Here is a 55,054-nt window from a genome sequence, read left to right as displayed (position 1 = left end):
AGCACGTCAGCCAGACCCTGGACCTGTCGCGCCCGGTGCCGGTGGAACGCATGGATGAAATCGGCCGTACCGCTGCCGCCTTCAACAAGCTGCTGGCCCGTATCGTCGAGGTGGTGGCCACGACCCGCAGTTCCACCGATTCGGTGACGGTCGCGGCGCGCCAGATTGCCGCCGGCAATGCCGACCTGTCGGCGCGCACCGAGCAGCAGGCTGCAGCCCTGGAGGAAAGCGCGTCCAGCCTGGAAGAACTGACCTCGGTGGTATTGCAGAATACCCAGAATGCGCGCCAGGCCAACGAACTGGCGCAATCGGCCTCGCACATTGCCTCGCAGGGCGGGGATGTGGTGCGCCAGGTGGTCGATACGATGAACTCCATCAATGCCTCCTCGCGCAAGATCGTCGACATCATTGCGGTCATCGATGGCATCGCCTTCCAGACCAACATCCTGGCCCTGAATGCCGCCGTTGAAGCGGCCCGCGCCGGTGAGCAGGGACGCGGCTTTGCGGTGGTGGCCTCGGAAGTGCGTTCACTGGCCCAGCGCTCGGCGGCCGCAGCCAAGGAAATCAAGGAATTGATCGACGATTCCGTGGACAAGGTCGGCAGCGGCAGCAAGCTGGTGGAGCAGGCGGGTGTGACCATGAGCGACATCGTCGACAGCGTCCAGCGCGTGACCCAGATCGTTGGCAACATCGCCGACGCCAGCGAAGAGCAGAGCGCCGGCATCACCCAGGTCAACCAGGCCATTTCGCAGATGGACCAGGGCACCCAGCAGAATGCCGCGCTGGTGGAGGAGGCGGCCGCCGCGGCCCTGGCCCTGCAGGGCCAGGCCGAGAAGCTGGAAAGCGTGGTGGCGGTCTTCAAACTGGAAGGGCGCGTGCCCGCAAGCTTGCGCACGGTGCAGGTTGCTCCCGCCCCTGGCCGTGCCCAGGTGTCGGCCGCACGCCCGGTGGCAGAGATGGAAGAGTTCTGAACCTGGCTGCGCGGCGGCGTCATGCCGCCTCCAGCCGCTTTGCCTGCCTCAAGCAACGCCCGGCCTGTGCCGGGCGTTTTTTCATCTTTGCCTGTTTTTACCTATCTGGTCAGCATTGCTGTGAAGGATTGAACTAAAGGGCGGGAGCCGGCTTCCCCAAAGGGTGATATACTTAATGCTAATCATTATCATTTGACCCACCTTGGAGAATACGCAATGATCGGTTTCAAGAAACTGGCTGTGGCCGCAGCGCTGAGCCTGTCCTTTGCCGGCGCCGCCTCGGCCGCCGAGTACCCCATCGGCAAACCGCAGATCCAGAACGGCTTTGAAGTCAACGCCGTCTATCTGCAGCCGGTGAAGATGGAACCGGACGGCATGATGCGCAAGGCTGAAGAATCCGACATCCACCTCGAAGCCGACATCCGCGCCGTCGCCAAGAACCCCAACGGTTTCGCCGAAGGTGACTGGATGCCCTACCTGGTCATCAAGTACGAACTGACCAAGGTCGGTTCCACCAAGTCCATCAAGGGCGACATGATGCCCATGGTGGCCAACGACGGTCCGCACTACGGCGACAACGTCAAGCTGGAAGGCCCGGGCAAGTACAAGCTCAAGCTGACCATCTCCTCGCCGCAAGCCAATGAACACGCGCACTTCGGCCGTCACGTCGACAAGGAAACCGGCGTCGGCCCGTGGTTCAAGACCTTCGAGCTGAGCTATGACTTCACCTTCGCCGGCATCGGCAAGAAGGGCGGCTACTAAGCTGGTCGGCGGATCTTGATCCAGACCGCACGTTTGCAGTGATGCGATGCCGGTCCGCGCCGTGATGGCGGACCGGCTTCACCGTTTTGAGAGTTCCGGAGTTTTCATGATCGCAAGAATCGTCCGACTGATCTGCCTGTCACTGGCCGCGATGGCCATGCTGGGCAGCGCCGCGCAGGCCAGCGCTTCCGACCTGCCGACCTTCAAGCTGGAGATGCAGGACGGCAAGCTCATTCCGCCGCGCATCGAAGTGCCGGCCGGACAGCGTATCAAGATCGAAGTGCACAACATCGGCAAGTCGGCCGCCGAGTTCGAAAGCGTCGAACTGCGCAAGGAAAAGGTGCTGGCACCGGGTGCCCAGTCCTTCGTGGTGATCGCCCCCTTGCGTCCGGGCGAATACAAGTTTTTCGATGACTTCCACCTCAACATGCCGCCCGGCGTGATCGTCGCCAAGTAAGAGGGGACGCGCGCAGGCTGTGCGCGAGCAGGGAAGTCCAGGTTTTCAGGAAGGGAAAGTTTGATGGGACAGGTCATGTTCATCGTCTGGCGCGAAAGCGTCGAGGCGCTTCTGGTGGTCGGCATCCTCTATGCCTGGCTGAAGAACGGCGATGTCGGCGCGCGACGCGGCATTCCCTATCTGTGGGGTGGCGTGGTGGCCGGCGTGGTCCTGGCGGGTGCCCTGGGCGCAGCGCTGCTGGGCTTTTCGGAACTGCTCTCGGGTGATGCGCAGACCTACTTCCAGATCGCCATCGTCCTCATTGCAGCAGTGCTGATCGTGCAGATGGTGTTCTGGATGCGCAAGCACGGCCGCACCTTGAAGAAGGAGATGGAAAGCTCCATGCAGTCCAGCTATGAAAGCGGCAACTGGTGGGGCGTGTTCGTGCTGGTGATGCTGGCGATCGCCCGCGAAGGCAGCGAGACCGCCGTCTTCCTCTACGGCATAGGCCTGGGCCAGCAGGATGCCAGTACGGCCTCGCTGGTGCTGGCCGGCGCAATCGGTTTCGGGCTGGCCTTCCTGACCTTCTATCTGCTGCAACTGGGCGGCAAGATCTTTTCCTGGCGCCGTTTCTTCCAGGTCACCGAAGTGATCCTGCTGCTGCTGGCCGCCGGTTTGCTGGTGACCGGCGTGGAAAAGCTGTTCGACGTATTGCTCGAAAGTTCGGACATGCTGGCCTCGGCCAACTGGACCATGACCCTGACCGGCCAGCTCTGGGATACCTCGGCGCTGCTGGATGATTCCACCACCCTGGGCAGCCTGGTCTCGACCCTGACCGGCTACCGCGCCCGTCCGGCGCTGCTGTCGGTGATCGTCTATGCGCTCTACTGGATTGTGGTATGTTCGGCCCTTTATCGAAAACCCCAGCCTCAGCTCAAGAGCAAGAGGCAGGAAGCCGTCTGAACCTCATGACAACCTGTACGCATTCGCCGACTCTGCTCACGCGTACCGGAGACTGGATGCGCCGCCATGGCGCATTCATCCGAGGCCTGCAATGGATCGTGGTGGCTGTCTATGCGCTGCTGATCCTGGTCCCGGTGTTCCTCCCGCTACCCGACGAGACCGCGCATCTCTGGTCCAACCTCACCCTGATCGCCCAGTTCGCTTTCTGGGGCATCTGGTGGCCCTTCGTGCTGGTCAGCATGGTACTGATGGGCCGGGTGTGGTGCGGGGTGCTCTGTCCGGAAGGAGCGCTGACCGAGTTCGCCAGCCGCCATGGTCGCGGACGCGCCATTCCCAAATGGGTGCGCTGGGGCGGCTGGCCCTTCGTCGCCTTTGCCCTGACCACCGTCTATGGCCAGATGGTCAGCGTCTACCAGTATCCCAAGGCGGTGCTGCTGGTGCTGGGCGGCTCCACGGTCGGTGCCATGATCATCGGCTACCTGTATGGCCGCGACAAGCGCGTCTGGTGCAAGTACCTGTGCCCGGTCAATGGCGTCTTCGGCCTGCTGGCCAAACTGGCCCCGGTTCACTACAAGGTGAATGAAGATGCATGGCGCGCCTCCTATCACCCCGAGCACAAGATCATTCCCATCAATTGCGCGCCGCTGGTCCCCTTGCGCAATATGAAGGGGGCTTCCGACTGCCACATGTGCGGCCGCTGCAGCGGTCATCGTGATGCGATTGCCCTGAGCTTCCGTCCGCCTGCGGTGGAGGTGGTGCACTTCGGCAAGACCCAGAACAACCTGTGGGAAAGCGCCCTCGTCCTCTACGGCCTGCTGGGCATCGCCATCGGTGCCTTCCACTGGACGGTGAGTCCCTGGTTCATCGCCATCAAGCAGGACATCGCCACCTGGCTGATCGACCGCGACATCATGTGGCCCTTCGGCACGCAGGCGCCGTGGTGGCTGCTGACCAATTATCCGCAGCAAAGCGATGTCTTCACCTGGCTCGATGGCGCCATGGTCGTCGGCTACATCCTTACCACCGGCCTGGTGCTGGGTACCAGCGTCGCAGTCATGTTCGGCCTGGCCACCCGCCTGCTGGGCAAGTGGGAGTGGAGCCGCTTCAACCACCTGGTGCAGGCATTGATCCCGCTGGCCGGCTGCGGTGTCTTCATCGGCCTGTCGGCGACCACCATCAGCCTGCTGCGGGCCGAGCACTGGCCGGTGTACTGGGCCAACGATGTGCGCGCGGCACTGCTCACGGCCATGACCCTGTGGAGCCTCTGGCTGTGCTGGAAAGTGGTGGCACGCCATGCGACCCATTGGGTTCAGCACATACTGGCCATGCTGCCGTTGATCGGTGGCCTGGCGCTGGTCAACACTGCCTGGTGGCTGATGTTCTGGGGCTGGTAAGCATTTCCTGGAAGTACCGATGTGAAGTAAAACGGCAGGCTTGCTCGCAAGCCTGCCGTTTTTATTTGCGCCTTATTTGATCTCGGGACTCGCAGGCTATGTGAAGTTGGCGACCGAAGCAGTACAATCGCTGCCTTTTCAAGCCAATTGCCGGAGTTTTTACATGAGCACCTTGCCCGCCTGTCCCCAATGCCAGTCCGAATTCACCTATGAGGACGGCAGCCAGTTCGTCTGCCCCGAATGTGGCCACGAGTGGAGCGCCCAGGCCGCTCCCGCCGAGCAGGCCCGCGTCTGGCGCGATGCCTCGGGCAACGTGCTGCAGGATGGCGATACCGTCACCGTCATCAAGGACCTGAAGTTGAAGGGCGGTGGGGGCGTGGTCAAGATGGGTACCAAGGTCAAGAATATCCGCCTGGTCGAGGGTGATCACGACATCGACTGCAAGATCGACGGTTTCGGCTCCATGGGCCTGAAGACTGAATTCGTGCGCAAGGCCTGATCTTAGCCAGCCTCATGAGCGGGCCCTGCAAGACCGGCCCGCTCTCACGTAGAATGGCGGTTTGCCTGCAGCCTATGTATACATAAGCCTGCGGGCCTTCGATCACGACAACAACGAAACCGCCATGGCCCGTCCCCGCTTCCTGCCCGATAACATGACCCTGATGCTGCTGGCCGTCGTGCTGACCGCATCCTTCCTTCCCTGTACCGGCCAGGTGGCCGAAGCCTTCGATGGGCTGACGACCTTCATGATCGGCTTGCTGTTCTTCATGCACGGCGCCAAGCTCTCGCGGGAAGCCGTGGTGGCCGGGTTCACGCACTGGAAGCTGCATGTCACCGTACTGCTGTGCACCTTTGCGCTGTTCCCGCTCATCGGCCTGGCCCTCAAACCGGTGCTGCTGCAATTCATCACGCCAGAGCTGTATCTCGGGCTGCTGTTCCTGTGCGTACTGCCGTCCACGGTGCAATCATCCATCGCCTTCACCTCGGTGGCGCGCGGCAATGTGCCGGCAGCCATCTGTGCGGCCTCGGCGTCCAACCTGCTGGGGATCTTCCTGACGCCGCTGCTGGTGGGCGTGCTGGTGGTGGCCCATGATGGCGGCGGGCATTCCTCGCTCGATTCCATCCTGAAAATCGTTTATCAATTGTTGCTGCCCTTCGTGGCCGGCCAGATCGCGCGTCCCTTCATCGGCCGCTGGGTCGAGCGCAACAAGTCCTGGCTCAAGTTCGTCGACCAGAGCTCCATCCTGCTGGTGGTCTATGTGGCCTTCAGCGAGGCGGTGGTGCAGGGCCTGTGGCACCAGGTCCCGGTGTCGATGCTGGTGGCGCTGCTGGTCATCAATGCGGTGCTGCTGGCCATCATCATGGGACTGACCACCTTCGGCAGCCGCCGCTTGGGCTTCAACAAGGAGGATGAAATTACCATCGTCTTCTGCGGCTCCAAGAAAAGCCTGGCCTCGGGCGTGCCCATGGCCAAGGTGCTGTTCTCCAGCGGTGCCATCGGCATGGTGCTGTTGCCGGTGATGCTGTTCCACCAGATCCAGCTGATGGTGTGCGCCGTCATGGCCGCGCGGTATGGGGCACGTGATGAACAGGTGAAGGCGGCCGTGGCCACCGAAAGCGGCGGTGACTGATCCTGCAGGACGCTTTCTCGACCAAAAAAATGACCGGCTTGCCGGTCATTTTTTTGCCTGTGCGGCGCAAGTTTTTTTCGACTCAGGGCGCCGGATTGGGCTGCTTGCGATGGATGGCTTCGATGCCGGCCAGTACCTCGTCGCTCAGTTGCACCTGGGCGCTGTCGATATTGCTGCGCAGCTGTTCCAGTGTGGTCGCGCCGATGATGTTGGAGGTCAGGAAGCGGCGGCTGTTGACATAGGCCAGCGCCATCTGGGCCGGATCCAGGCCGTGCTGGCGTGCCAGCGCCACGTATTGCGCGGTGGCGTTTTCCGCTTGCGGATTGGTATAGCGCACGAAGCGTTCGAACAGCGTCAGGCGGCCACCGGCCGGGCGCGCACCGTCCAGGTATTTGCCGCTCAACATGCCGAAAGCCAGCGGCGAGTAGGCCAGCAGGCCGACCTGCTCACGATGGGCGAATTCAGCCAGGTTCACTTCGAAGCTGCGGTTGAGCAGATTGTAAGGATTCTGGATGGTGACGATGCGCTCCAGTCCGTGCTGCTCGGCCGCGCGCAGGAATTGCGCCACGCCCCAGGCGGTTTCGTTGGACAAGCCGATGGTGCGGATCTTGCCGGCCTTCACGAATTCGGAGAGCACCGTCAGTGTCTCTTCGATGGGCACGGTGGTTTCGTCTTCCACATGCTCGTAGCCCAGCTGGCCGAAGCTGTTCACGCTGCGGTCGGGCCAGTGCAGCTGGTACAGGTCCACGTGATCCAGTTGCAGGCGCTCCAGGCTGCCATGCAGTGCATCGGTCAGGCCCTTGCGGTCCAGGTCATTGATGCCGCCGCGAATGTGGCGGGGGTTGTGCGGCTTGCGGGCCGGGCCGGTGCATTTGGTAGCGATGAGCAACTGGTCACGCTTGCCGGATTTCTTGAGCCAGGTGCCGAGATAACGTTCGGTGAGTCCTTGTGTTTCCGCCTTGGGCGGGACCGGATACATTTCGGCGGCGTCGATCAGGGTGATGCCGCGTTCGACGGCATAGTCCAGTTGCGAGTGGGCGTCGGCTTCGGTGTTCTGCTCGCCCCAGGTCATGGTCCCCAGGGTGATGAGGCTGACCTTGAGGTCGGTGCGGCCGAGTTGGCGGTACTGCATGCGGATTCTCCTTGTAATGCGCAGGCAGGGACGGGGCGCCTCCTGCCGGCTGGCGCGGGATCGGGTAGTATAGCGGCGCCCGTCCTGCCTTGCAGGGCAGGGCCGCAGCGGCGCCAAGACCGCGCGCGCCAGCCCGGTTGCTGCTTGCAGTGCCGGACTCCATTACGCCAGAACACCGCCTTCCCCTACACGAGACATGTCATCCACTTCCCCCAGCGCGACCCCCGATGATGCCGCCGAGCCGCTGCGTCATCACACCCCCTTCAAACTTTTCTGGTGCGCCAGCGTGGCCTCCACCATCGCCTTGCAGATGCAGATCGTCGCGGTCGGCTGGCAGGTCTACCAGCTCACCCACAGTGCCTTCGATCTCGGCATCGTGGGCCTGGTGCAGTTCATCCCTTCGTTGATCCTGGTCTTTGTGGTGGGTCATGTGGCAGACCGCTTTGATCGCCGCAACGTCGCGCGCGTCAGTTCGCTGGTGGAAGCCGCCGCTGCCGCCACGCTGGCAGTGGGCAGCCTGCAGGGCTGGCTCAGCCGCGAGATGATTTTCGCAATCGTGGCCGTCATTGGCGCGGGCCGGGCCTTTTCCAAGCCGACCATGTCGGCCCTGCTGCCCAGCCTGATGTCGCCCAAGGCCTTGCCGGGCGCCGTGGCGGGCTCGGCCTCGGCGACACAGTTCGCCATCATCATCGGCCCGGCATTGGGCGGCTTTCTCTACGTGGCTGGGCCGGCCGTGGTGTATGCCAGCAGTTGCGCGCTGTTCATCGCCTGCAGCGTCCTGTTGTCGCTGATCCGGCGTCCGGCCCAGGTGGCGGCGGCCCAGACTGCACCGGCCAAGCCGACCGGGGCCAGTCTGTCGTCGGTGTTCGCAGGACTGGCTTTCATCCGCAGCAAGCCCGCCATCTTCGGTGCCATCTCGCTGGACATGTTTGCCGTGCTGCTCGGTGGTGCCACCGCCTTGCTGCCGGTCTTTGCCAACGACATCCTGCATACCGGTGCGGTCGGCCTGGGGCTGCTGCGCTCGGCACCGGCAGCCGGGGCCTTGATCGTGGCGTTGCTGCTGGCGCGCTTTCCCCTGGGTGGCCGGGTAGGGCGCACCATGTTCATGGCCGTGGCCGTGTTCGGGCTGGCCACCATCGTCTTCGGCCTGTCGCGCTCCTTCCCGCTGTCGCTGGCCGCGTTGGCGGTTCTGGGCGCGGCTGACATGATCAGCGTGGTGGTGCGCTCCTCCTTCGTCCAGCTGGAAACGCCCGATGCCATGCGCGGCCGGGTCTCGGCCGTCAATTCGGTCTTCATCGGAACGTCCAATCAGCTTGGCGAATTCGAATCGGGGCTCACCGCCGCCTGGTTCGGGGCGGTACCGGCCGTGCTCATCGGTGGTATCGGCACGCTGCTGATCGTGCTGCTGTGGATGCGCCTGTTCCCCTCGCTCTACCAGGTCGACCGCCTGGCTGCACGGCAGTCTTGAAGCCGGCAGCAAGCGGCCAGGCGCTTACGGCGGATCGCCCTCGGTCACCAGCGCCTGGCTGGGCTGGCGCGTGAGCTCCTGCTGCAACAACAGCATCTGCAGGAACTGCGCGTAGGGAACCGGCTTGCTGAAGTAATAGCCCTGGTACTCATCCGAGCCGAACTCGCGCAGGGCCCGCAGCTGTTTCTCGGTCTCCACGCCTTCGGTCACCACCTTCAGGTTCAATGCATGGCTCATGGCGATGATGGCCTGCACGATGGCGCTGCTGTTGGCGTCGTCGGGAATGTCATTGATGAAGGATTTGTCGATCTTCAGCGTATTGACCGGGAAACGCTTCAGGTAAGCCAGCGAGGAATAGCCGGTGCCGAAGTCGTCAATCGAAATGGTGAAGCCCTCTGCGCGGATGCCATCCATGATTGCAATGGCGCGGTCGCGGTTGTGCATCACCATGCTCTCGGTGATCTCGAACTCCAGGCAGGCTGGCGGCGTTGCGTGGCGCTGGACCACGCTCTTGATGTCGTCCAGCAGGTGTTCGTCGCCGAACTGGCTGCCGGTCAGGTTGATGGAAATGCGACCGCACACCAGGTCGCGTTCCAGCATCAGCCCGATGTCCCGGCACGCCTCTTCCAGTACGATCAGGCCGATCTGGTCGATCAGCCGGGTCTCTTCAGCCAGCGGAATGAATTCACCCGGCGGCACCAGGCCGCGCACCGGATGCTGCCAGCGCACCAGCGCTTCCGCACCCACGATGCCACCGGTGGCCAGGTTGATCTTGGGCTGGTAGTGCACCACGAATTCGCCCCGCTCGATGGCACGGCGCAGTTCGGCTTCCATGGCGATGCGCTCCACCGTGTTGGTGTTGACCTCGTCTGAGAAGAAGCGATAGTCATCCTTGCCATGGTGCTTGGCGCGGTACATGGCGATGTCGGCGTTCTTGATCAGGGTTTGCGCATTGTCGCCATCGCCCGGATAGGTGGCGATGCCGATACTGGCCGAGAGCATGGCTTCCTGGCCATCGATGATGAAGGGCTTGCGTGCCTCGGTCAGCAGCTTCTGGGCGATCTCGCCCAGCTGCAGCGGATCGTCGAAGTCATCCACCAGCACGATGAATTCATCCCCGCCCACGCGCGCCAGGATGTCCAGTTCACGCAGGGTATTGCGGAAGCGCTGGGCGATCTCCTGCAGCACGGCTTCGCCGGCCTCGTGGCCAAAGGTATCGTTGATGTTCTTGAAGCGGTCCAGGTCCATCAGCAATACCGCCACCATGCCGTTGCGGTGTTCGGCGTGGGTGATGGCGTTGGAGACGTGCTGGGTGCACAGGAAGCGGTTGGGCAGTCCGGTGAGCTCGTCGTAGTGCGCCAGGTGGCGGATGCGCTCGTCGGCGCGGCGGCTCTCGATGGCCACGCTGGCCAGGTCGGCGGCGATATTGGCCAGTTGCAGGTATTCGTTGCTGGGGGCCTGGTTTTCCTTGAGCAGGGCGGCGAACACGCCCAGCAACTGGCCCTCCTTGCCCATGATGGGCCAGGCGCCGCAGGAAGGGTAGACCTCCACGTCGATGAGTACCCGCAGATGCTCGGTCACCGGATCGCGCGCGATGTCGGTGACGATGCAGGGGCCGCGCCGCAGGGCCGCTTCCGCGCCGACGCCGCAGCCGTGGCGGATCGGCATGCCCTGCAAGGCGCGCAGCAGGCGCGGCGGGTAGCGGCGGCTCAGCACCGAGGTAAAGTGCGAAGCCTGTTCATTGACCAGCATCACGCAACTGGCCCCATAGGGCAGCTGGGCATCGGCAAAACCGACGATCTCGTTGAGGATGCCGTCGAGGTCGTCATCGGCCATCACCATGTGCAGGACACGGTTCTGTTCGCTCTGCAGCAGCTCGGCGCGTTTGCGGGCGCTGATGTCGCGCAGGATGGCGAAGATCGCATAGCCGCGCTCGAACTCGGCGCGGTTCAAGGTGACGTCGGTGTGGATGATCTTGTTGCGGCGGACCGTGACCCATTCGAACTGCTGGGGTTGTCCTGCCAGGACCCGCCCGACCAGTTCATCGATGTCCGGCTGCTCAGACTGGCGCGCTTTCTGGCGCGAGAACAGCCCAACCTTGCGGCCGATGATGCGCTCCTTGTCCGGCACCCCGAAAAAGCGCAGCGCCGCCGCATTGCAGTCCAGGTAGCGCAGTTCGGAGGAAATGAGCACGATGGGATCGCTGCCTTCTTCGTAGAGCTTGCGGTAGCGGTATTCACTGGAGGAGAGCGCATGGTCCAGGCGGCGCTGGTAGCGGTAATACACCAGGAAGGCAATGAGCGCGATCAGGATGAAGCCCAAGATGCCGGTGGCCAGGAGGATGCGGTTTTCGGTCCGGCTGCGCCAGGGCGCCAGCACATCGTCCATGCGCCGCGCATAGACAGCCACCAGTGACCATTTGTCCAGCCGCTTGTAGGAGAACAGCAGCGGCTCGCCGGTCAGGTGCGAGATCTCCTCGAACGCGCCTTCCTCGGCGCCGGCGCGGATGCGCGCCATGCTCTTGGCGTCGGCCAGGCTGATACTGAGCCAGCGCTCCTCGAAGGGCGAGCGCAACATCATCGATCCGCTGTCGGTACGCAGTGAAACGATGGCCTCGAAATTGGTGATGCGCTTGTAGAAGTCAAAGAAGGTCGCCGCCTTCAGTTCGGCCACCAGCAGTCCGATGGGCCGGCTGCTGCTGTCGTAAAGGTTCATCGCCACCGGCAGTACCAGCTCCCGGTTGTAGCGGCTGCGCATGAGCTGTCCGACGAACAGGCCAGGCCGGGCCGGATTGCCATCCACATGGGTCAGCTTGTGGTCTTCCGGGATGCTGGTGGTATCGAGGGCGCGCAGGGAGCTGGCGCGGGTATTGCCATTGCGGTCGATGTAGCGCAGCACCATCACCGTGGGCAGGCGCTGCTGCATGACCGACAGCAAGCGGTACAGGCCCTGGTCATCGTCGAGCAGGTCGGGCCCGGCGCCATGGATGTGTTCAGCCCCCGACCAGAGCAACTGGTCGAGCTCACCGAAGATGCGTTCGGCATGCTCCTGCACGCTGCGCACGGCCGCCATCGAGCTGGCGCGTTCGGCGTCGATGGTCAGCTGGCGGTCCTGGCGGATTTCCCACCAGGTCTGCACCACGATGAACGACCCGACGAAGCCGACAAAGAGCAGCAAGGTCTTCAGGGTAGTGCCTGGGCGTCCCGGCGATTTTTTCTGTTTTCCCATGTGACCGATATCACATCACCTGTCGTTAGGCAGCGGATCGCTGCACGTCCCTTGGCCCGGAAAGACACCGGACGACCGTTTCGACAGCCCTCGCACGCACATGGCGCGCTCCCCGCCAGCGCGACGGCAAGCCGCAGCGCCCACGTGCGGTGAGTGCTTACGCCAAAATTACGTGGATGCCCCCACTTGCTGATACGCGAGACGCCAGTATGCCATCCCGTGTCCTGCTGCGCTTTGTTGGCGCTTGTCCTTGCTTCCGTTGTACTTGTTTGTGTGCTCATCGATGGCCATCCTGCCAGCCACGTTCGCCGTTTGTTTTGTAGCAACCTTACCGCAAGCCCAAGGCTTTGTCATCCCGGGTGCAACGTCGCTGCAACGCAACAACGTGATTTTCATGTCGGAAGGAAATTTTCACTTGTTCCGTTATCAACATGAAGGTGTGTAAAGGGTGCGCATGCATTTTCGTTTGCAATGCGATAATACTGCCCAGCCAGCAGTTTCATCTGCATCATCGTTTCACTGAATTTTCCTGACCGCGCCGGTTCTCCGTGCAGGGGTCGGGAGGTTTTACTTCAATCATCACGCAAAGGACCCATCCCTATGAAGACAAGAGCAGCGGTAGCATGGCAGGCAGGCAAGCCCTTGACCATCGAGGAAGTCGAACTCGGCGGCCCCAAGGCCGGCGAAGTCCTGGTCGAGATCAAGGCCACCGGCATCTGCCACACCGACTATTACACGCTCTCGGGCGCCGACCCGGAAGGCATCTTCCCGGCCATCCTCGGCCATGAAGGTGCGGGCGTGGTGGTCGACGTCGGCCCGGGCGTGAAGTCGCTCAAGAAGGATGACCACGTCATCCCCCTGTACACGCCGGAATGCCGCGAGTGCAAGTTCTGCCTTTCCCAGAAGACCAACCTGTGCCAGGCCATCCGCGCCACCCAGGGCCGCGGCCTGATGCCGGATGCCACCAGCCGCTTCTCGCTGGACGGCAAGCCGCTGTTCCACTACATGGGCACCTCGACCTTCTCCAACTACATCGTGGTTCCGGAGATTGCCCTGGCCAAGATCCGTTCGGATGCACCCTTCGACAAGGTCTGCTACATCGGCTGTGGCGTGACCACCGGCGTGGGCGCGGTGCTGTTTACCGCCAAGGTGGAAGCGGGCGCCAATGTGGTGGTGTTCGGGTTGGGCGGTATTGGCTTGAACGTCATCCAGGCAGCCAAGATGGTGGGCGCCAACAAGATCATCGGCGTGGACCTGAACCCGGCGCGTGAAGCCATGGCGCGCAAGTTCGGCATGACCGACTTCATCAATCCCAAGGACGTGCCCAACGTGGTCGATGCCATTATCGGCATGACCGATGGCGGCGCCGATTACAGTTTCGAGTGCATCGGCAATACCACCACCATGCGCCAGTCGCTGGAGTGCTGCCACAAGGGCTGGGGCCAGTCCATCATCATCGGCGTGGCCGCAGCCGGCCAGGAGATCTCGACGCGTCCGTTCCAGCTGGTGACCGGCCGCGTCTGGAAGGGCTCGGCCTTCGGTGGTGCGCGGGGCCGTACCGATGTGCCCAAGATCGTCGACTGGTACATGGAAGGCAAGCTCAACATTGATGACCTGATCACGCACAAGCTGCCGCTGGAGCGCATCAATGAGGGCTTCGACCTGATGAAGAGCGGGGAGTCGATCCGCTCCGTGGTCGAGTTCTGAGGAGGGCGCGATGCTGGAGACCCTCTCCGAGCACGGCTGTTTTGGCGGCGTGCAGGGCTTTTATCGCCATGCCTCGGCTGCCATCGGGCTGGACATGCGTTTGTCGGTGTTCGTCCCGCCGCAGGCCGGGCAGGGCGGCAGCAAGCTGCCCGTGCTGTTTTACCTGGCCGGGCTGACCTGCACCGAAGAAACCTTCATGATCAAGGCCGGCGCGCAACGGGTGGCGGCCGAACTGGGGCTGATCCTGGTCAGTTGCGACACCAGTCCGCGCGGCGCGGGCATCGCTGGTGAAAGCGACAGCTGGGACTTCGGCGTCGGCGCCGGCTTTTACCTGGATGCCACGCAGGCGCCCTGGAGCCGGCACTACCGGATGGAAAGCTACGTGGTGGAGGACCTGCGCCGCGCCGTGCTGGACCGTTTTCCGGCCGACCCGCAGCGCATGGGGATCTTCGGGCATTCGATGGGCGGACATGGGGCGTTGACGCTGGCCTTGCGCCATCGTGATCTCTACCGTTCGGTGTCGGCGTTCGCGCCCATTGCTGCGCCCGTGCATTGCCCGTGGGGCCAGAAGGCGTTCAGTCACTACCTGGGTGATGACCAGCAGAGCTGGCAGGCGCATGACGCCAGCGAGCTGATGGGCAAGCTCTATGCGCCGTTCCCGCAGGGCATCCTGATCGACCAGGGGCTGGCCGACAAATTCCTGACCGAGCAGCTGCAGCCGGAACGTTTCGAAGCGGCCTGCAAGGAAGCCTCACAGCCGCTGACCTTGCGCCGGCATGCGGGGTATGACCACGGGTATTACTTCATCGAGAGTTTTATGGAAGATCATTTGCGCTTCCATCATGCCAACCTGTCGGACTGAACTCCCGTTCTCCCGTTCTCCCGTTCTGAAAGACCACTACCTTGCAAGCCGTGCTTGCCCGGTAGTGGTCTTTTTTTATACAAAAGCGTCAGTGACCACATGCTCCCCCAGCATGAACGCATCGGCCACATGCCGCAGCGGCGCCACATCCACATCGGACGATCCACTGCGGACCAGTTTGCAGAAATGTGCATACAGCGAGGGATACTCGCCTTCCACCGGCAGCTCGCACGGCTTGTCGTTGATCCAAAGTTCATGTCCGCCCTTCTTCAGGTGGACCCGCGTGCTGTCGGTCTCGATGACGATATCCCAGGTCTGCTCGCCCGTCTGGCGCCAGTCGAAGTCGGCTTGCACATCCGTGCCCAGCGCATCGGTAAAGGCCAGGCGCGCGGCAATCGGGGTCTGGCGGTTGGACGGCACTTCCAGCGTGGCCTGCTTCAGGAACATCGCCTGCGGCAGGATCTCGGTGACGATCGACAAGGCATTGATGCCCGGATCGAACACGCCCAGGCCGCCCGGTTGCCAGATCCATTCCTGGTCCGGGTGCCAGTGGCGCACGTCTTCACGCCAGATCACCTTGACCTGGCGCGGCGCATGTTCCTGCAGATGGCGCTTGACCACCTGCACCGCCGGCGCATGGCGCGAGTGCCAGCTGGCGAACAGGGTCACGCCTTTTTTCGCCGCCAGCTGCTTCAGCGACTCGACTTCGGAAAGCGTGGCGCCAGGCGGTTTTTCCAGGAAGACGTGCTTGCCTGCCGCCAGCGCTTCACGTGCGGCTTCATAGCGGTACTGCGGCGGCATGCACAGGGAGATGGCCTCGATGGCCGTGCCAGAGCCCAGCATCTCGGTCATGCTCTTGTAGGCGGTCACGCCCTCGATGCGGTGGTTGCGGCTGGCGGTGGCGACCAGCTTGAAATCGGCATTGCCGGCAATGGCCGGGGCATGCTGGTCATAAACGATCTTGCCGACGCCGGCGATGGCGAGCTGGATGGGTGTCATGGTGTCCTTGCTTGTTATTGGTGACATGAAAGGGAGGGGCCACAGATTACCAGCGTTGATGCACGTACGGTGCAATGTCGTGCAGGTAGAGTTCGCGCAATGCCTGCATCACCTCATCCGTGATCGGCGGCAAGTCGCTGGCAGCACTGTTGGACTGCGCCTGCGCGACGTTGCGGGCCCCGGGGATGACGGTGCTGATGCCGCTTTCCATCAGGATCCAGCGCAGCGCGAATTGCGCCATGGGAACACCCGGCGGCAGCAACGCGCGGATCTTCTCCACGGCCGCCAGCGCGACCTCATACGGCACGCCCGAGAAGGTCTCGCCGACATCAAAGGCTTCGCCGTGACGGTTGAATTGCCGATGGTCGTCGGCAGCAAAGGTGGTCTGCGCATTCATCTTGCCGGTCAGCAGGCCCGAGGCCAGCGGCACCCGGGCGATCACGGCGATATCGCGGCGCTGCGCTTCCTGCAGGAACAGGCCGATAGGGCGCTGGCGGAAGATGTTGAAGATGATCTGCACCGATTTCACGTTCGGATATTCGATGGCCTTGAGGGCTTCTTCCACCTTCTCCACCGAGACGCCGTAATGGGCAATCTTGCCAGCCGCCACCAGCGCATCCATATGGGCGAACACTTCCTGCTGGTAATACACCTCGGTGGGCGGGCAGTGCAGTTGCACCAGATCCAGGCAATCCACCTCCAGGTTCTTGAGCGAACGGTCGACGAAGGCGGTGAGATTGTCCTTGTTGTTGTAGCCGCTGGCCACATGCGGCGAGAGGCGGCGGCCGGCCTTGGTGGCCACGAACGGACGTGCCCCGCCGCGTTCCTTGAGCACCTGCGCAATCAGCTGCTCGGAGCGCCCATCACCGTACACATCAGCCGTATCGATGAAGCTTACGCCTGCATCCAGGGCAGCGTGCAGGGCGGCCTTGGCATCCTGCGAAGAGACGTCACCCCACGAGCCGCCAATGGCCCAGGCGCCAAATCCGATTTCCGAGACTTCCACACCCGTGCGGCCAAAGCGTCTTGATTTCATGCAGAACTCCTTGTGAGCATTCCAAAAGCCGTAGTTATACCGCGCACCACGCGCGAGGATGTCTGGTTTAAGATGAACTGGATTCATTGCTGAAGTGATTTCAATTCATCCATGTCCCTCCTCGACCATATCGAATTTTCCGATCTGCGGATCTTCGTCACCATCCTGCGCACCGGCAGCTTCAAGGCCGCCGCGATCCAGCTCGGCCTGACGCCCTCGGCGACCAGCCATGCCATGAAGCGACTGGAAGAGCGGCTCTCGACCCAGTTGCTGTACCGCTCCAGCCGCGCCATCTCGCCCACGGCGGCGGGCAGTGAACTGGCGGCCAGGCTGGAGGAAGGATTCGAGCAGATCGCACAGGCGCTGGGCCAGCTGGAAAGCTCGGCCGAAGGCAGCCTGGGCGAATTGCGCATCAACGTCTTCGCCGATGCCGCCCATCTGCTGATCGAACCGGCCATCCCCGAATTCGTGCGCCTCTGCCCCAAGGTCAAGCTCACCATCGTGGTCGATGACAAGCCCATCGACATCGTCAGCGAAGGCTATGACGCCGGCATCCGTTACGGCCACTACGTGCCGGAGGGCATGGTGACCGCGCCGCTGACGCGCGCGCATCGCTGGGTGGCCGCGGCCTCGCCGGCGTACCTGGACCGGCACGGACGGCCGCTCACCCTGGAGGACCTGCAGCAGCACACCTGTCTGCAATTGCTCTTGGGTGACAACTCCAGCTATCAGTGGGAATTCGGCCGTGGCAAGCACCGCCAGCGCATCCGCGTGCCGGGCCTGGTGACGATCAACAATACCGCCGCCACCATCGCGGCGGCCAAGGCCGGGGTCGGTATCGCCTATCTGTTGGAGGGAAGGATCAGCAAGGAGATCGAGGAAGGCTCGCTGGAAGCCATCCTGGAAGAATGGGCGGCCCCCAGCGAGCCTTTCCACATGTACTACAGCAGCCGGCGCCACGCGCATCCGGCCTTGCGCAAGCTCATCGACATCATCCGCCTGCAGCACGGCCTGTCGCGGCTGCGATAGCCGCGACAACTGGCTGGTCAGTGTGCCGCCGAGGCTTCGGCCGCGCCCGCGCCACCCTTGGAGGGCTTGATGATCCAGATCAGCGGGATGATGACGATGAAGATCACCGCCGAGACATAGAAGATGTCATTGATGCCCAGCATCGCCGCCTGGAAGGTGATGGTCCGTTCCAGCATGCCTGCCGTCTGCTCGGCGTTCAGGCCGAGGGTGCTGCTGAGGTTGTTGACGGTCTCCTGCAGCCACGGGCTGTAGGGCGTGGCGTGTTCGGTCAGCTGGGCGTGGTGCATGATGCTGCGGTTGTTCCAGGCCGTGGTCGAAATGGAAGTGCCGACCGCACCGCAGAACACGCGCACGAAGGACGACAGGCCGGCCGCCGCCGGGATGCGTTCCGGTGGCAGGCCCGAGAGCAGCAGCACCGTCAGCGGCACGAAGAACATGGCCGTGGGAATGCCCTGCAGCAGCGTGGGCAGGATCACCGTCATCTGGTCCACCTGCAGGTTGTAGCGCGAACGCAGCCAGAACACGATGGCAAAGCCGATGAAGGAGGCCGTGGCCACCTTGCGTGCATCCACCAGTGGCAGGAAGCGGCCGATGAGCGGCATCAGGATCACCGCGAAGATGCCGATGGGCGCCGTGGACAGGCCCGAGTCGATCGACCGGTAGCCCAGGTATTGCTGCAGCCATTGCGGCAGGATCACCAGGTTGCCGAAGAACACCCCGTAGCCGATGGAAATGGCGATGGTGCCACCGGCGAAGTTGCGCCGGCCGAACAGGCGCAGGTCCACCACCGGATGGTCATTGTTCAACTCCCACACCACGAAGTAGGCGAAGGCGATCAACGCGATGATGCCCAGCGTGACGATGGTGGGCGAGGAGAACCAGTCCAGGTCCTTGCCCTTGTCGAGCATGATCTGGAAGGCCGCTACCCAGGTCACCAGCAGCGCCAGGCCGATCTTGTCGATGGGCAGCTTGTGGGTGGGCGTCTCGCGCGAGCGGTAGATGGCCAGGGTGATCCCGGCCGCAATCAGGCCCACGGGGATGTTGATGTAGAAGATCCAGGGCCAGGTATAGCTGTCGGTGATCCACCCGCCCAGCGCGGGGCCGGCCACGGGGGCCACCACCGCCGTCATGCCCCATAGCGCCAGGGCGAAGGAGGATTTCGATTTGGGGTAGGCCCCCAGCAGCAGTGATTGCGACAGCGGCACCATGGGGCCGGCCACCAGGCCTTGCAGCACGCGCGCGGCCAGCAGGATGGGCAGCGTGGGCGCCAGGCCGCACAGCCAGGAGGCCAGCACGAACAGCAGCACCGAGGTCACGAACAGGCGCACCGCGCCCAGGCGCTGCGTCAGCCATCCCGTCAGCGGGATCGAGATGGCGTTGGCAGCAGCAAAGGAGGTGATGACCCAGGTGCCTTCATCGACCGACACACCGAGGTTGCCCGAGATGGTCGGAATGGCGACGTTGGCGATGGACGAATCCAGCACGTTCATGAACACCGCCAGCGACACCGACAAGGTGCCCAGCACCAGGTTGGCACCCGTCAGCGGCGGTGGCGGCGTGTAGGGTTTGGGGGGAGTAGTGGCCATAAGGCTTGATCAAAGTCCATTCAATGTCGGGTAAGGACAGCCGCACTCCATCAGGTGTGCGGCACCGCCACCGGTGCGGCGGCCGCCTTGCTCTTGCGCGCTTGCGGCAGGCCGCTGGCGTTGTCGCTGATGATGCGCTCGACGATGGCATCGGCCTGCTTGCCGAGGTCGTCATAGACATTGGTCTGGTAATTGGTCGGCACTGCTTCCAGCGCACGGCCATCGCCATGGATGTCCACGGTGGCGGTGGTGGACAGGCCGATGCGCAGCGGATGCGCGCGCACCTGTTCCGGATCGAGCGCGATGCGCACCGGTACGCGCTGCACCACCTTGATCCAGTTGCCGGTGGCGTTCTGCGCCGGCAGCAGCGAGAAGGCACCACCGGTCCCGGCCGAGAAGCCGATCACGGTGCCCTTGTACTTCACGCTGGAACCATAGACGTCAGCGATCACTTCCACCGGCTGGCCGAGACGGATGTGCTGCAACTGGCTTTCCTTGAAGTTGGCGTCGATCCAGATCTGCTCCAGCGGTACGATGGCCATGAGCGGACTGCCGGCGGCGATGCGCTGGCCGACCTGCACCGAACGCTTGGAGACGAAACCTGCGACCGGTGCCACGATGTTCACGCGAGCGTAGTTCAGGTAGGCGTTGCGCACGGCGGTGGCCGCCTGCAGCACGTTGGGGTGCTCGGTCACGCTGGTGTGGTCGGTCAGGGCGCGGTTGGCAGCAGCAGCGGCGCGGGCCTGGTCGAGAGCAGCGACAGCACTCTTGACCGCATCACGTGCGTGCGAGACATCTTCCTGCGAGACCGCACCGGAAGACAGGCCGGCCTGGCGGCGCTGCAGGTCTTCCCTGGCACGGGCCAGGTTGCTGTCGGCGGCGGCCACATTGGCGGCCAGCGTGTCGTTGTTGAGGAACAGCTGGCGCGTCTGGCGCACCGCCTGGGCCAGGGCGGCCTGGGCCTGCTCCAGCGCCAGCTTGGTGTCGGCCGCATCCAGGGCCACCAGGGGCTGGCCGGCCTTGACCACTTGCGTGTCGTCGGCCTTGACGGCCACGACCGTGCCGCCGACCTGGGCGGAGATCTGGACCACGTTGCCGCCGACGTAGGCGTCATCGGTTTCTTCAAAGAAGCGGGCGTGCAGGAACCAGTACAGGAAACAGGCGATGCCGATCACCAGCAGGACCAGCGTGAGCAGGATCAGCTGGCGCTTGCGCTTGCCGTTGCCATTTCCGTTTCCGTTTCCGTTTCCGTTTCCGTTTCCGTTGCTGTTGGCTGGCGGGTTTTGTGGGGTGGTGCTGTCACTCATGGAGGACTCCGTTCTATCTTTTTGTAGTCGGTCGATCAGCCCTGCCGCGAAGGCAGGGCCGTCCCGCTCACCGGCGCAGGGTGGAGAAGCCGGTGGCGGGCGGGTTCAATTCAAATGTTCATGCCGTCTTCAGGCAGGCGCTTCAATGCGACGGCGCCGGGGCCTGCGCCAGGCCTGCCTGCTGGGCGTCGAAACCGCCGCCCAGGGCCTTGTAGAGCGCGACCTGCTGGTCACGGCGCTGGGCTTGCAGCGCCACCAGCGACTGGCGCTGTGCCAGTACGGCGGTCTCCGACGAGAGCAGCGTCAGTTGCGACACCAGGCCCAGGCGATAGCGCTCGCGCGCCAGGTCGTAGGCACGCTCGGCCGCTTGCAGGGCTTCACGGCGGATCGGCAACTGGCGCTCGATGGAGTGGATCGCCGCGATCTGGCGCGCCACGTCGGCGTAGGCATCGTTCAAGGTCTTGTTGTAGGTGGCCACGGCCAGCTCGTAGTTGGCCACTTCGCCCTTGAGCCCGGCCCGCAGGGCGCCGCCTTCGAAGATCGGCAGCGTGATCGCCGGACCGAAGGCGATGCTCTTGCTGGCGGCCGTGAAGGGGTTGGCATCGACCAGGCTGTCGAAGCCGATCATGGCGCTCAGGTTGATGTCCGGATAGAAACGCGCCTTGGCCACGTCGATGCCACGGCTGGCGGCTTCCACCTGCCAGCGCGCGGCCACGATGTCAGGTCGACGGCCCAGCAGGTTCAGCGGCAGGTCCGCTGGCAAGCCCGGCGTGGCCAGGTTCTGCATGGAAGGCGGGGCCAGCTGCAGGCCGCGGTCCGGGCCCTTGCCGGTCAAGGCACCGAGCTGCTGGCGCAGCAGCACGATCTGGCCGGCGCTCTGTTCCAGCTGGGCGCGGGCGTCGGCACTGCTGGTGCGCGACTGGTTGCGTTCGATCTGGCTGTCCAGGCCGGTCCTGACACGGTCGGCGGTGATGGTTTCCAGGCTGCTGCGCTGTTGAACGGTGCGCTGCAGGATGTCCTGCACCGCATATTGCGCGGCCAGCTGGCTGTAGACCGAGACGATGGAAGCCGTCAGCGCCAGGCGCGCTTCCTGTTCGCTGGCCTGGGCGGCTTTCTGGCTGGAGATGGCTTGCTCCAGGGCGGCCTGGTTCTTGTTCCAGAGGTCGAGCTCGTAACCGACGTTCAGGCCGGCTTTCTTCTCGTTGTACCAGTTGCCCCCGTAAGGCGGCGGGTAGATCGAGGTACTGGAAAACTGGTTGCGGATCACCGAGGCTTCCGCATTCACGGTCGGCAGCAGCGGGGCGCCACGCGACTCGGCCAGTGCGGCGGCCGCACCGATGCGGGCGCGCGCCTGTTGCAAGCTCGGGTTGGCGGCCAGGGCCTCCTCGATCAGGGCCGTCAGCTGGGCGTCACCAAACTGGCGTACCCAGTCACTGCCCGGCCATTGCCCGTTGGGGGCACCCGGATTGGGGTCCGACAGGCTGCGCGCGGTGGTGAAGTCGCCTGCCTGGGCTGGTTGCTTGTCGGTGCCGATGCCCTCGAAGCTGGCACAGCCGGCCAGGCCGATGGCCGCGATCAGCGCCGCCAGCACGGCGTTGGCCGCCTTCGCCCGCGGCCGGGCGGCGGGCGAGTTGATGCATTTCATAGAATTCTCCACGAAGAGGTTTTTGGCGATACGAGTTCTTTTTCGAGTTTTGCGATGTGCGCCGGACCGATGTTCCAGCCTTGAGCCGCGAACACTCGCGGGACCGGCCGGAGGGGGTGGCAAGCACTTGTCTTGATTTACGAGTACCATCCGGAGGTCGGGCGAGTAAAAACTCATTTTTCGTATTATACTTCGATATACGAATAATCACTCACGTTGTGAATTCGCGTCGGGGGCGGGCGAATTCCTCACCAAAGCTGCCAATGAAACTGCAACCCAGAAAAGAACCTCGCCAAGCGCGTTCGCGGGCGATGGTCGATACCATCCTTGATGCCATGTCGCGCGTGCTGGTCGAGCGTGGCTATGCCAAGACCAATACCAATCTGGTGGCCGAGTCGGCCGGCATCAGCGTCGGTTCGCTGTACCAGTATTTCCCCAACAAGGATGCCCTGATCTTTGCGCTGCGCGAGCGCCACAGCACGCGCATGCTCACGCTTTTCGAAGACGTGGTGGCGCATATCGATGCCTCCGGCACCCTGGCTGGCGACTTCGAGAAACTCATCAACGCGCTGGTGGCGGCGCACCTGCTGGAACCGGAACTGAACCGCATCCTGGAAGAGGAATTCCCCGCCTACAACCTGCCGATCTCCCAGGAGATCCGCCAGGGCTTCTTCGATTCCATCCGCCGCGTGCTGGAAAAGCACCGCGCCAGCATCACGCCGCCTGACCTGGATGTCGCCACCTTCGTGGTGCAGCGCATGATGAAGGCACTCATCAAGGCCGTCGTGCTGACCGGTTATGGCGGCGTATCGCCGGCCAGTGTACGCACCGAGATCCTGCCGGCCGTGGTCGGCTACCTCACCGCAGAGCGCGGAGAAGAAGAGCAGGCAAGGCCCGTCTGATGAGATGGGCGGCGGGGGGGCATCCACCGTTCGAATTCACGGGCATAATTGCCAAACTGAAGTTTCTGGCGGCTGCCGCGACGGGTGATCGCGGAAGGGACCGCTGCCGGACTCGGGTATGTTGCCTTTCGGCAAATCAGAAACTCCCCGATAGGCAGGGCGCCAGGCTTGCGTATAGTGCGGGGTAAAGGGATGCGGCTGCGTGCGCGGTCGCCACGGCCGCCGCCGTTGCTCTCCCTTCCCTTATTTTTCAGTGACAGCGATATGCAGAAAAAGAATATTCGCCATGCCCCCCTCTGGCTGCTCTTCCTGTTGTGGGCAGGGAGTTGGGCCTGGACTGCCCAGGCCGCCGTGTCGGTGCAGGTGCTCGACAGCGCCGGCCAGCCCGTACCCAATGCCGTGGTGTATGCCGAACCGGCGGGCGGCGGATCGGCCGCCAAGGCAGCCAAGCAGGTCGAGATCGAGCAGAAGAACAAGACCTTCATCCCCTTGGTCACCGTGGTCCAGACCGGGACGCCGATCATCTTCCCCAATCACGACAATGTGCGGCATCACGTCTATTCGTTTTCGCCGGCCAAGACTTTTGAGCTGAAGCTTTATTCAGGCGTACCGGGTAGCCCGGTACTCTTCGACAAGGCCGGCACCGTGGTGCTGGGCTGTAATATTCATGACGAGATGGTGGCGTATGTACAAGTGGTCAATACGCCCCATTTCGGCGTGAGCGACGCCCGCGGGGTGGTGCGGCTGGAGGGCATCGCCAACGGCCGCTACGCGCTCAAGGCCTGGTATTTCACCATGGGGCCGAACCAGGCCGCCGTGGAGCAGCCGCTGGAAGTGCAGGGCGAGGGCCGGGCCAGCATCAAGCTCAATGTCAAGGCCGTGCCGCTGTAGGGCGCCGTGAGCGCAACATACCGATAACATCACTAGAGAAAACGGGGCAGGGGTGCGTCTTTACCGTCTGGAAAGCAAGATCGTCGCGCTGTTCATCACCCTCATCGTGGTGGTGCAACTGGCCGGTTTCGTGGCGATCCGAACCGCCATCGATCGCAATGCCCGCAGCGCCATCAGCGAGGAGCTGGTCATTGGCGAGCGCGTCTTCACGCGCCTGTTGGACCAGAACGCCCAGAAGCTGACGCAGGGTGCACGCCTGCTGGCGTCGGACTTCGGCTTCCGCCAGGCCATCGGCACCGATGACCGCGACACCATCGCCTCGGTGCTGGCCAACCACGGGGCCCGTATCGGCGCTTCGATGGGCATGCTGGTCGGGACCGATGGCAACATCCATGCCTCCACACTGGAATATCCCGATACCGACCTGCAGCGCAGCAGCCTGGAACTGGTGCGCCGCGCCGGCAATGGCAATGGTGCCGCCGAGAGCGCCGTGGTCGGCGACAACCTGTTCCAGATCGTGGCCGTGCCGATCAAGGCGCCGGTGACCATCGCCTGGGTGGTCATGGGCTTCCCGGTGGACCGCGAACTGGTCAACGACATGCGGGCCCTGTCGCAACTGCAGGTTTCCATCCTGGTGCGCCAGCGCGGCAGTTCGGCCTGGTCGGCCGATGTATCGACCCTGCCCAAGCCGCAAGCGCAGATGATGGCCAAGGAGGCCAGCAGTCCGCAGATGGGCCAGGCCGGTGCCACCGACCTGCAGATTGACGGCAACCAGTACCGTGCCCGCGTGCTGCCCCTGGCGCGCGCCAGCAATGGCCAGGAAGCGGTGGCCGTGTTGCAGCGTTCGGTCAGCGAGGCGGTGGCGCCTTACCAACGGCTGCAATTGATCCTGCTCAGCATCACGGTGCTGGGCGTGCTGGGTGCGGCCGTGGCCAGCGCCGTCATGGCGCGCCGCATCACCAGTCCCTTGCGCGACCTGGCCACGGTCGCCAAGCGCTTGGGGGAGGGCGATTACAGCGAAGGCCTCTACATCCGCCGCCAGGATGAAATCGGGCACCTCGGTGCCGCCTTTGAGACCATGCGCTCCGAAATCGCCAGCCGCGAACTCAAGATCAGCCGCCTGGCTTATCAGGACCAGTTGACCGGGCTGCCCAACCGGGTGCAGTTCACCGACCTGCTGCGCGACGCGATCGGCCAGGCCCAGGCCCAGCCCGGGAGCAGCTGTCACATCCTCATGATGGACCTGGACCGCTTCCAGCAAGTCAATGACGTGCTCGGCCACAGCTTCGGCGACGACCTGCTGCGCCAGGTGGCGGTGCGCCTGGCGGGGCAGCTGCTGTATCCGGGCGCCAAGGTGGCGCGCCTGGGCGGCGACGAATTTGCCATCCTGCTGCCGGGTGTCGGTCTCGACGGCGCGCTGGACCAGGCGGCGCACATCCTGCGTTCGCTGGAGCAGCCGCTGTCGCTGCAGGAGCAGACCGTGGACCTGGGTGCCGGCATCGGCGTGGCCGGCTATCCGGCCCATGGCGAGAGCAGCGAGGTGCTGCTCAGCCATGTCGAGGTGGCCATGTATACCGCCAAGCGCAAGGGCAGCGGCGTGGTGATCTATGACCCGGCCATCGACCAGAGCAGCCAGGAAAGCCTGTCGCTGCTGTCCGAACTGCGCCGCGCGCTGGAGCGCGACGAATTCATGCTCTACCTGCAACCCAAGCTGGACCTCGCCACCGGCGCAGTGGTCGGCGGCGAGGCGCTGGTGCGCTGGGTACATCCGGAGAAGGGCTTCATCGGGCCGGACAATTTCATTCCCTTTGCCGAGACCACCGGTTTCATCCGCATGCTGACCACCTGGATGATGGAAAAGGTGGCACGCCTCTCGGCCCAGTTGCAGGCGCAGGGGCTGCAGCTGAAGTTTTCCGTCAATCTCTCCACCCGCGACCTGCTGGACCAGGAGTTGCCGGCCGCCTTTGGCGCCATCCTGGAGCGCCATCGCCTGACCCCGGCGGCGCTTTGCCTGGAGATCACCGAGAGCGCCATCATGGACGACCCGGCACGCGCCCAGGCTACCCTGGACCGGCTGGCCGCCATGGGCTTTGCCCTGAGCATCGATGATTTCGGGACCGGCTACTCGTCGCTGGCCTACCTGAAGCGGCTGCCGGTGGATGAACTGAAGATCGACAAATCCTTCGTCATGAAGATGGCGCAGGACCAGGATGATGCCAAGATCGTGCGCTCCACCGTGGACCTGGGCCACAACCTGGGCCTGCGGGTGGTCGCCGAAGGCGTGGAAAGCGAGGAAGTCTGGTTCCTGTTGCGGCAGATGGGCTGTGACCAGGGGCAGGGCTATTTCATGGGCAAGCCGATGCCGGTGGAGCGCTTCCTGGAATGGCTGCAGCAGTGGCGGGCACCGGAGATGCTGGATCAGTCGGAAAACATGGCGATATGAACATCGGCGCGGGAGGCCGCGCCGGCAGGGAACCAACAAGAAGGGGCAGGGGGACTGCATGAAGAATTTGACCAGAAGCAGCGCGCTGGCGCTGCTGGCCACGCTGGCCGCGCCGGCCATGGCGCAGACCAGCGAGGCCGGGCAGGAGGCCTGGATACAAGCCCAGCAACGCAAGGCTGCCCAGGCCATGCGCGCTTCTGCGGGGAGCGCCGCAGTGACGCCGGCGCCTGCCATCGAGCAGGACAAGTCAGCCTGGATGCCCGACCTGGGCAAGCTCACCGCCACCGGCGGCGTGATCCAGGTCGAGGGCGCCGGCGGCGGCGGCCTCACCCCCTGGGCCCTCATCACCGGCTACGGCACCCGCGACAGCTATGGCGCCAACGCCCATTACACCTATCTGTCCACGCAGGATTACACGCTCAAGTCCTATGGCGTGGCCGTGGGCCTGATGGACCGCGTGGAGCTGTCGCTGGCCAAGCAGGAGTTCTATGGCAGCCTGGCTCCGCTGGCCGATCTCAAGATCACCCAGGACATCGTCGGCATCAAGGTCAAGCTGGCGGGTGATGCCGTCTACGACCAGGATCGCTGGCTGCCGCAGCTTGCCGTGGGCGCCATGTTCAAGCACAACAACGGCATCGGCGGACTGGGCAGGGTGACCAGCGTCAAACAGCTCGGGGCGGCCAGCAATGCCGGCATCGACTATTACCTGTCGGCCACCAAGCTGCTGCTGGCGCAGAGCCTGCTGCTCAACAGCACGCTGCGGCTGACCAAGGCCAACCAGATGGGGCTGCTCGGTTTCGGTGGCGACCTCAACGACCGCTACCAGGCCATGGGCGAGTTCTCCGCGGCCTACATGATCAACCGCAAGCTGGCGCTGGGCGTTGAATACCGCATGAAGCCGCGCAACCTGGCCGCCGACCACGAGAAGGATTATTACGATGCTTTCTTGGCGTGGTTCCCCAGCAAGAACCTGTCCATGACCCTGGCCTACGTGGCGCTGGGCGACATCACCGTCTACAACCCCAAGCGGCAGCGCGGCGTCTACCTGTCGCTGCAGGCTGGTTTCTGAGCGAGCAGGAGCACCGATGATCAACTTCAGGATGAAACAAGCCGCCACCGCCCTGGCCCTGGCCTGTGTGCTCGGTGCGGCCCATGCGCAGTCGCCTGCGGCACCCGACGGGAGCCTGTTTCGCGACTTGGGCGGCCTGCCCGTGATCCAGCAGGTCGTCGACGATTTCATGCGCAACATGCTGGACGATACGCGCATCCGCCACACCTTCAAGGATTCCAACATCAAGCGCGTCAAGGACAAGCTGGTGGAGCAGTTCTGCCAGTTGAGCGGTGGCGGCTGTGTCTACACGGGCGATCCCATGCGCGAAGTGCACCAGGGCCTCAAGCTGAGCAATGCCGACTTCAATGCCCTGGTCGAGGACCTGCAGCTGGCCATGGACAAGAACGGCATCCCCTCGCGGACGCAGAACCGTCTGCTGGCCTTGCTGGCCCCGATGCAGCGCGAGACGGTGAGCCGCTAGCAAAAATATTTTCCGGAGGCGGGAATAAAGCAGGGCCGCTTTCCGTATACGTCGGCATGGGTTGGCATCCCGCCTGACCCGACCACGAAAGGAAATACCATGAGACTGCTCGCAACTTCCCTGCTGGCGCTGGCCTGCGCCTCGGTTTCTTTCACCGCCTCGGCCCAGAGCGCCGGCGTCAAGACCATGGATGGCATCCTGGTCGACGCCAATGGCATGACCGTCTATACCTTCGACAAGGACACCGCCAACAGCGGCAAGAGCGTCTGCAACGGCCCCTGTGCCAAGCTGTGGCCGCCGGTCGCCCCGATGGGCATGCCGGCTGCACCCTATTCCACCGTGACCCGCGACGACGGCAGCGCGCAGCTGGCCTACCAGGGCAAGCCCTTGTACCTGTACGAAGCCGACAAGAAGGCCGGCGACCGTACCGGCGACAACTTCAAGGACGTCTGGCACGTCGTCAAGCCCTGAGCCAGGCGCGCGCTCCATGTTCGGACGGACTGCCAGGCTGCAGCGACAGCAACGGGAACGCCAGGCCGATGAGCAAGCCATGCTGGCCTGCCTGCCGCGCCTGCGGCGCTATGCCCGCGCCCTGACCGGCGCACGCGAGAGTGCCGACGACCTGGTACAGGACACCCTGGAGCGCGCCTGGCAGAAGCTGGACAGCTGGAAGCGGGGCAGCGACATGCGGCCCTGGCTGTTTGCCATCATGCACAACCTGCACGCTGACCAGCGTCGCCAGCCGGCGCTGGTCACGGTGGAGCTGGAGCAGGCGGCGCACGCCGCAGCCCCGCAGTCGCTGGCCGAGCAGGGGATGGCGCTGGACCTGGAAGCGGCACTGCAGCTGCTGCCGGCCGAACAACGCGAAGTCTTGCTGCTGGTGGTGCTCGAAGAGATGCGTTATGAAGAAGTCGCCGCCACGCTGGGCATTCCGACGGGGACCGTGATGTCCCGCCTGTCGCGCGCCCGCGAGCGGCTGCGGCAATGGATGGAGGGGCCTGGCGGCCGCAGTGAGGCCGGTTCGACCCTGAAGGTGGTGAAATGAAGACCCCCGCACTCCCCGAAGAAGACCTGCACGCTTACGCCGACGGCCAACTGCCGGCGGCGCGTGCCAGCGAAATGGCCGCCTGGCTGGAACAGGACCCGGCCCACGCCGAGGACCTGCAGCGCGTGCGCGCCTGGCGCGCACAGAACCGCGCCTTGCACGCGCACTACGATCCTGTACTGGAAGAACCCTTGCCGCCGCGCCTGGCCGCCGCCGTGCTGGCGGGTGCGTCCGAACCGCACCGGCGGCGCGACGAAGGGCACCAGGCTCCCGCCAATGGGCCGCACTGGTGGCGCTACGCCGCCATGCTGCTGCTGACGCTGGCCGGTGCTGCGGGCGGCTGGCTGGCCCATGACCTGAGTGCTGGCAGCGGCGCCCGCAGTACGCTGGCCGCAGGCCCGGCCGTGCTGGCGCGCCAGGCGGCGGTGGCCCATACCGTCTTCAGTGCCGACTTGCGCAGGCCGGTGGAGGTCGGGGCCGACCAGGAGCAGGCGCTGGTGACCTGGTTGTCGCGCCGGCTGGGTGTGAACGTGCGCGCTCCCAAGCTGGCCCCGCTGGGATACGACCTGATCGGCGGACGGCTGCTGCCGGGCCAGAGCGGTCCGGTGGCGCAGTTCATGTACCAGGATGCGGCCGGACAGCGGCTCACGCTCTATGTCTCGCACGACCAGGTGCAGAACCATGAGACCGGTTTCCGCTTCGCCCAGGAGGGCAAAGTCAACGTCTTCTACTGGATCGATGGTCAGTTCGGGTATGCGCTTTCCGGGAGCGTTCCCCGCAGCGAACTCTCCCGCATCGCCAGCTCGGTCTACGAGCAACTGGCACCGCTTTCGCCGGCACCGGCGCGCTGAGCCAGTCGCAGCGGCAGGGCGGTGGCCTTGCCGTTTACACATGCAAAACCGGGTAAGGACCGGGCAACTCCCGTCAAGACCGCTGGCTGCCTGCCGCTAACACATTTACCCATGACGTAAAGCCCGGTCAACCATGGTGGGGGGATGTGGAAACATGGACAACCAGGCTGGCGACATGGTCCGGTTGCACTTCAGACAAGGAGTTTCATATGGAGCTAGCAACTATCGCCAGCGGTGCAGCAACGGCCTGGCTGGTCGACAAGGCGGCGCAGTCCGTCGGCATCGATCTGGGCAAGGTCGCCAAGGCGGCGGTGGATGATGTGGTGGGCGTGGCCACGACAGTGGCGCGCCTGCCTTCCAATGTGAATATTGGGCGCATCATCAATACCATCGTCTAGGTGACCAGGGCGTGCTGGATTGGCGTTCGCTTGATCGCACCCTTCGGGGTGCGATTTTTTTTGAGTGGCAAAATGATCCCTGCCTTCCTGATGTTGAAATACTGACCAATACTCAAAAAAATTCTTGATTGATGTAAAGAAACAGCGTCCAATGCCGTAATCAAGGCACCGGCTGACGCATCCTGTCATCCGGCATCCCCCAAAAGGAGAGCGTTATGGATGTCAATCAAATCGCATCGTTGGCCACTAGCATGGCTTCGGCGCAGACTTCGGATTCGGTCAACGTACTGATGCTGAAGAAGGCGCTCAATAGCCAGGCTGCTGCTGCCGTGGGCTTGCTGCAAGCGCTGCCGCCGTTGCCGGCCAACCCGAACATCGGGCGCAACGTCAATACCACCGCCTGAACAAGCTGGCCCTCTTGAAATCGCAGTCCACCCGGACTGCGATTTTTTTATTCCATTTTCATTGCACGAGCGCCGCTCCCTTCTTGAGTTGGTTGATCAAAAAGAACAATAAATTGTGCATAATTAAAAAAGAATAATATATTGGTCTTGTCTTCTGCAAAATGTTCAATAAAATGGTCATATGATCAAAGAACCATTTAATTGGATCTTCCCATGACCAACCTGCAAGATATCGGCCATCGCATCCGCACCGCCCGCAAGGCGCGGGGGATCACGGCCGTCGCGCTGGCCGCATTGGCCGGCATGCACCGCAATACCTTGCTGGCCCTGGAAACCGGGCGCGGCAACATCGAACTGGTCAAGCTGCTGGCCCTGTGCGAGGAGCTGGAGCTGGACCTGCTGCTGTTGCCGCGCCAGGCTGCGCCGCTGCGTGCGGCCGAGGCGCAAGGCCTTGGCAGCCAGACCGAACTGGGCGCGCGGCTGCAAGCGCTCATGGGCGAAGGCGGCGGCACATGAGCATGCTGCGTTCGCTGCGCATCCGCCTCGGCCAGACCGAGGTCGGTTCGCTGTTCGCCCTGGATGACGGGCGCTGCTATTTCCGTTTCGATGATGCCTATGCCTTGCAGGGGCAGGATCGCCCCGTCCTTTCGCAGCTCTACCTGGCCTCCACCGAAGAGCGCACCCGCGCCCAACTGCTGGACCCCACGCTGGCCGCCAACCGGGGCGATGGTCGTGGCGGATTGCCTCCGTTCTTCCAGAATCTCCTGCCCGAGGGCCAGTTGCGCAAACACCTGCTCCAGCGGGCCGGACTGGCACCGGACGATGAATTTGGTCTGCTGGCCTATTGCGGGCGCGATCTGCCGGGCGACGTCTCGGCGCTGGCCGAAGAGCTGGATGAACGCGGTCTCGGCCGCCTGCTGGGCCAGGGCCACGACAGCTACGAGATGAGCTCCGGCCAGTTGCCGGTGCCGGGCGGGGAATCGCTCTCGGGCGTGCAGCCCAAGCTGGCGCTGGTGCGGGAGAGCGGGGGGCGCTACGTCATGCGTTCCAAGGACAGCCAGGGCAGCCATTTCATCGCCAAGCTGCCGGCCACCGACTACCCCAACATGCCGCAGGTGGAGTTTGCCTCGCTGACCCTGGCCGCTGCCGCTGGCGTGCAGACCTGCCGGTTCAGCCTGGAGCCGCTGTCGGCCATCGGCGATCACCTGCCGTTCGGCCTGCGCAACGACGCCAGCCGTTTCCTGCTGGTGCAGCGTTTCGACCGCGACGCACCCACACCCACCGGGCGCTTGCATATGGAAGATTTCGCCCAGGTCACCGGCACCGCGCCGGCGGCCAAGTATGTCGGCACCTATGCGGCCATCGGCGTGGTGCTGCTCGAACGCAGTACGCGCGGGGCTGAGGACGTCTACGAGTTGCTGCGGCGGATCAAGGTCAACGAGCTGCTCGGCAATTTCGACGCGCACCTGAAAAATTTCAGCCTGCTGTATCACACGCCCGAAGCCGCCGCGCTGTCGCCCGCCTATGACATCGTCGCCTATGCGGCTTACGTAGGCGGTGACGGCCATGCGCTGGCCTTCGTGCCGGGGCAGAAGGGCAAGCAATTGCTCACGCCCGCCATCCTGCGCCAGCTCGCCAACCTCTGGCGCCTGCCGGAGCCGCGCTTGCAGGCGGTACTGGTGGAGACGGTCGAGCGCGCCATGACGCAATGGCCGTCGCTCATCGAGAGCCTCCCCTTCACCGACGCCCAGCGCGGCAAACTGCTGGCGCACCTGGAGGCCAACGCCAGCGTAGCCGCCTGGCGCCGCCGCGCCGCGCGCAGGAAGCCTGCCAGCGGGGAGGGCGCATGAGACCTACACCAACCTTGCCCATGCGCGCAGGCCTGTCGCCCAGCTACCTGTGGCTGCAGCCGGGACCGTGGCGCGACATGCTGTCCTTCCTGGCCGAGCGCTTTACGGCCGTGCCCGAAGCGATCTGGCGCGAGCGCCTGCTGCGGGGGGAAGTACGCAACCAGCATGGTGAAGCATTGCGCCCGGAGTCGCCTTATCGCAGCGGTGATTGCATTTTCTACTATCGTGAATTGCCCGAAGGTGAAGTGCGCATCCCGGTGGAAGAGAAGATCCTGCACCTGGACGACCACCTGCTGGTGGCGGACAAACCGCATTTCCTGCCGGTGATCCCGACCGGCCGCTTCGTGCAGGAGACACTGCTGGTGCGGCTCAAGAAAGCCACCGGCCTGCAGGACCTGGTCCCCATCCACCGGCTGGACCGGGAGACGGCCGGGGTGATCGTCTTTTCGCATCAGCCGGCCAGCCGGGGCAAGTATCAGTCCATGTTCCAGCAACGCTCCATGTTCAAGGTCTATGAAGCGATTGCACCGCTGCGGCCGGATCTGGCATTGCCACGGGTGCACCGCAGCCGGGTCGAAGAGATCCCTGAACAGTTCTTCAAGATGTACGAGGCTGAAGGTGCGCCCAATTCGGAAACCCACATTTCCCTGCTGGAGCAGCGGGGGGAGCTGGGCCTCTACCAGCTGGAGCCGGTCACCGGGCGGCGTCACCAGTTGCGGGTGCACATGGCTTCACTGGGCATTCCCATCCTCAACGATCTGTTCTATCCGCACGCCGTGCCCGTGGGCGTGGCCGATGACCTGGACAAGCCCCTCAAACTGCTGGCCCGTTCGCTGTTCTTCATCGATCCGCTCGATGGCAGCGAGCGGCATTTCGTCAGCCTGCGCAGCCTGTAGCCAATGCGCTAACCCAGTTCAGGCGGCCGATTTGAGCTGATGCAGGGAAGCCACCAGGTCGGCAAACCGCTGTCCCTGGATCATGATGTGCTGGCGCAGCACTTCGACGGTGCGTTCCGGGTCGCCGGCGATGATGGCGTCGACCACGGCCTGGTGTTCGTCATAGGACATCTTGAGGCGATCCCGCACCCGCAACTGCAGGCGGCGATACGGCCGCAGGCGGCGGTGCAGGGCCCTGGCCTGCTCGGCCAGGAAGCCATTGTGGCTGCCGGCATAGATGTGGTCGTGGAAGGCCTCGTTGAGGTAGAAGTAGGCATCCGGGTCGCAGGCATCGCGCGCCGCCTGGCAGGCCTGGTGTGCCGCCAGCAGCTCGGCATGCTCGGCCGGCGTCATGCGGCGCGCAGCCAGGCGGCCGCACATGGCCTCGAATTCGGCCATCACTTCAAACATCTCGATCAATTGCTGCGGGCCGATCTCGGCCACGATGGCGCCCCGGCGCGGCCGCATCTCGACAATGCCCATCGAAGCCAGCTGGATCAGCGCCTCACGGATAGGCGTGCGGGAGACACCGAACTCCTCGGCCAGCGAGGTTTCATCAAGATGCTGGCCCGGTGCCAGCTTGCCGACGGCGATCAGCTCTTCAATCGATTCGCGCAGGGTTTCAGAACGGGTCTTTGGCGTGTCCATGGTGTGTTGCCTCTAAAACAAGCATTGTAAAGGGAAGGGCTTCCACAGGATTAATGCTTGACAATGTATGCGTTTCGCCTGAAATTGTATACACGATGAGAGCATAAAAACACAGTAGTTCCATCAATTCCTGGAGGAGATACCAGCATGACCACATTTACCCGTCGCCATTTCCTTGGCACCCTAGCCGCTGCACCGCTTGCCGCCGCCATGCCCGCCGCCTGGGCGCAAACGGGCAGCCTGAAGATTTCTCACCAGTTTCCCGGCGGAACGCTGACAGAAGGCGACTTCCGAGACCGCCTGGTGCGCATGTTCGCCCAGCAGGTGAACGAAAAGACCAAAGGGGCCTTGAAGTTCGAGATCTATCCCGGCTCCTCGCTGATGAAGACCAACGCCCAGTTCTCCGCCCTGCGCAAGGGTGCGCTGGATATGTCGCTGGTGCCGCTGAACTATGCGGGCGGCGAAGTCCCCGAAACCAACATCGGCCTCATGCCCGGCCTGGTGACCTCCTACCAGCAGGGCGCCGCCTGGAAGAATGCCGAAGTAGGCAAGGAACTGGCCCGTATCCTTGGCGAGAAGGGCGTGTTCATCGTCAGCTGGATCTGGCAGGCCGGGGGCGTGGCCTCGCGCGGCAAGCCCATCGTCGATCCGGCCGATGCCAAGGGCATGAAGGTGCGCGGCGGTTCACGCGAGATGGACCTGATCCTGAAAGAAGCGGGCGCCGCCGTGGTGACCCTGCCTTCCAATGAAATCTACGCCGCCATGCAGACCGGCGCGATGGATGCGGCGATGACTTCGTCGACGTCCTTCATGTCCTTCCGCCTGGAGGAGGTGGCCAAGTCCCTCACCACCGGGCGTGACAAGGCCTACTGGTACATGTTCGAACCGCTGATGATGTCCAAGGCCGTCTTCGAGCGCCTGCCCAAGGACCAGCAGGCCGTCATCATGGCCGTGGGTGCCGAGATGGAGCAATTCGCCACCAAGGCCGCCCAGGCCGACGACATCGCCGTAGCGCAGGTCTACCAGAAGGCCGGCGCCAAGGTGGTCGACCTGAACGCCGAGGTCGTCAAGAAGTGGCAGGACATCGCCCGCAATACCGCCTGGAAGGACTTTGCGGCCCGCAATGCCAACTGCGCCAAGCTGCTGGCCCTGGCGGAGAAGACCGTATGAGCCACGGCTTCGAGATGCCCGGCGCGGCGGCCACGCGCCCGGCCGTACCGGCCAGCGCCCCGGTGGCCTGGCTGGCGGCCTTCCTGCAGGGCTACCACCGCGTGGCCGTGTTCCTGGGGATGATTGCGCTCCTGGTCACCTCCTGCATCCTTACCTATTCGGTGGTGGTGCGTTACTTCTTCCATCAGCCCACCGACTGGCAGGATGAAGCATCGGTCTTCATGCTGGTTGGGGTGATCTTCCTGTGCTCGGCTTACGTGCAGTCGCTGCGCGGGCATATCGGCATCGAGGCGCTGGCGGGCTTGCTCTCGCCGCTGGCCAACAAGGTGCGCATGTTCATCGTGGATGTAGTGTCCTTCCTGTTCTGCGCCTTCTTCACCTGGAAGTCGTGGGCGCTGTTCCATGAAGCCTGGGTGGAAGGGCAGACCACGTCGTCGACCTTCGCGCCGCCGCTGTGGATTCCGTATTCGCTCATGGCGTTGGGCATGAGCATGCTGACGCTGCAATTGCTGGTGCAGGTGCTCACCCGCATCACCGGTACCGTTCCCGCTGCCACGTCCGGAGGTGCGCAATGAGTCCGCTGACCTTGGGTGTGCTCTATGGCGTGGTCACCATCCTCGTGATGTGTTCGGGCATGCCGATCGCCTTTGCGCTGGGCGTGGTGGCGACCGGCTTCATGTTTTTCTTCATGCCGGAATCGTCGCTGGATACCATCACGCAAAACGTTTATGAAGAAATCGCTTCCATCACGCTGCTGTCGATTCCGCTCTTCATCCTGAAGGGGGCGGCCATCGGCAAATCACCTGCCGGCAAGGACTTGTATTCGGCCATCCACGCCTGGTTGAACAAGGTGCCGGGCGGCCTGGGCATTGCCAACGTGTTTGCCTGCGCGCTGTTTGCGGCCATGGCAGGTTCGTCGCCGGCGACCTGCTCGGCCATCGGTTCGGCGGGCATCCCCGAGATGCGCCGCCGCGGGTACTCGCCCGGGTTTGCCGCGGGCATCATCGCCGCCGGTGGCACGCTGGGCATCCTGCTGCCGCCGTCCATCACCATGATTCTCTATGCGGTGGCGGCCGAGCAGTCCTTGGGACGCCTGTTCCTGGCCGGTATCGGGCCGGGCGTGCTGCTGGTGATCCTGTTCGCGGGCTATGCCGTCTTCCGGGCGCGCAAGGAATACAAGCTGGCGCATGCGGTCTACACGGCTGGTGGTGTCAAGTCGGCCTACCTGGATGACGAGCATTTCACGCTGGCCCAGAAGGTGGAAATGCTGCCGCGCGTGCTGCCTTTCCTGATCCTGCTGATCGGCGTGATGGTGGCGCTCTATGGCGGCCTGGCCACACCTTCCGAAACCGCAGGCCTGGGCGCGCTGCTGGCGCTGGTGCTGATCGCGGTGGTCTATCGCATCTACAAACCGAAAGAGATCGCGCCGTTCCTGAGTTCCACCATCAAGGAATCGGGGATGCTGCTGCTCATCATCGGCATGTCGCTGCTGTATTCCTACGTGATGAGCTACCTGCACATCAGCCAGTCGGCGGCGCAGTGGGTGGTGGACCTGCACCTGTCCAAGTGGCTGCTGCTGGCCGTGATCCTGGGCATGGTGATCGTGCTGGGCTTCTTCCTGCCGCCGGTGTCGATCATCCTCATGACCGCCCCGATCATCCTGCCGCCGCTCAAGGCCGCCGGTTTCGACCTGATCTGGTTCGGCATCGTCATGACGGTGGTCATGGAGATGGGGCTGATCCACCCGCCGGTGGGACTGAACCTGTTCGTGATCAAGAACATTGCACCCGATATCGCACTGGGCGATGTCATCAAGGGTACGATTCCTTTCCTGGCGCTGATGTTTCTCGCGGTCCTGCTCTTGTGCATGTTCCCGGGCATCGCGACCGTATTGCCTGACCTGTTGATGGGAGCCAAGTAAATGAGTAGTAGCGAACGCGTGTGGAATGCGCGCCAGAAGAACCGTGAACAGCGGCTGGCGCGCGCCACCGCCGCATTGGGTAGCCAGTTGCAGGGCAAGATCGCGCCTGCAGCGAAGCTGGCGGACCTGCTCTATGCGGTGCTGGAAAACGGCGACCGGGTCTGTGTCGAGGGCAACAACCAGAAGCAGGCCGACTTCCTGGCCAAGGGCCTGGCCGCGCTCGACCCGGCCCGGGTCAATGGCTTGCACATGTTGTTTTCGGTGCTGGCCTTGCCGGAACATCTGGACGTGTTCGAAAAGGGTATCGCCGACCGGCTCGATTTTTCCTTCTCCGGTCCGCAGGCCGGCCGCCTGGCCAAGCTGGCCTCGGCCGGCAAGCTCAACATCGGTGCCATCCATACTTACCTGGAGCTGTTCGGCCGCTACTTCGTCGACCTGACCCCGCGCGTGGCGCTGGTGGCGGCCCAGGCGGCCGACCGCCACGGCAATCTCTATACCGGGCCCAATACTGAAGATACGCCCGCCATTGCCGAAGCGACGGCCTTCTCCAGCGGCATCGTCATTGCGCAGGTGAACGAAATCGTCGATGAGCTGCCGCGCGTGGACATCCCGGCCGACTGGGTGAGCTTTGCCATCAAGGCGCCCACGCCGCATTACATCGAACCGCTGTTCACGCGCGACCCGGCGCAGATTTCCGAGATCCAGGTGCTCATGGCGATGATGGCCATCAAGGGCATCTATGCCGAATATGGCGTGCAGCGGCTGAACCACGGCATCGGTTTCGATACGGCGGCCATCGAGCTGATCCTGCCGACCTATGCCGAATCACTAGGCCTGCGCGGCAAGATCTGCAAGCACTGGGCGCTCAATCCGCACCCGGCCCTGATTCCTGCCATCGAGGCCGGGTTTGTGGAATCGGTGCATTCCTTCGGCTCCGAGCTGGGCATGGAAGACTACATCCGTGCGCGTCCCGATGTCTTCTTCGTCGGCCCCGATGGCTCCATGCGCAGCAACCGCGCTTTCTCGCAGACGGCCGGGCACTATGGCTGCGACATGTTCATCGGCTCGACCCTGCAGATCGATTTGCAGGGCAATTCCTCCACGGCCACGCTGGGCCGCATTGCCGGGTTTGGCGGCGCCCCCAACATGGGCGCGGATGCGCGCGGACGCCGCCACGCCAGCGAGGCCTGGCTCAAGGCCGGCCAGCAGGCGCGCGCCGGCCGCAATACCATCCCGCGCGGGCAGAAGCTGGTGGTGCAGACGGTGGAGACCTTCCGCGAGCACATGCAGCCGGCTTTCGTCGACAAGCTGGATGCCTGGCAGCTGGCCGAGCAGGCCAAGATGCCGATTCCGCCCGTGATGATCTACGGTGACGACGTCACCCACATCCTCACCGAAGAGGGCATTGCCAACCTGCTGCTGTGCCGTACCGAAGAGGAGCGCGAGCAGGCCATCCGCGGCGTGGCCGGTTACACCGCCGTGGGCATGGGTCGCGACAAGCGCATGGTGGAAAACCTGCGCGACCGTGGCATCATCCGCCGCGCAGAGGATCTCGGCATCGACAAGCGCATGGCCACCCGCGACCTGCTGGCGGCAAAGAACATGAAAGACCTGGTGCGAGCCTCCGGCGGGTTGTACAACCCGCCCAAGCGCTTCCGCAACTGGTAATTGCTCTGCAACGAAAGCGACACTATGGAAACTTTGACTTTTCGCTTCGAGCACGGCCAGCGCCGTCTCAAGGCCGCGCCTGAACTGGTTGGCGTGGTCAGCTCGGGCAACCTGGAAGTGCTGATCGAGAACGCGCCGCTCGATGGCGCCTGCGCCATCGAGGTCAAGACCGCCGCGCGCGGTTTCGGCACCATCTGGGAAGCCGTGATGACCGACTTCCAGCAACGCTGGCAACTGGCCGATACCCGCATCTCCATCAACGACATGGGCGCCACGCCTGCCGTGGTCAGCCTGCGCCTGGACCAGGCCGCGGAAGCCATGGTGGAGGAGGGCGCATGAGTGCGAGCTATCTGGAAGCCACGGCGCGCGAGCGCATCCTGGCGGTACTCGACGCCGGCAGCTTCAAGGAACTGCTGCCACCCGCGCAGCGCGTGGTCAGCCCGCACCTGGGCCAGCTCGATGCGCCGGTGTCCTTCGATGATGGCGTCATCATCGGCGAGGGCCTGCTGGGCGGACGCGCCGTGATGGCCGCCGCGCAGGAGGGCGGATTCATGGGCGGGGCGGTGGGCGAGGTGCATGGCGCCAAGCTGGTCGGCCTGCTCAAGCGCGCCATTGCACGGCAAGCGGCTGGCGTGATCCTGCTGCTGGAAACGGGCGGCGTGCGCCTGCATGAAGCCAACGCTGGTCTCATTGCGGTCTCCGAGGTGATGCGCGCGGTGCTGGAAGCCCGTGCCGCCGGCATCCCGGTGATCGTGCTGGTCGGTGGTGCCAATGGCTGTTTCGGCGGCATGGGCATCGTGGCGCGCTGTGCCAATACCGTGATCATGTCCGAGGAAGGGCGGCTGGCCATGTCCGGTCCGGAAGTGATCGAGACCGCCAACGGCGTCGAGGAATTCGATTCGCGCGATCGTGCCCTGGTCTGGCGTACCACCGGTGGCAAGCATCGCTACCTGATCGGTGATTGCCAGCAACTGGTGAGCGACGACATCGATGCCTTCCGCACGGCAGCGATTGCCGCCTTGTCCGCCGTCAGCGATGCGAAGCTCACGCTGGCCGGCCTGGAAGCCGAGCAGGAGATGCTGCGCCGTCGCATCGCTACCTTCGGCCATGCCGAGGACCCGATGGACATCTGGGCCGAGCTGGGCGTGGCCCGACCGGAAACGGTGCCGATGCTGGAAGCCGCTGCCTTTACTGCGCTGGCCGAGCACCTGCGCATTGTCCCCAAGGCCTGAGAGGAATTCATGAACCAGACTGTTACTCCACCCCAGGTCGACTGGCGCGCACTGGCGCAGGACCTGTTCCCGCAGGGCCATGCGATCACCGAGCAGGATCAGTTCCTCTCCGGCACGGCGCAGGTTGATGGCCGTACCGTCACCGTGGTCGGCACGACCGGGCATACGCCCATCGGCATCGAGATCGCCTTGGCCCAGGCCAGCGTGATCTTGCAGACGGTGCGTGAACATCCGGGCCGGCCCATCGTGATCCTGGTCGATACCCAGGGCCAGCGCTTGCGCCACCGCGATGAAATGCTGGGCATCAACAGCTACATGGCGCATCTGGGCAAGTGCGTGGAACTGGCGCGCCGCCAGGGCCATCGTGTGGTCGGCCTGGTCTATGACCAGGCGCTCTCGGGCGGCTTCATCACCAGCGGACTGATCGCCGATGCCTGCTATGCCTTGCCGGAGGCGACCATTCGCGTGATGGGCCTGCCCGCCATGGCACGCATCACCAAGGTGCCCGAGGAGCGGCTCACCGAGCTGGCCAAGAGCAATCCGGTGTTTGCGCCTGGTCCTGAAAATTATTTACGCATGGGCGGCGTTGCCGGGATCTGGAATGGTGAACTGGCCAAGTCGTTGGCCGAGGCGCTCGCCCAGGACCGCAGTGCCGACACCCGTGCGGCCACGGGTCTGGAACGCGGCGGCCGCAAGTGGGCGCAGCGCGTCATCGATGCGGTGGCCAACGATACGCCCTTGAACGGATGAGCATGTCGTCCGCCCCCGCGCTTGCTGGCTCGCGTCATCACCTGCTGTGGCTCAACGAGGCGGGTTGGGCGCGCCTGCTGGCCGGTGGCGGCGATGCACGCCAGCAGGCCACCCTGCAGCATTGGCAGCGCATGCGCTGGCCCCTGATCGTGCGTCGCCGCGACGTCGAGGCCAGTGACGAAGAGATCTGCGTCGGCATCGCCTTGCCGCCCGATCCCCAAGGCAACAAGCCGCGCATCGCGTTGCGGGTGAGGGCCGATGAAGTGGCGTCGAGCCGTGCTCCTTTCCTGCTGCGGGACATCGTCGCGGCGCGTCTGTCCGGTCTGCCTGCCGCCTGGCAGACGGGGCTCACTGAGTTGCAGGAACATATGGCGCGCGCTGGTATTGCGCTCTCGGTGTTCGGTTCACTGGCTTGGCAGGCAGTGACCGCGCAAGCCTATCTGCGCAGCAGTTCCGACATCGACCTGCTGTTCCAGCCACGCAGCCAGTCCCAGCTGGAAGCCGGCGTGCGGCTGCTGGCCTGGCAGGCCATGTTCCTGCCGCTGGATGGCGAAATCGTGTTTCCCGACGGGGCCGCCGTGTCGTGGAAGGAATGGCGACAAGTTGCCGTGCTGGGCAGCCATCCCGAAGGCCAGGTCCTGGTCAAGCGGCCCGCCAGCGTGGCGCTCGAACGTGTGGGCGCGCTGCGCGCCAGCCTGCCGCAGGAGCAGACGTGCGACGCCTGATGCAGCATCCCGATACGCTGGACCGGCCGCTGCACCCGATGCAGAAGCGCCGCGCTGACCGCGAGAACCTGGTCTTCTGCCGCCAGCTCGCGCGACTGGCGGTGCGCAGCCTGTATCAGGAGCTGGTGCTCTACCCCAAGCCGGGCCTGGTCTCGCGCGTGGACAACGGCAGCCACACCGACATGACGGCACAGACTTTCCTGCGCAGCCTGTTCGCGCTGCGCCATTACTTTTTCCAGATTGCTGCCGCAGGCCTGGAAGGAGCTTCCTTCCCCACCCTGCAGAGCTTGGCGATTCGCGCCGAGCAGCGCATGCTGCGCGCAACGGGAGGCATCAACACGCATCGCGGTGCCATCTTCGCGCTGGGCATGCTGTGCGCGGCCATGGGATATGCGCGGGGCCGTCACATGCCACTGCAAGCGGCCACCCTCCGTGCCACCTTGCTGATCCAGTGGGGCGATGCGCTGGCTCGCCATAGCGCTGCGGCGCTGCCCGGCGGCCAGCACAGCCATGGCCAGCGCGTGGCCGCCGTACATGCCGTGGGCGGGGCGCGCGAAGAGGGCGCGCTGGGCTTTCCAGCGGTGTTCGAGGTGGCCTTGCCGCAATTGCAGGCCACGCTTGCGGCCGGACGCGATCTCCATCACGCCCGTATCGATGCGCTCTTCGCGCTGATGGCGCATCTCAGCGATACCAACGTCTATCATCGCGGCGGAGCCGAAGGCGCGGCCCTGGTCCGCAGCCGCAGCGCCGCGTTCCTGGCGGCCGGCGGCACTGCGTTGCCCGATTGGGAGGCCCAGGCGCTGGACTGCCATCGCGAGTTCGTCGCGCGTCGCCTGTCGCCGGGCGGTGCGGCCGATCTGCTGGCAGCGGCCTGCCTGGTCCATGAGGCCGTCAACCTATGAGTCTGCGCCTGGCTATCCTGTGTCCGGGGCAGGGCGCGCAGCATGCGGGCATGTTCGACCTGCTGCGCAATGATCCGCTGGCCAGCACCTTCCTGATCCAAAGCGGGCTGTCGTCGCATCTGCAAGCACCGGTGGAAACGGTTCTCAGCGATCCGGCCCAGCTGTTTGCCAATCGCAATGCCCAACCGCTGATCGTCGCGGCGCAATTGGCCGCCTGGCAGGCGTTGCGCGAGCCGTTGGCAGACTTGGCCGGCGCACCTTTGGTGGTGGCGGGCTACAGCGTTGGCGAACTGGCCGCCTACGCGGTGGCCGGGGTCATCGATCCCGTGGAGGGTGTCGCGCTGGCCGCACGACGCGCCACCGCCATGACCGAGGCGGCCAGCGTGCAACCGGCGCAAGGCTTGATGTCCATTGGTGGACTGCCGCTGTCTGTTGCGCAGCAATGCCTGGTCAATCACGCTGCCTACGTGGCCATCGTCACGGGTGAAGATACCCTCATCGCCGGTGGGGCCGGGACCGCCTTGCAAGCCGCTGCCGATGAGCTTGCCGCCGCTGGCGCGCGGACTTCTGCCTTGCCCGTCGGGCTGGCCTCGCACACCCCGTTGATGCAGGCCGCGACGGGCATCTTTGCAGCAGAGCTTGCCGCACTCCAGCTGGGCTCCCCCGGTCCGGCCTTGCTGGCGGGCGTCACCGGCCAGGCGATTGCCGATGCCGCGCAAGCGCAGGCGCTGCTGGTGCGCCAGCTGGTGGAGCCCATCCAGTGGGCCGGCTGCATGGATGCCATGGCCGAACGCGGCGTGACGGTTGCGCTGGAACTGGGCCCCGGGGCAGCCTTGTCGCGCATGCTGCGCGAACGGCATCCACAGATCGCCTGCCGTTCGCTGGCGGACTTCCGCACGATTTCGGGCGCGCTGGCCTGGCTGGGGCGGCAAACTGACTGAATCGTGCGGCGGTACGCCCGCAGCTGGCATCTGCGCGATGCCGGTGCTATCGTGATATGAAGACTTCTTCCAGCGCCCGCGCCCCTGTCGGATCCGGCTGACAGTGCAACCCGCTTTGTGCATGCCTGTGCCTGCAGGCGCGAACCAATGAGCGATCCCTCAGTCGCATCTTGAAGCAGTGCCCATGTTCAACCCGACCAGGAGGCCCCAAGATGAAAGTCGATGTGTACAAGCGCCCGGACGGCGAAGGTTTGTTTTCCTACCTCGTCCTGCCCCATGAAAAGCCGCTGCCGGAAGAGGTGACCAATACCGACTGGCAGCTCCACGAGCGGGATGTGGACTTCGAGCGCGACGGCAAGCGGCATTTCACGCTGGAGGCAGAGGATGCTTTCATGCAGATCGGCGAGAAAGGCTATGCCATCACCCATCTGGACCAACGCAGCGGGGACGGCGCGGCCTGAGACCGCCTGCCCATCCGCAGAGGAGACCATCATGCCCACCGAACAAGTAGGCGATTACGAAGTGGAATACGCGGGCGTCCGCCTCATAGGCGGCGACGAATGGGTGGCCCAGGTAGCCATCTTCGGCCATTCCACCAATCCCATGCACCGCAACCCGGTATTCCCGGTGCAGCGCGTGCTGCCCGACCAGACCTTTGCAGATGAAAAGGCGGCCGAGGAGGGCGCACGGCAGGCCGCGCATGACATGCTGGAGAAGCAGGCGGCGCGACACTGACTGCCGTTTTCCGCTGAAGAAGCCCGATCCGCCTGGTGGCGCATCGGGCTTCTTCACATTGGACGCTCATGGCATGAAATTCGCATACTGAAGACGATAGCGGCTTTCAGGCGACAGGCTGTCCACTCAGCCTACTCTGCAGTTTCGCAATAGAATGGCGTTGATTGCATTTTCGTTCATCTCTTCCTTTTCCTCGTCTGGCCAGGTCCCCTCATGAAACCCCCTCTGCTCGTCCTGATTCATCTTTCCGAAGAAAGCACCGCCACCATCGCCGCCCACTACGACATCCTCTACGCGCCGGATCGCCAGCGCCGTGACGCGATGATCGCCGGCCCGGCCAAGAAGGTGGCCGTGGTACTGACCAACGGTTCCACCGGGCTGACCGCCGATGAAATGCGTGCCTTGCCGCATCTGCAGCTGGTCTGCGCCCTCGGCGCCGGCTTTGAAAACATCGACGCCGCCCATGCCAAGGCGCACGGCATCGAGATCGCCACCGGTGCCGGCACCAACGAGGATTGCGTGGCCGACCATGCCCTGGGCCTGCTGCTGGCCATCCTGCGCAACATCCCGGTGCTGGACCGCTACACCCGCGACGGCGGCTGGCGCGAGACCATCCCCCTGCAACCGCAGCTGGCCGGCAAGCGCGTGGGCATCGTCGGCATGGGCAATATCGGCAAGAAGATCGCCCGCCGCGCCGCCGCCTTCGACGCCGAGATCGCCTACTGCAACCGCAAGAAGCGCGACGACGTCGATTTCCACTACTTCCCCGACGTGGCCCAACTGGCCGGCTGGGCCGACTGCCTGATCGTGGCAGCCCCGGGTGGTGCGCAGACCCATCACCTCATCAATGCGCGCGTGCTGGAAGAACTCGGTCCCAAGGCTTACCTGGTCAACATCGGCCGCGGCAGCATCGTCGATACCGAAGCCCTGGCCGCGGCCTTGTCGGCCGGACGCCTGGCCGGTGCCGGCCTGGATGTCTACGAGGGTGAACCCAAGCCGCCGGCGGCCCTGGTCGGCCTGCCCAATGTGGTACTGACGCCGCACATCGCCGGCTGGTCGCCGGAAGCCATCAGTGCCTCCGTGCGCCAGTTCCTGCGCAATTGCGAGGAGCATTTCGCCGCAGCCGAGCCGGTGGTGCGGGCCTGAGCGGGCCGCCGTGGGACCGCTGACGCGAGTTTTTTTGCCATAGCCGGGCCGGCTGGCCGATAATGTCGGCCGCGGCCGGTGCGCTTTCCTCCACGAAAGCCGCCCGGCCGGTTGCCTGCGCTCGCTCGGGGGAGCGTGCTGGCGGCCGGCGCCGCAGTCTCATTTCATTCCAAGATCAACCCATCGCCATCACACTACAGAGAGAGCCACGCACCATGGATCTGCCATCTCACCAACTCACCATGACGGTCCTGATGACCCCGGACATGGCCAACTTCGCCGGCAACGTGCACGGGGGCACCATCTTGAAGCTGCTTGACCAGGTGGCCTACGCCTGCGGCAGCCGCTATGCAGGCCAATACGTGGTGACCCTGTCGGTGGACCAGGTGATGTTCCGCCAGCCCATCCACGTGGGCGAGCTGGTGACCTTCCTGGCCAGCGTCAACCATACCGGCAAGTCGTCCATGGAAATCGGCATCAAGGTGGTCGCCGAGAATATCCGCACCCAGGAAACGCGCCACGTCAACAGCTGCTTCTTCACCATGGTGGCCGTGGACGACCAGCGCAAGCCGATCCCGGTGCCGCCGCTGCGTCCCTTCTCGCAGGAAGAAAAGCGCCGCTTCGACGCCGCCGTGATCCGCAAGTCGTTGCGCCAGGAACTGGCGCGCCGCTACGAGGAAGTCAAGCCGGGTAATGACAAAGCCAGCTGAGGCCAGCCGTCGGGATAGTCCAAAGCAAAAGGGGGATGCGCGATGGCGCATCCCCCTTTTTTACGTCGGTCAGGCCGGCGATCAATCCAGTGTGACCACGACCGATCCCAGCACGCCCAGGTTGGCATGCATGGTCTGTCCGGCCTGTATCGGCATGGGGACGATGGTCGAGCCGCTTGCCACCAGTTGGCCGGCGGCCAGCGTCAGCCCGTGCTCGCGCAGTTCATTGGCCAGCCAGGTCAGGGCCACGCGCGGGTCTCCCAGTACCTGGGCACCACTGCCGGCGCGTTCTTCACCCCCCTCGATGCGGCCCGAGGTGGCCAGCGCGGACAGGTCCAGGCTGCGCCAGTCGACGCTGGCGGGGGCGCCCAGCACGAACTGGTCGGCACAGCAGTTGTCGGCGATCAGTTGCGCCGCGCCGACCTGGCGGAACAGGTCGTAACGGGTATCAGGAATCTCGATGCCAGGATGGATCGCCGCCACGGCCGCCAGCACCTCGTCCTGCGTGTAGGGCGTGCTGCGCGGGGCCAGCGTGCTGCCCATGCGGAAGACCACCTCCACCTCGGCCACCCGCATCAGGTTGTCGCCCAGGGTAATGTGCGCGCCGCTGCGGTGCACGCGTTCTGCCAGCAGGCGGCCTGCCAGCGGCGCATCGACGTTGAGCATCTGCTGTCCGCCAAGGCCGGTGGCGGCGATCTTCCAGCCGGCCAGCGGCGCGAAGCTGCGCCCTTCCAGGCGGCGCTGGATGTCATAGGCCTGGCGGCGGTCGGCCGGCTGCAGCTGCGGCGGCAACTGCGCGATGCGGCGGTTGTGCGCCCAGCAGTCCCACAGCAGGTCGGCCGCTTCCTGGCATTGTGTATCGGTCAGCACCAAGGTTTCCCCCTTGCAAAGATGATCTGGTTCAGGCGCTCAAGGGACCCAGTGCGCCGATGGCGATGGTCAGCAGTCCCAGGCACAGGTTGATGCCCACCAGCATACGCACCTGGCGCAGCGCGCGCGAGGCGCGGTCCCAGTCCTGCTGGGCGGCAGCGAGCTTGAGGCGGCGGAAGGGCGCAAAGAAGATATGGGCGAAGATCAGCATCATCACCACGCCGATGCCGGTCATGGCGTGGACATACGGCGGCAGCTTGGCAGCGCCGGCTCCCATCACGGCCATCATGTGCAGGCCGCTGCCCAGCACCAGCGCGATGGCCACCCACACCCAGATGAAGAAATTGGCCAGCACGGCCGCCATCAGGGTCAGCCGCTGCTCGGGATGCAGCACCCCCAAGGCGGGCCGCAGGGCCATGTGGGCGAAGAACATGCCGCCGACCCAGAGGGTCAGGCCCAGCAGATGGAAGAATTTGGCAAACAGCATGGCGCTCCCGTCAGGAAAGTTCATATTCAGCTTTCGCCGCATTGTCGCATGAGTGGGAACACGGCGTATCGTCTGCCGAGCTAAAACGCCAGCTTGTGGTAATGTCTTGCCGAAACTCCAGCATCACCATTCATCGGGCGCTTGCTTGCGCCGCCATCCGGGGGGACGGTTTTACCATGTCGAACACCAGCAGCACCAGCAGCACCAGCACCACCAGCACTTCCAGTACCACCATCGGCGCCATTTACCAGTATCCCATCAAGTCCTGTGGCGGACTGTCCTTGCCCCGTGCCGAGATCGGTCCGCTGGGCCTGACCCTGGACCGCCAATGGATGCTGGTCAACCGCCAGGGCCAGTTCCTGAGCCAGCGCACCCATCCGCAGATGGCCTGCATCACGCCCGCCTTCGAGGGCGAGGCGCTGGTAGTGCGCGCGCCGGGCATGCCTGCCCTGGAATTGGCCGCTGCCGGCCAGGACGGTGCCACGCTCGCCGTGCAGGTCTGGGACAGCCGCCTGGAAGCGCTGGACCAGGGTGAGCAGGCGCGGGCATGGTTCTCGCATTACCTGCAGGAAGACGCCCGGCTGGTCCGTTTCAACCCGGCCGTGACGCGCGCCTGCAGTACCCGCTGGACGGGCGACCACCGCGCCACGACGCAGTTCTCCGATGGCTACCCGCTGCTGGTGATCGGCCAGGCCTCGCTGGATGAACTCAACGCTCGTCTTGCGGCCAAGGGCGCACCGATCCTGCCCATGGATCGCTTCCGCCCTAACCTGGTGATCGCCGGTTGGGAGGCCTATGAAGAAGACTTCATCGATACCCTGCGCCTGGGCAGTGGCGCGGATGCCGTGGCGTTGAAGCTGGTGAAGCCTTGTGCCAGGTGCCCCATCCCCGGCGTCGACCAGCGCACCGGCCAGCGCGATCCGCAGTGGCCCGATGAACCGCTGGACACCCTGGCCACCTATCGCGCCAATGCCCGGGTGGGTGGCGGCCTCACTTTCGGCCAGAACGCCATCGTCATCGGCGGGGAGGGCGGCGTGATCGAGACCGGGCAGCCGGTCCAATGGGAACTGAATTTCTGAGAGCGTCCACCAGGGCGCCGTCAAGCGACATCCATGCAACATCAAGCCACACGCCACTCGTACTGCGGCAAGGAAGAAGATGATCAAGGCATTACGTAGACCGCTCCTGTTGACCCTGGCCCTGCTGGGCGCGGTCGGGAGTTTCATGATGGGGAGCGCCAGTGCCGAGCCCCGCACCGTGTTGATCGGCCTGGCCGCACCCATGAGCGGGCTCTCCGGCAGTACCGGGGTGGCCCTGGAGCGCGCGGCCCAGCTGGCGGTGGATGACCTCAACAGCGGCAAGCCCGTCATTGCCGGCGAGCCGGTACTCTTCAAGCTGCTGGCCCAGGACGACCGCGCCGACCCGCGCACCGGCGAGCTGATCGCCGACTACTTCGTCAAGAGCAAGGTAGCCGCCGTGGTCGGCCACTGGAACAGCGGAGTGGGCATTCCTGCCGCGCGCATCTATGCCGCTGCCGGCATCCCCCACGTGGCGCCCGCCGTCACGGCACCCGCCTACACGCAGCAGGGCGATGCCAGCGCCTTTCGTATCGTGCCGCACGATGGCGAGGGCGCGCGGCTCACGGCTGACTACGTGGTGCGCGACCTCAAGGCCGGCAACATCGCGGTCATCGATGACAGCACCGTGTTCGGCACCACCTATGCCGATGAATTCGTCAAGTCGGTCAAGGCCTTGCAGGGCAGGGTGGGGGCACGCTATACGGTAAGCAGCAAGACCTCGGACTTCAACAGCATCCTGCGAGCGATTCGCGACAACGATCCGGACGTGGTGTTCTTCGCCGGACTCGATGCCCAGGCCGCACAACTGGTGCAGGACATGCGGCGCCTGCAGGTCCGGGCGCGTCTGGTGGGCATCGGCGGTGTGGTCGGGCCGACCTTTCTCAAGCTGGCCGGTGCGGCCGGCGAGGGCGTGAGTGTCGTCGAGCCGGGCCTGCCTTCCTACAAGGGCCCGCAATGGACCCATTTCGAGCAGGCCTGGAAAGCGCGCTACCGTGAGGCCATCTATCTCTACGCCCCCTTTGCCTACGACGCCGTGCGCGTGATCGCCGCCGCCATGCGCGAGGCCGATTCCGTGGATCCGGCCAAGGTCACGGCCAGCCTGCACCGGATCCGCTACAAGGGGATCTCCGGCAATATTGCCTTCGATGCGCAAGGCAACCTGCGTGATCCGGTCTTCACCCTCTACCAGGTCAGCCAGGGGCGCTGGCGCGTCATCCGCAGCATGGGCCATTCCGAGAAGAACTGAGGGCGCCCAAAAAACAATGCCGCCCGGCGTGAACCGGGCGGCATCGAATGGCAACGGCAGGTTTGCCTGCAGTGTGCTTACTTCTTGGGGCGGCCCACCTTCAGCGGGGTCAGGCTGCCGAGGATGTCCTTCAATTCGGTGATCTTCAGGTTCTTGATCAGCGACACGCCGATACGCAGCAGGTCGCTCTTCTTGATTTCCACGCCAGCCTTCAGGCAGGTCTTCTTGACCTGGGCCAGCACGGCGTATTCGTTCTCGGGCATGGTGAAGCTGTCGCGCACCTGCTTGACCTTCTTGGCCTTGGGGGCTTTCTCGACTTTTTCTACCTTCTCGGCCTTGACCGGCTTGTCAGTCTTCTCCGGCTTTGCGACTTTCTCGACCTTCTTGTCGGCTGCCGGTGCGGCGGCGGGCTTGGCGGCTGCACGGGTGGCAGGCTTGACGGCAGGTTTCTTCACCGCGGCGGGCTTGGGGGCTGCCGCCTTGGCGACAGGTTTCTTCGTTTCGGTTGCTGCTGCGGCTTGAACTCTGGTGGCCATGAACGCTCCTCTGAAAATTGATATAAACAATATATATTTTTTGCGCCTTTGCCGCAACATTCCTGCCGCCTGGCAACGATTTCATCGTCACTTTTCGTGTCTGCAAACGTTTTCAGGGATGGTCGGTGGCCACAGCATACGCGTGTGGCCGCAGGTTGCGGCGAATTACCATGTCCCGGGCGAAATGAACTTCTCCAGATTCATGGCCGCGATGCTAGCAAGTCCAGGTTAAAACTCTGTGACAAAGGTCAAAACAATTTATACGAAGCGCCACGTCCAAAAAAAAAGCAGCCCGGCCTTGCGGACGGACTGCAATCAACAACGCTCTCTACCGGGGACTTACATGATGCTGTTGGCCACTGCTGGCAATTTGTCGCTGGCGACCGGCGTGCCGGCCGGCTGGTTGCCGGCAGCGGTCTTCAATGGGGTGACGGTCGCCGGGCCCTTGGGCTGGGCGGCTTGCGCCAGATCGTTCTGGCTGGTGAACTCCTGCAGGAACTGGGCGAAGCCGGTACCGACTTCCTTGTGCTTGAAGCCCATGGCCACGGCCGCCTTCAGGTAGCCCAGCTTGGAGCCGCAGTCGAAACGCTGGCCTTCGTAGCGATAGGCCAGGATCTGTTCCTGCTCCAGCAGGGCCGAGATGGCATCGGTCAGCTGGATCTCGCCACCGGCACCGGTACCGATATTTTCCAGGCGTTCAAAAATGGCCGGGGTCAGCACATAGCGGCCCACGACCGCCAGGGTCGACGGCGCCTCTTCCGGGGACGGCTTTTCGACGATGCCGCTGAGCAGCTCGGTACGTTCGCCGTGGGCAGTGCCACTGACGATGCCGTACTGGCGGGTTTCCGGACGTGGTACGTCCTGCACGGCCAGGAGGCTCTTGCCTTCGCGCTCGTAGAGTTCGGTCATTTGTGCCATCACGTTCTTCTGGCCGGGTGCGGCATCCATGAAGTCGTCAGCCAGCAGGACGGCGAAGGGCTCGTCGCCCACCAGCGGCTTGGCCAGCAGCACGGCGTGGCCCAGGCCCAGGGGTTCGGCCTGGCGCACGTAGACGCAGTTGATGTGCTTGGGAATGACGTTGCGAATGGTTTCCAGCAGCTTTACCTTGCCGGCGGCTTCCAGTTCGGATTCCAGTTCGTAGGCTTTGTCGAAGTGGTCTTCGATGGCGCGCTTGTTGCGGCCGGTGATGAAAATCATCTCGGTGATGCCCGCTTCCACGGCTTCTTCGACAGCGTACTGGATCAGCGGCTTGTCGACGATGGGCAGCATTTCCTTGGGCTGTGCCTTGGTGGCGGGAAGGAAGCGGCTGCCGAGGCCAGCGACGGGGAAAACGGCTTTGGTGATTTTTTTCATGGTAAGTCCAGGTTTGGTTGAGTGAAGGGCGTGACACCCTCATGCACACAATGCAGGCTTGCTCGCGCTCCTCACGCCTGTCTGTTGTTCTTGATCATCTTCATCTGCAAAAACGCGCGGCACCCCTGGAACAGGGGAGCCACACCGGGAAATGCGTGGCTCAGCGCATGCGCAACCGTTTCCAGCAGCGAGGTGCGCGGCTGGCGGCGCGGTTCTTGTGCCACCGGCCGGGCCGGTTCATCCACCAGCTCGATACGCTGCGGCAGGCTGCCTTCGTTGAGCTGCTCCAGTACCGAAGCCAGTTGCGGTGCCTTCACTGCAATCTGGTGCAGCATGTCGGCCGATTCGCGGGCATAGCGCGCATAGTGTTCCGCCAGGTCGGCCCCATCGGCGGCTTGCGGCGCAGGCGCGAACGCATTGAGCGCGAAGGCATTGGCGAAAACGGGCGACGGGCGGGCACTGGTTTGAATGGCGGACATGATCGGCGGCTCTCTCAACATATCGGGCTGGCAAATGCACTATTGGTATTGGCTTGGGGCTGGGTGCCGCAAACGATTGCATGCTGCACTGCGCCTATGGGAAGCAAGAGTAAAAAAACTCTCGCTTCCTCTCTATAGGAATGCCGCCTTTTGCTGTGTAGGAAAAGAGGAAGCTTGGTCTGCATCTACCCCGCCGACCCCCGCGACGATGTACCCGCATCCCCGTACAGGCTCGACAGCCGCACATGGCGGGCTTGTCCTACAGGGGAATGGGCCGCTGTCCGATACCTCTCCCGGACTGGTTTTTCTATGATCACCTCATCTGTTGCGCCGAGCGCTTGCAGAGAAGAGGAAGCCGCCCGGCGGATTCCGACATCAACCCAAGAACGACAGAACGATTGAAAGGGAACATCATGGAACACGGACTCATCGCATGGCTGATCATTGGTGCCGTCGCCGGCTGGCTGGCCGGTGTGCTGGTCAAGGGCGGCGGCTTCGGCTTGCTGGCGGACATCTTGATCGGTATCGTCGGTGCCGTCATCGGCGGCTGGCTGGCGGGCCTGCTGGGCATCGCCGTGGGTGGCGGCATCCTGGCCTCCATCGTCACGGCCACCCTGGGCGCCATCGTCTTGCTGGTGATCGTGCGTGCCTTCCGGCGTGCCTGACCAGGCCCACACGCGGCCGGGGATACCCCGGCCGGCGTGAAGCCCCAATGAATGCGTCCGTGCCTGCGCCCGGGCGCGTTTTGCTTTCCGGAATCATGCTTCACTCGGCAGCGGCAAACGGTCGTGATCCGGCCCCGCCAAGCGCAAAAATTGTGATCTGCGGCAAGACTCCTGCAAGAATGTTCATATCGATGCTGCAGCGCGCCATCCCCGCGTTACAATAGCCGTGACGTTAGTAAAAGATTAAGTTGCGAAGGGGCGCACCCCTGGCCTGCGCCTTCGATTCCTCAGGTATTCCTTCATCCAGAAAAAACATCATGAGTAGCGTCAATCCCCTTGCCGGCAAGCGTGCCGCGCCTTCCGCCCTGGTGAACCTGCCGGTGCTGCTGTCGAACTACTACAGCCTGCGTCCTGATGTGGCCGAGGCTGGCCAACGCGTGGCCTTCGGCACTTCCGGCCATCGAGGCAACGCCAATGCCCACAGTTTCAATGAATGGCATGTGCTGGCCATCACCCAGGCCATCTGCGATTACCGCAAGGAGCAGGGCTTCAAGGGGCCGCTGTTCCTGGGCATCGATACCCACGCCTTGTCGGAACCGGCCTGGCACAGCGCGCTGGAGGTACTGGCGGGCAACGAGGTGGTGACCATGCTGGCCGAGGGCAGCCCTTATGCGCCCACGCCGGCCGTTTCGCATGCCATCCTCACCCACAATCGCGTGCACCGCGACAAGCTGGCCGACGGCATCGTGGTCACGCCTTCGCACAATCCGCCCGACAACGGCGGCTTCAAGTACAACATGCCCAATGGCGGCCCGTCGGACTCCAACGTCACCAGCTGGATCGAGAAGCGCGCCAATGGCTATCTGGAGCACAAGCTCGAAGGCGTGCGCCGCATCAGCTTCGAGAAGGCGCTCAAGGCCGACACCACGCGTCGCTACGACTATTTGGACAACTACGTTGGCGACCTGCCCAACATCATTGACCTGGGCGCCATTTCGGCGGCCAACGTGAAGATCGGCGTGGACCCGTTGGGCGGTGCCGGCTTGCATTACTGGTCGGCGATCGCCGATCGCTACAAGCTCAACCTGGAAGTGGTCAACACCGATGTGGATGCCAGTTTCCGCTTTGTGCCGCTGGACTGGGACGCGCAGATCCGCATGGATCCCTCCTCGCCTTATGCCATGAGCGAGCTGATCGCCCTGAAGGACCGCTTCGACGTGGCCATGGCCTGCGATACCGACCATGACCGCCATGGCATCGTCGCCAAGAGCACCGGGCTGCTGCCGGCCAATGACTATCTGTCGGTGGCGGTGTATTACCTGTTCCGCCATCGCCCCGCCTGGCGCGCCGATACGGCCGTGGGCAAGACCCTGGTGTCGAGCCAGATGATCAATCGCGTGGCCAACCACCTGGGCCGCAAGCTGCTGGAAATGCCGGTGGGCTTCAAGTGGTTCGTCGACGGCCTGTATGACGGCAGCCTGGCCTTCGGCTGCGAGGAAAGCGCCGGCGCTTCCTTCGTGCGCTTCGATGGCCAGCCCTGGAGCACCGACAAGGACGGCATCACCGCCGCCTTGCTGGCCGCCGAGATGACTGCCCGCACCGGCAGCGACCCTGGCCAGATCTACCAGGACCTGACCCGGCAGTTGGGTGCACCCGTCAATGGCCGCAAGGAAGCGGCTGCCACACCGGAGCAGAAGGCGCGCCTGTCAAAGCTTTCCCCTGAGGACGTGAGTTCCACCGAACTGGCCGGTGAAACCATCCGCGAAGTCATGACCACCGCGCCTGCCAATGGCAAGACCTTTGGTGGCCTGAAGATCGTCACCGACAATGGCTGGTTTGCCGCGCGCCCGTCGGGCACCGAGAGCATCTACAAGATCTACGGTGAAAGCTTCCGCGATGAGGCGCATCTGGAGCGCATCTTCGCCGAGGCACAAGAGATCGTGACGCGTGCGCTGAAGTCGAGCTGAAGCACCGCCGCCCTCCACGGAAAACGCCGCCGCCCTTTGGGTTGGCGGCGTTTTTTTCGTGAGTTCCTACAGGCGAATGGGCCGATGTCTGGCTGAGGACAGGGCAGGGGCTTCTTAAGATGGTGCATCGATCCAATTTCGCCAGGAGGACTGCCATGGAACCGTCTCAGCAGGATCCCCTATCATCTCCGCGTCCGACTCCGCCGCCTGCTTCGCAGGCAGCCTTGCTGCGTCCGCCCGGCATTCCCGGCGGCTCCCAAGCCAGTCCCGCGCCCGACCACATCGTGGCCGACCCCGGCCATGTGGTGGAGCCGGATGGGACCGAGGATCCCCTGGCCAATGCCGATGACGGCCTGCTGCCCCAGCCGGGCCAGCCCGCCCCCCAACCTTCACCCCCTCAGGAGAACGCCATGCACA

General features: G+C 64.1%; 56 protein-coding genes (1 of these 56 cut by a window edge). 43 read left to right on the top strand and 13 right to left on the bottom strand.

The window, feature by feature from the left end:
* The 7 genes from FYB76_RS22810 to FYB76_RS22780 form a co-directional block, all read left to right on the top strand.
* Positions 1-971 carry the 3' portion of a methyl-accepting chemotaxis protein gene (locus FYB76_RS22810; protein WP_154135158.1) on the top strand. It extends 670 nt beyond the left edge of the window, so only the last 971 of its 1,641 coding nucleotides appear in the window; the start codon falls outside the window, past its left edge; its stop codon occupies positions 969-971.
* Between the two features lie 216 nt (positions 972-1,187).
* Entirely contained in the window at positions 1,188-1,733 is a 546-nt protein-coding gene (locus FYB76_RS22805) for an iron transporter (protein WP_088753503.1), read from the top strand.
* Between the two features lie 106 nt (positions 1,734-1,839).
* Positions 1,840-2,190, top strand: a complete 351-nt coding sequence (locus tag FYB76_RS22800) for a cupredoxin domain-containing protein (protein WP_034330602.1) — start codon at positions 1,840-1,842, stop codon at positions 2,188-2,190.
* Positions 2,191-2,253: 63 nt separating this feature from the next.
* Positions 2,254-3,132: an FTR1 family protein gene (locus tag FYB76_RS22795; RefSeq protein ID WP_154135157.1), complete on the top strand. Its 879-nt coding sequence runs from the start codon at positions 2,254-2,256 to the stop codon at positions 3,130-3,132.
* 56 nt (positions 3,133-3,188) lie between these two features.
* Positions 3,189-4,526 carry a 4Fe-4S binding protein gene (locus FYB76_RS22790; protein ID WP_154135175.1) on the top strand — a complete coding sequence of 446 codons (1,338 nt, stop codon included), beginning with the start codon at positions 3,189-3,191 and terminating at the stop codon, positions 4,524-4,526.
* 163 nt (positions 4,527-4,689) lie between these two features.
* Complete coding sequence (locus tag FYB76_RS22785; protein ID WP_034330597.1) at positions 4,690-5,025, top strand: zinc ribbon domain-containing protein YjdM; 336 nt, start codon at positions 4,690-4,692, stop codon at positions 5,023-5,025.
* A gap of 124 nt (positions 5,026-5,149) precedes the next feature.
* Positions 5,150-6,157, top strand: a complete 1,008-nt coding sequence (locus tag FYB76_RS22780; protein ID WP_088753629.1) for a bile acid:sodium symporter family protein — start codon at positions 5,150-5,152, stop codon at positions 6,155-6,157.
* 82 nt (positions 6,158-6,239) lie between these two features.
* Here FYB76_RS22780 and FYB76_RS22775 read toward each other — a convergent pair whose 3' ends face one another.
* Positions 6,240-7,289, bottom strand: a complete 1,050-nt coding sequence (locus FYB76_RS22775) for an NADP(H)-dependent aldo-keto reductase (RefSeq protein WP_154135156.1) — start codon at positions 7,287-7,289, stop codon at positions 6,240-6,242.
* Between the two features lie 196 nt (positions 7,290-7,485).
* Between FYB76_RS22775 and FYB76_RS22770 the strand changes: the two genes are divergently transcribed.
* A complete protein-coding gene (locus tag FYB76_RS22770) occupies positions 7,486-8,757 on the top strand; it encodes an MFS transporter (RefSeq protein WP_154135155.1) in 1,272 nt (423 codons plus the stop codon).
* Positions 8,758-8,781: 24 nt separating this feature from the next.
* On the opposite strand, the gene FYB76_RS22765 is transcribed toward FYB76_RS22770, so the two are convergent.
* Positions 8,782-11,985 (bottom strand): EAL domain-containing protein, encoded by a 3,204-nt coding sequence (locus tag FYB76_RS22765; RefSeq protein ID WP_088753508.1) that lies wholly within the window; start codon positions 11,983-11,985, stop codon positions 8,782-8,784.
* A 600-nt stretch (positions 11,986-12,585) separates the two neighbouring features.
* Here FYB76_RS22765 and FYB76_RS22760 point away from each other — a divergent pair.
* Both FYB76_RS22760 and fghA read left to right on the top strand, forming a co-directional pair.
* Entirely contained in the window at positions 12,586-13,692 is a 1,107-nt protein-coding gene (locus FYB76_RS22760; RefSeq protein WP_013234687.1) for an S-(hydroxymethyl)glutathione dehydrogenase/class III alcohol dehydrogenase, read from the top strand.
* Between the two features lie 10 nt (positions 13,693-13,702).
* Positions 13,703-14,554: an S-formylglutathione hydrolase gene (gene fghA, locus FYB76_RS22755; protein ID WP_154135154.1), complete on the top strand. Its 852-nt coding sequence runs from the start codon at positions 13,703-13,705 to the stop codon at positions 14,552-14,554.
* A gap of 75 nt (positions 14,555-14,629) precedes the next feature.
* Here the strand turns inward: fghA and FYB76_RS22750 are convergent, their stop codons facing one another.
* Positions 14,630-15,553 carry a Gfo/Idh/MocA family protein gene (locus FYB76_RS22750; protein ID WP_154135153.1) on the bottom strand — a complete coding sequence of 308 codons (924 nt, stop codon included), beginning with the start codon at positions 15,551-15,553 and terminating at the stop codon, positions 14,630-14,632.
* 46 nt (positions 15,554-15,599) lie between these two features.
* The gene (locus tag FYB76_RS22745; protein ID WP_154135152.1) at positions 15,600-16,589 is read right to left on the bottom strand and encodes an aldo/keto reductase; all 990 of its coding nucleotides are present in this window, start codon (positions 16,587-16,589) and stop codon (positions 15,600-15,602) included.
* A 111-nt stretch (positions 16,590-16,700) separates the two neighbouring features.
* Here FYB76_RS22745 and FYB76_RS22740 point away from each other — a divergent pair, with 111 nt between their 5' ends.
* A complete protein-coding gene (locus tag FYB76_RS22740; RefSeq protein WP_154135151.1) occupies positions 16,701-17,618 on the top strand; it encodes a LysR family transcriptional regulator in 918 nt (305 codons plus the stop codon).
* A 17-nt stretch (positions 17,619-17,635) separates the two neighbouring features.
* Here the strand turns inward: FYB76_RS22740 and FYB76_RS22735 are convergent, their stop codons facing one another.
* From FYB76_RS22735 to FYB76_RS22725, 3 genes are all read right to left on the bottom strand, one after another.
* Complete coding sequence (locus tag FYB76_RS22735; protein WP_088753514.1) at positions 17,636-19,204, bottom strand: DHA2 family efflux MFS transporter permease subunit; 1,569 nt, start codon at positions 19,202-19,204, stop codon at positions 17,636-17,638.
* A 50-nt stretch (positions 19,205-19,254) separates the two neighbouring features.
* The gene (locus tag FYB76_RS22730; RefSeq protein ID WP_154135150.1) at positions 19,255-20,511 is read right to left on the bottom strand and encodes an HlyD family efflux transporter periplasmic adaptor subunit; all 1,257 of its coding nucleotides are present in this window, start codon (positions 20,509-20,511) and stop codon (positions 19,255-19,257) included.
* 142 nt (positions 20,512-20,653) lie between these two features.
* The gene (locus FYB76_RS22725; protein WP_154135149.1) at positions 20,654-22,156 is read right to left on the bottom strand and encodes an efflux transporter outer membrane subunit; all 1,503 of its coding nucleotides are present in this window, start codon (positions 22,154-22,156) and stop codon (positions 20,654-20,656) included.
* Positions 22,157-22,419: 263 nt separating this feature from the next.
* Between FYB76_RS22725 and FYB76_RS22720 the strand changes: the two genes are divergently transcribed.
* The 13 genes from FYB76_RS22720 to FYB76_RS22660 all read left to right on the top strand — a co-directional run bounded on the left by FYB76_RS22720 (position 22,420) and on the right by FYB76_RS22660 (position 33,368).
* Positions 22,420-23,058 carry a TetR/AcrR family transcriptional regulator gene (locus tag FYB76_RS22720; protein WP_088753517.1) on the top strand — a complete coding sequence of 213 codons (639 nt, stop codon included), beginning with the start codon at positions 22,420-22,422 and terminating at the stop codon, positions 23,056-23,058.
* Between the two features lie 264 nt (positions 23,059-23,322).
* Complete coding sequence (locus tag FYB76_RS22715; protein WP_154135148.1) at positions 23,323-23,949, top strand: methylamine utilization protein; 627 nt, start codon at positions 23,323-23,325, stop codon at positions 23,947-23,949.
* A 52-nt stretch (positions 23,950-24,001) separates the two neighbouring features.
* Positions 24,002-26,392 (top strand): putative bifunctional diguanylate cyclase/phosphodiesterase, encoded by a 2,391-nt coding sequence (locus tag FYB76_RS22710; protein WP_370516398.1) that lies wholly within the window; start codon positions 24,002-24,004, stop codon positions 26,390-26,392.
* Positions 26,393-26,450: 58 nt separating this feature from the next.
* Positions 26,451-27,461, top strand: a complete 1,011-nt coding sequence (locus FYB76_RS22705; RefSeq protein ID WP_154135147.1) for a DUF3034 family protein — start codon at positions 26,451-26,453, stop codon at positions 27,459-27,461.
* Positions 27,462-27,477: 16 nt separating this feature from the next.
* Entirely contained in the window at positions 27,478-27,924 is a 447-nt protein-coding gene (locus tag FYB76_RS22700; RefSeq protein ID WP_088753521.1) for a group 1 truncated hemoglobin, read from the top strand.
* Between the two features lie 99 nt (positions 27,925-28,023).
* Positions 28,024-28,395 carry a hypothetical protein gene (locus FYB76_RS22695; protein WP_088753522.1) on the top strand — a complete coding sequence of 124 codons (372 nt, stop codon included), beginning with the start codon at positions 28,024-28,026 and terminating at the stop codon, positions 28,393-28,395.
* 16 nt (positions 28,396-28,411) lie between these two features.
* Complete coding sequence (locus FYB76_RS22690) at positions 28,412-28,969, top strand: RNA polymerase sigma factor (protein WP_154135146.1); 558 nt, start codon at positions 28,412-28,414, stop codon at positions 28,967-28,969.
* Positions 28,966-29,820, top strand: a complete 855-nt coding sequence (locus FYB76_RS22685; RefSeq protein ID WP_154135145.1) for an anti-sigma factor — start codon at positions 28,966-28,968, stop codon at positions 29,818-29,820. The genes FYB76_RS22690 and FYB76_RS22685 overlap by 4 nt, the downstream gene beginning before the upstream one ends.
* A gap of 209 nt (positions 29,821-30,029) precedes the next feature.
* Entirely contained in the window at positions 30,030-30,218 is a 189-nt protein-coding gene (locus tag FYB76_RS22680; protein ID WP_088753525.1) for a hypothetical protein, read from the top strand.
* A gap of 215 nt (positions 30,219-30,433) precedes the next feature.
* Positions 30,434-30,622, top strand: a complete 189-nt coding sequence (locus tag FYB76_RS22675; RefSeq protein ID WP_088753528.1) for a YjfB family protein — start codon at positions 30,434-30,436, stop codon at positions 30,620-30,622.
* A 213-nt stretch (positions 30,623-30,835) separates the two neighbouring features.
* Positions 30,836-31,138 carry a helix-turn-helix domain-containing protein gene (locus tag FYB76_RS22670; protein ID WP_088753529.1) on the top strand — a complete coding sequence of 101 codons (303 nt, stop codon included), beginning with the start codon at positions 30,836-30,838 and terminating at the stop codon, positions 31,136-31,138.
* The gene (locus FYB76_RS22665) at positions 31,135-32,472 is read left to right on the top strand and encodes a type II toxin-antitoxin system HipA family toxin (protein ID WP_154135144.1); all 1,338 of its coding nucleotides are present in this window, start codon (positions 31,135-31,137) and stop codon (positions 32,470-32,472) included. The genes FYB76_RS22670 and FYB76_RS22665 overlap by 4 nt, the downstream gene beginning before the upstream one ends.
* Positions 32,469-33,368: a pseudouridine synthase gene (locus tag FYB76_RS22660; protein ID WP_154135143.1), complete on the top strand. Its 900-nt coding sequence runs from the start codon at positions 32,469-32,471 to the stop codon at positions 33,366-33,368. The genes FYB76_RS22665 and FYB76_RS22660 overlap by 4 nt, the downstream gene beginning before the upstream one ends.
* A gap of 18 nt (positions 33,369-33,386) precedes the next feature.
* On the opposite strand, the gene FYB76_RS22655 is transcribed toward FYB76_RS22660, so the two are convergent.
* Positions 33,387-34,055, bottom strand: a complete 669-nt coding sequence (locus FYB76_RS22655) for a GntR family transcriptional regulator (RefSeq protein WP_088753532.1) — start codon at positions 34,053-34,055, stop codon at positions 33,387-33,389.
* A gap of 147 nt (positions 34,056-34,202) precedes the next feature.
* On the opposite strand from FYB76_RS22655, the gene dctP reads away from it, so the two are divergent.
* The 14 genes from dctP (at position 34,203) to FYB76_RS22585 (ending at position 45,955) form a co-directional block, all read left to right on the top strand.
* Positions 34,203-35,225, top strand: coding sequence for a TRAP transporter substrate-binding protein DctP (dctP, locus tag FYB76_RS22650; protein WP_154135142.1), 1,023 nt, complete (start codon positions 34,203-34,205; stop codon positions 35,223-35,225).
* A complete protein-coding gene (locus FYB76_RS22645; protein ID WP_121041606.1) occupies positions 35,222-35,800 on the top strand; it encodes a TRAP transporter small permease in 579 nt (192 codons plus the stop codon). The genes dctP and FYB76_RS22645 overlap by 4 nt, the downstream gene beginning before the upstream one ends.
* Complete coding sequence (locus tag FYB76_RS22640) at positions 35,797-37,146, top strand: TRAP transporter large permease (RefSeq protein WP_154135141.1); 1,350 nt, start codon at positions 35,797-35,799, stop codon at positions 37,144-37,146. The genes FYB76_RS22645 and FYB76_RS22640 overlap by 4 nt, the downstream gene beginning before the upstream one ends.
* Positions 37,147-38,814, top strand: coding sequence for a malonate decarboxylase subunit alpha (mdcA, locus tag FYB76_RS22635; RefSeq protein WP_154135140.1), 1,668 nt, complete (start codon positions 37,147-37,149; stop codon positions 38,812-38,814).
* A gap of 24 nt (positions 38,815-38,838) precedes the next feature.
* Positions 38,839-39,153, top strand: coding sequence for a malonate decarboxylase acyl carrier protein (gene mdcC, locus FYB76_RS22630; protein WP_154135139.1), 315 nt, complete (start codon positions 38,839-38,841; stop codon positions 39,151-39,153).
* Positions 39,150-40,046: a biotin-independent malonate decarboxylase subunit beta gene (locus FYB76_RS22625; protein ID WP_154135138.1), complete on the top strand. Its 897-nt coding sequence runs from the start codon at positions 39,150-39,152 to the stop codon at positions 40,044-40,046. Before mdcC ends, FYB76_RS22625 begins: the two co-directional genes overlap by 4 nt.
* Positions 40,047-40,055: 9 nt before the next feature.
* Positions 40,056-40,796 carry a biotin-independent malonate decarboxylase subunit gamma gene (gene mdcE, locus FYB76_RS22620; protein WP_088753538.1) on the top strand — a complete coding sequence of 247 codons (741 nt, stop codon included), beginning with the start codon at positions 40,056-40,058 and terminating at the stop codon, positions 40,794-40,796.
* A 2-nt stretch (positions 40,797-40,798) separates the two neighbouring features.
* The gene (mdcG, locus tag FYB76_RS22615) at positions 40,799-41,521 is read left to right on the top strand and encodes a malonate decarboxylase holo-[acyl-carrier-protein] synthase (RefSeq protein WP_229297067.1); all 723 of its coding nucleotides are present in this window, start codon (positions 40,799-40,801) and stop codon (positions 41,519-41,521) included.
* Positions 41,509-42,423, top strand: a complete 915-nt coding sequence (gene mdcB, locus FYB76_RS22610) for a triphosphoribosyl-dephospho-CoA synthase MdcB (RefSeq protein WP_370516397.1) — start codon at positions 41,509-41,511, stop codon at positions 42,421-42,423. Before mdcG ends, mdcB begins: the two co-directional genes overlap by 13 nt.
* Positions 42,420-43,364 (top strand): ACP S-malonyltransferase, encoded by a 945-nt coding sequence (locus FYB76_RS22605; RefSeq protein ID WP_154135136.1) that lies wholly within the window; start codon positions 42,420-42,422, stop codon positions 43,362-43,364. The genes mdcB and FYB76_RS22605 overlap by 4 nt, the downstream gene beginning before the upstream one ends.
* A 212-nt stretch (positions 43,365-43,576) precedes the next feature.
* Entirely contained in the window at positions 43,577-43,825 is a 249-nt protein-coding gene (locus FYB76_RS22600; RefSeq protein ID WP_088753542.1) for a DUF6139 family protein, read from the top strand.
* Positions 43,826-43,856: 31 nt separating this feature from the next.
* A complete protein-coding gene (locus FYB76_RS22595) occupies positions 43,857-44,099 on the top strand; it encodes a hypothetical protein (protein WP_088753543.1) in 243 nt (80 codons plus the stop codon).
* 213 nt (positions 44,100-44,312) lie between these two features.
* A complete protein-coding gene (locus tag FYB76_RS22590) occupies positions 44,313-45,245 on the top strand; it encodes a 2-hydroxyacid dehydrogenase (RefSeq protein ID WP_154135135.1) in 933 nt (310 codons plus the stop codon).
* Positions 45,246-45,460: 215 nt separating this feature from the next.
* A complete protein-coding gene (locus tag FYB76_RS22585; RefSeq protein ID WP_088753545.1) occupies positions 45,461-45,955 on the top strand; it encodes an acyl-CoA thioesterase in 495 nt (164 codons plus the stop codon).
* An 81-nt stretch (positions 45,956-46,036) separates the two neighbouring features.
* Here the strand turns inward: FYB76_RS22585 and FYB76_RS22580 are convergent, their stop codons facing one another.
* Together FYB76_RS22580 and FYB76_RS22575 are read right to left on the bottom strand one after the other, a co-directional pair.
* The gene (locus FYB76_RS22580) at positions 46,037-46,825 is read right to left on the bottom strand and encodes a 2-keto-4-pentenoate hydratase (RefSeq protein ID WP_370516396.1); all 789 of its coding nucleotides are present in this window, start codon (positions 46,823-46,825) and stop codon (positions 46,037-46,039) included.
* A gap of 31 nt (positions 46,826-46,856) precedes the next feature.
* Positions 46,857-47,312: a CopD family protein gene (locus FYB76_RS22575; protein WP_088753631.1), complete on the bottom strand. Its 456-nt coding sequence runs from the start codon at positions 47,310-47,312 to the stop codon at positions 46,857-46,859.
* Positions 47,313-47,488: 176 nt separating this feature from the next.
* Between FYB76_RS22575 and FYB76_RS22570 the strand changes: the two genes are divergently transcribed.
* The gene (locus FYB76_RS22570) at positions 47,489-48,391 is read left to right on the top strand and encodes an MOSC domain-containing protein (RefSeq protein ID WP_154135133.1); all 903 of its coding nucleotides are present in this window, start codon (positions 47,489-47,491) and stop codon (positions 48,389-48,391) included.
* Between the two features lie 79 nt (positions 48,392-48,470).
* On the top strand, positions 48,471-49,637 hold the full coding sequence (locus tag FYB76_RS22565) for a branched-chain amino acid ABC transporter substrate-binding protein (protein ID WP_154135132.1): 1,167 nt from the start codon (positions 48,471-48,473) through the stop codon (positions 49,635-49,637).
* 77 nt (positions 49,638-49,714) lie between these two features.
* On the opposite strand, the gene FYB76_RS22560 is transcribed toward FYB76_RS22565, so the two are convergent.
* The 3 genes from FYB76_RS22560 to FYB76_RS22550 form a co-directional block, all read right to left on the bottom strand.
* Positions 49,715-50,173, bottom strand: a complete 459-nt coding sequence (locus FYB76_RS22560) for a hypothetical protein (RefSeq protein ID WP_088753548.1) — start codon at positions 50,171-50,173, stop codon at positions 49,715-49,717.
* Between the two features lie 339 nt (positions 50,174-50,512).
* Positions 50,513-51,526, bottom strand: coding sequence for a UTP--glucose-1-phosphate uridylyltransferase GalU (galU, locus tag FYB76_RS22555; RefSeq protein ID WP_088753549.1), 1,014 nt, complete (start codon positions 51,524-51,526; stop codon positions 50,513-50,515).
* A 71-nt stretch (positions 51,527-51,597) separates the two neighbouring features.
* On the bottom strand, positions 51,598-52,005 hold the full coding sequence (locus FYB76_RS22550; protein WP_154135131.1) for a hypothetical protein: 408 nt from the start codon (positions 52,003-52,005) through the stop codon (positions 51,598-51,600).
* A gap of 413 nt (positions 52,006-52,418) precedes the next feature.
* On the opposite strand from FYB76_RS22550, the gene FYB76_RS22545 reads away from it, so the two are divergent.
* The 3 genes from FYB76_RS22545 to FYB76_RS22535 all read left to right on the top strand — a co-directional run.
* Positions 52,419-52,670: a GlsB/YeaQ/YmgE family stress response membrane protein gene (locus tag FYB76_RS22545; RefSeq protein WP_017450312.1), complete on the top strand. Its 252-nt coding sequence runs from the start codon at positions 52,419-52,421 to the stop codon at positions 52,668-52,670.
* 317 nt (positions 52,671-52,987) lie between these two features.
* Positions 52,988-54,637 (top strand): phosphoglucomutase (alpha-D-glucose-1,6-bisphosphate-dependent), encoded by a 1,650-nt coding sequence (gene pgm, locus FYB76_RS22540; protein ID WP_154135130.1) that lies wholly within the window; start codon positions 52,988-52,990, stop codon positions 54,635-54,637.
* Positions 54,638-54,792: 155 nt separating this feature from the next.
* Positions 54,793-55,054, top strand: a 262-nt coding sequence (locus FYB76_RS22535) for a hypothetical protein (protein ID WP_154135129.1), incomplete at its 3' end; no start/stop codon positions are given.

The organism is Herbaspirillum sp. CAH-3 (genome assembly GCF_009668275.1).
Taxonomy (GTDB): domain Bacteria; phylum Pseudomonadota; class Gammaproteobacteria; order Burkholderiales; family Burkholderiaceae_D; genus Herbaspirillum; species Herbaspirillum aquaticum.
This window is presented reverse-complemented; position numbering and strand designations above follow the sequence as displayed.

Excerpts from the sequence above, each read along its gene's own strand:
- FYB76_RS22760 (WP_013234687.1), top strand. The coding sequence starts at position 12,586 with ATGAAGACAAGAGCAGCGGTAGCATGGCAGGCAGGCAAGCCCTTGACC.
- fghA (WP_154135154.1), top strand. The coding sequence starts at position 13,703 with ATGCTGGAGACCCTCTCCGAGCACGGCTGTTTTGGCGGCGTGCAGGGC.
- FYB76_RS22600 (WP_088753542.1), top strand. The coding sequence starts at position 43,577 with ATGAAAGTCGATGTGTACAAGCGCCCGGACGGCGAAGGTTTGTTTTCC.
- FYB76_RS22750 (WP_154135153.1), bottom strand. The coding sequence starts at position 15,553 with ATGACACCCATCCAGCTCGCCATCGCCGGCGTCGGCAAGATCGTTTAT.
- FYB76_RS22800 (WP_034330602.1), top strand. The coding sequence starts at position 1,840 with ATGATCGCAAGAATCGTCCGACTGATCTGCCTGTCACTGGCCGCGATG.
- FYB76_RS22685 (WP_154135145.1), top strand. The coding sequence starts at position 28,966 with ATGAAGACCCCCGCACTCCCCGAAGAAGACCTGCACGCTTACGCCGAC.
- FYB76_RS22735 (WP_088753514.1), bottom strand. The coding sequence starts at position 19,204 with ATGGCCACTACTCCCCCCAAACCCTACACGCCGCCACCGCCGCTGACG.
- FYB76_RS22625 (WP_154135138.1), top strand. The coding sequence starts at position 39,150 with ATGAGTGCGAGCTATCTGGAAGCCACGGCGCGCGAGCGCATCCTGGCG.
- FYB76_RS22590 (WP_154135135.1), top strand. The coding sequence starts at position 44,313 with ATGAAACCCCCTCTGCTCGTCCTGATTCATCTTTCCGAAGAAAGCACC.
- FYB76_RS22805 (WP_088753503.1), top strand. The coding sequence starts at position 1,188 with ATGATCGGTTTCAAGAAACTGGCTGTGGCCGCAGCGCTGAGCCTGTCC.
- FYB76_RS22690 (WP_154135146.1), top strand. The coding sequence starts at position 28,412 with ATGTTCGGACGGACTGCCAGGCTGCAGCGACAGCAACGGGAACGCCAG.
- FYB76_RS22595 (WP_088753543.1), top strand. The coding sequence starts at position 43,857 with ATGCCCACCGAACAAGTAGGCGATTACGAAGTGGAATACGCGGGCGTC.
- FYB76_RS22790 (WP_154135175.1), top strand. The coding sequence starts at position 3,189 with ATGCGCCGCCATGGCGCATTCATCCGAGGCCTGCAATGGATCGTGGTG.
- FYB76_RS22575 (WP_088753631.1), bottom strand. The coding sequence starts at position 47,312 with ATGCTGTTTGCCAAATTCTTCCATCTGCTGGGCCTGACCCTCTGGGTC.
- FYB76_RS22740 (WP_154135151.1), top strand. The coding sequence starts at position 16,701 with ATGTCCCTCCTCGACCATATCGAATTTTCCGATCTGCGGATCTTCGTC.
- FYB76_RS22700 (WP_088753521.1), top strand. The coding sequence starts at position 27,478 with ATGATCAACTTCAGGATGAAACAAGCCGCCACCGCCCTGGCCCTGGCC.
- FYB76_RS22715 (WP_154135148.1), top strand. The coding sequence starts at position 23,323 with ATGCAGAAAAAGAATATTCGCCATGCCCCCCTCTGGCTGCTCTTCCTG.
- FYB76_RS22675 (WP_088753528.1), top strand. The coding sequence starts at position 30,434 with ATGGATGTCAATCAAATCGCATCGTTGGCCACTAGCATGGCTTCGGCG.
- FYB76_RS22645 (WP_121041606.1), top strand. The coding sequence starts at position 35,222 with ATGAGCCACGGCTTCGAGATGCCCGGCGCGGCGGCCACGCGCCCGGCC.
- FYB76_RS22640 (WP_154135141.1), top strand. The coding sequence starts at position 35,797 with ATGAGTCCGCTGACCTTGGGTGTGCTCTATGGCGTGGTCACCATCCTC.
- FYB76_RS22785 (WP_034330597.1), top strand. The coding sequence starts at position 4,690 with ATGAGCACCTTGCCCGCCTGTCCCCAATGCCAGTCCGAATTCACCTAT.
- FYB76_RS22780 (WP_088753629.1), top strand. The coding sequence starts at position 5,150 with ATGGCCCGTCCCCGCTTCCTGCCCGATAACATGACCCTGATGCTGCTG.
- FYB76_RS22775 (WP_154135156.1), bottom strand. The coding sequence starts at position 7,289 with ATGCAGTACCGCCAACTCGGCCGCACCGACCTCAAGGTCAGCCTCATC.
- FYB76_RS22585 (WP_088753545.1), top strand. The coding sequence starts at position 45,461 with ATGGATCTGCCATCTCACCAACTCACCATGACGGTCCTGATGACCCCG.
- FYB76_RS22680 (WP_088753525.1), top strand. The coding sequence starts at position 30,030 with ATGGAGCTAGCAACTATCGCCAGCGGTGCAGCAACGGCCTGGCTGGTC.
- dctP (WP_154135142.1), top strand. The coding sequence starts at position 34,203 with ATGACCACATTTACCCGTCGCCATTTCCTTGGCACCCTAGCCGCTGCA.
- FYB76_RS22720 (WP_088753517.1), top strand. The coding sequence starts at position 22,420 with ATGAAACTGCAACCCAGAAAAGAACCTCGCCAAGCGCGTTCGCGGGCG.
- FYB76_RS22765 (WP_088753508.1), bottom strand. The coding sequence starts at position 11,985 with ATGGGAAAACAGAAAAAATCGCCGGGACGCCCAGGCACTACCCTGAAG.
- FYB76_RS22665 (WP_154135144.1), top strand. The coding sequence starts at position 31,135 with ATGAGCATGCTGCGTTCGCTGCGCATCCGCCTCGGCCAGACCGAGGTC.
- FYB76_RS22605 (WP_154135136.1), top strand. The coding sequence starts at position 42,420 with ATGAGTCTGCGCCTGGCTATCCTGTGTCCGGGGCAGGGCGCGCAGCAT.
- FYB76_RS22545 (WP_017450312.1), top strand. The coding sequence starts at position 52,419 with ATGGAACACGGACTCATCGCATGGCTGATCATTGGTGCCGTCGCCGGC.
- FYB76_RS22695 (WP_088753522.1), top strand. The coding sequence starts at position 28,024 with ATGAGACTGCTCGCAACTTCCCTGCTGGCGCTGGCCTGCGCCTCGGTT.
- FYB76_RS22730 (WP_154135150.1), bottom strand. The coding sequence starts at position 20,511 with ATGAGTGACAGCACCACCCCACAAAACCCGCCAGCCAACAGCAACGGA.
- mdcA (WP_154135140.1), top strand. The coding sequence starts at position 37,147 with ATGAGTAGTAGCGAACGCGTGTGGAATGCGCGCCAGAAGAACCGTGAA.
- FYB76_RS22770 (WP_154135155.1), top strand. The coding sequence starts at position 7,486 with ATGTCATCCACTTCCCCCAGCGCGACCCCCGATGATGCCGCCGAGCCG.
- FYB76_RS22655 (WP_088753532.1), bottom strand. The coding sequence starts at position 34,055 with ATGGACACGCCAAAGACCCGTTCTGAAACCCTGCGCGAATCGATTGAA.
- FYB76_RS22725 (WP_154135149.1), bottom strand. The coding sequence starts at position 22,156 with ATGAAATGCATCAACTCGCCCGCCGCCCGGCCGCGGGCGAAGGCGGCC.
- mdcC (WP_154135139.1), top strand. The coding sequence starts at position 38,839 with ATGGAAACTTTGACTTTTCGCTTCGAGCACGGCCAGCGCCGTCTCAAG.
- FYB76_RS22660 (WP_154135143.1), top strand. The coding sequence starts at position 32,469 with ATGAGACCTACACCAACCTTGCCCATGCGCGCAGGCCTGTCGCCCAGC.
- galU (WP_088753549.1), bottom strand. The coding sequence starts at position 51,526 with ATGAAAAAAATCACCAAAGCCGTTTTCCCCGTCGCTGGCCTCGGCAGC.
- FYB76_RS22745 (WP_154135152.1), bottom strand. The coding sequence starts at position 16,589 with ATGAAATCAAGACGCTTTGGCCGCACGGGTGTGGAAGTCTCGGAAATC.
- pgm (WP_154135130.1), top strand. The coding sequence starts at position 52,988 with ATGAGTAGCGTCAATCCCCTTGCCGGCAAGCGTGCCGCGCCTTCCGCC.
- FYB76_RS22560 (WP_088753548.1), bottom strand. The coding sequence starts at position 50,173 with ATGGCCACCAGAGTTCAAGCCGCAGCAGCAACCGAAACGAAGAAACCT.
- FYB76_RS22705 (WP_154135147.1), top strand. The coding sequence starts at position 26,451 with ATGAAGAATTTGACCAGAAGCAGCGCGCTGGCGCTGCTGGCCACGCTG.
- FYB76_RS22795 (WP_154135157.1), top strand. The coding sequence starts at position 2,254 with ATGGGACAGGTCATGTTCATCGTCTGGCGCGAAAGCGTCGAGGCGCTT.
- FYB76_RS22550 (WP_154135131.1), bottom strand. The coding sequence starts at position 52,005 with ATGTCCGCCATTCAAACCAGTGCCCGCCCGTCGCCCGTTTTCGCCAAT.
- mdcG (WP_229297067.1), top strand. The coding sequence starts at position 40,799 with ATGTCGTCCGCCCCCGCGCTTGCTGGCTCGCGTCATCACCTGCTGTGG.
- FYB76_RS22570 (WP_154135133.1), top strand. The coding sequence starts at position 47,489 with ATGTCGAACACCAGCAGCACCAGCAGCACCAGCACCACCAGCACTTCC.
- FYB76_RS22565 (WP_154135132.1), top strand. The coding sequence starts at position 48,471 with ATGATCAAGGCATTACGTAGACCGCTCCTGTTGACCCTGGCCCTGCTG.
- mdcE (WP_088753538.1), top strand. The coding sequence starts at position 40,056 with ATGAACCAGACTGTTACTCCACCCCAGGTCGACTGGCGCGCACTGGCG.
- FYB76_RS22670 (WP_088753529.1), top strand. The coding sequence starts at position 30,836 with ATGACCAACCTGCAAGATATCGGCCATCGCATCCGCACCGCCCGCAAG.